Source organism: Aidingimonas halophila, assembly GCF_900106955.1.
Taxonomy (GTDB): domain Bacteria; phylum Pseudomonadota; class Gammaproteobacteria; order Pseudomonadales; family Halomonadaceae; genus Aidingimonas; species Aidingimonas halophila.
Window position 1 is genome coordinate 286,862 of record NZ_FNNI01000004.1, and the last position, 55,987, is coordinate 342,848.

Below are 55,987 nucleotides of genomic sequence, written 5' to 3' on the forward strand. Positions count from 1 at the left end.
GTCATCGCACCGTGGCAGTTTGGTGGCAAGGATCGCCAGCAGTGGAACAGCTACGAAGAGTAATGCGAAGCTAAAGGGAAAGAAGGTTTGCCCCTGTAGGGATAGGCTAATGCCTGTCGCCAAGGCCCCGCCTCCGAATCCCAACGTAGTCGAAGAGGTGATGATAAGGGCTGCACGCTTTACTTGGTGCTCCTCCATGATCTCAGTCATGTAGGCAGTACCAGCTGTTGTAGCCAGCCCAGTGCCAATTCCGAGGCAACATCTCGCTAGTACCAGCGAAACCCAGCCCGGTGCCACAACGAGTGCAAGAGTACCGAGGCCCCCGAGAATAAGAGCGATGATAACAGGGGGTCTGCGCCCTATCCTGTCTGACAGGCCGCCGATAAACATCAGTGTAGGCATTAACCCGGCGACATATGCTGCAAAAGACAATCGTCACAGCCGTTGCTCCCATCGAACTTTCAGCTGTATAGGCGCTATAGAGCGGAGCCTGAAGGTTGACCGCGAAGGTGACTGTGAAGAGGCACAATGAAAGCAGGATGACTGCAATGGATCGTGGCATCGGAAACCCTCCCTAGTTGCGAGCCTAAGGAAGTTTGTCACCGAATTTTTTCTGATACAATTTTTTTATTGTACTAATTACACTCAACCAAAGCATTCAGTGACCAAGATGCCAAAGATCCGTTACCTACAACTCGCTGACACCATTGCAACGAGGATTCACGAGGGGGATTTAGCGCCTGGAGAGAAGCTTCCCACTCATCGGCAATTTGCACAGGATCATGGAGTGGCCTTGGCAACTGCGACCCGCGCATATCGTGAGCTAGAAGATCGAGGCTTGATTGTCGGGGAGCACGGTAGGGGTGTTTTTGTTAAAGACCCTAGTGTTCCCCTAACTCTTGGCGTTGAGCAAACTGCCGCTGACGGCCTGGTGGATCTTGTATTCAACATGCCCGGGGCTGATTGTGATGTGGAGTTCTTGCGCTCCGGCCTTAAGCGTATAGCTGCGGCCGGGGATCTGGAAGCTATGCTGCGTTATCAGCCGCATGGCGGGCGGCCGCATGAGCGCAAGATCCTCGCCGATCACCTGGCAAAGACCTTGGGGGCGTTCTCCTGGGACCAGTTCCTGATCGTCTCCGGTGCCCAGCATGGGCTTTCAACTGTTGTGCTCGCGCTGTTCAAAACAGGCGAAGTCGTAGCTACTGATGCCCTGACATATACAGGTTTTAAGACAGTAGCTGCCTTGCACGGGCTCAACTTGACGGCGGTAGCCTCGAGCGAGGGCATGATGGATCCAGATGATCTCGATCGGCTGTGTCGATGTGGAAAAATCAGAGCCGTTTATCTGATGCCCACAGTCCATAATCCCCTCGGTACCGTGATGAGCGAGGAACGAAGGCGCCAGATCGTGGCGGTAGCCCGCAGGCATGATCTCATCATCATCGAAGATGCAGCCTATGCATTTCTTGAGCCTTGCCCTCCCGCGAGCCTTCTTGAGTTCGCACCGGAGAGAACCTTCCATGTCGGTGGCTTTTCGAAGAGCATTGGTACTGGCTTACGTCTCGGATATGTCATCGCTCCGAAGGACCATGTGGATGAGCTCTCACTTGCTATCAGAGCCACGACTTGGAATGTCCCAGCTATTATTTCGGCATTGATCATTGGCTGGATCGAAGACGGTACGCTTGAGAGGTCTGAGGAGAACCGACGGCGTGATGGGGCCTACCGACAGCAGATCTGTCGTGAGCACCTACAGGGTATTACGGTCATATCACACAGAAACGCAAGCTTTGCCTGGTTGCCACTCGACAGCAGGCAACGAGCCGAGCCGATTATCACCAGACTGATCGCCAAGGGTTTTGCGGTTTCAGGAGGAAGCGCTTTTGCTGTGACCGAGGCCGTACCGCAGGCCCTTCGCGTGGCGTTTGGTGGTGTGAAAGAGGATCAGCTCCGGAAGGCGCTTGACTGTGTTCGCGAGGAAATGCTCCGTGCCCAAGAGGATCTTTAAGTTGGTGGCGATATCAGACTGTGACTTTACCCCGGGGGGAGCGCGCTCGACTGCCACTCGACCTAGCCGATGTTGCTCGTCAGGCGGAATGGTAAGCTCTGGTCAAGGAAGCCGAGTCAGTGCTGCGATAGAGAACGTCTCTCTCATCATCCGAGACGCGGTTCTGTTTTTTGAAAGCCAATTTGTAGATGGACTTTCTCTGTAGTCTTGCTTGCTGGCCGTGAGACTGGCCCATGCTTCATGGCATCTCCTTGAGTGGAAGCGGGGCAAGGCGATCTATGACCATTGCATGTCGATGGTGGAGCCGGTATTTGGCAGCATCGCGTTTGATGCCACGCGTATCGAGGAGGTCGTGGGTCACAGAGAGTGACGAGAGGGTTTGCCTGCTAGTCGATATCGAACTTGGCTGATGGTCAACATTCAAGGAGGATGCGCCCATGGCATATACGGAGCATGATGTTGGCTCGCACGGACACAGTGGCGGGGATGACTCATGGTCGGCCCCTGATGATGGCGGCGCCGATACGGGGCCGATCGTACTGGGGCTGGTGCCGGCTCCCGAACTACCCGCCGAGTTGGCTGACAAGATCGCTGGTCAATTACCTGAATTGCTTGCCAATTACGTCGACAACCGATACGAGTGGAGTGTGCGCGTCGTTGTCGATCCGGTAACCGGAGGCGCGGAAGACTTCGCCTCCATCCTGGATAAGACCCGTGAGTATAAATCCTCCTACCGATGGGATTATGCCGTCTGCATTACCGACTTGCCGATCCGTAAGAGCGAACGGTATGTCGTCGCTGAAGCGAGCAAGGCCTATGGGGTCGGCTTGATTTCATTGCCGACGTTCGGCGCCACATCCAAACGACGTCGTCTGCGGGAAGCCATTCTGCAGCTGGTCAACGAGATGCGCCACGGCAGTTCGGAAGCGGCGCGTACACGTCAGGAGCGGCAGACGGAAAAGTCCGACAAGGTGGACGTCAGTCTGCGTGGCAAGGGCGCATGGAAGCTGTTTGGACGACATGTGTATGAAGTCCTGTTTCCCATTCGGCGTATCTCTTACACGGATAGTCAGGGCCCGATCGATGTGCGTTTCATCGCAGATTCCCGGATCAATGGCAATCTGCGCATCCTGACGGGCATGGTACGGGCCAACCGTCCCTGGAAAATATTCCCGGCATTCAAGAGCATCATTGCGGTGGCATTTGCCACGGGTGCCTACGGGCTCATGTTTCCCACACTATGGCAACTCAGCGACCATTATGGTGGTTGGCGGCTGATTGCATTGATGTCAGTTGCGTTGGTCGCGATGGTGGCATGGATCATCGTTGCCCATGGCTTGTGGGAAAGGGTCGGCAAAGCCTCCTCACCGTATATCGCCGGACTCTATAATGTCGTCACTATCCTGACCCTCATGGCTGGCGTCATCTTTTACTACGCGATTCTGCTGATGCTTTTCAGTCTGGCAGTACTCGTTTTCATTCCCGCCGATATGCTGGAATCGGAGCTGGGCAGCCGCGTGGGAATCGACAACTATTTCGTCCTGGCCTGGCTCGCGACCTCCATTGCCACGATTGTCGGCGCCATCGGTGCCGGTCTCGAGGATGAAGAAACGGTGCGTAATGCAACGTATGGGTATCGGCAGAAACAACGTAATGAAGAGGCCAGGCGAACCGCTCAGGAGGAAATGCGACAGGATGGATAACCGGTCGGACACGGTAGCGGCGATTTTAGTCATTTATGGAATCAAGGAACACCTGAATCCGGTCAAGGCTCAGCTCTCCGAGGTCATTCACGGATGCATGCAGTCCGTGCTCGGCATGCCGGAAGACAAGCGTGCCATCGTTTCATCCCGCTGGATGCGGAGGATTTTTATTACCCGGGCGGCAGAACACCAGCCTACACTGTCATTGAGATCAACATGATCCAGGGTCGCGCTCCCGAGACCCAGAAAGCTTTGATCAAGGAGCTCTTCAGCAAGATTGAGTCCGTGGTTGGCATATCATCCGTGGATACAGGTCGCTTAAGTACGTTCCCGGCCTGGCGGCCGTCCACCGGACGCCCCTGACGGGATGCCGCTAAACACAAGCGTTGGGTGGATCTTGCTCTCGTCGATATCTCCAGAAGCGCCGCGTGTGCCATGGGAGAACACTGTATGAGTCAGAAGAAAGACATTGATTACCAAGCGGTTACCGCGCGCCAAAAGGAGGTCTGGGCCACAGGCGACTTTCACGAGATCGCACGGCAGAACATCGTCATGGCCGAAGCCCTCTGTGCGGCGGTAGATCCCCACGGAGGCAATCGAGTGCTGGACATCGCCTGCGGAAGTGGAACTGCAGCACTGGTCGCCGCACGGAGGTACTGCGAAGTTGCGGGTGTTGATTACGTTCCGACACTGGTTGAACGGGCCAAGCGTCGAGCTGCCGCCGAGGGCTTCGATGTGGACTTCCGTGTGGCCGACGCACAGGCCTTGCCGTTCCAGGACGCAAGCTTCGACGTAATACTATCCGTCTACGGCGTGCAGTTCGCCCCGGATCAGGAGCGAGCGGCGTCGGAGATGCTGCGGGTCTGTCGCCCGGATGGCAGGATCGGCCTAGCCACGCCGATATCGAAAGGCTGGAGCGGAGACTTCTTCGCCACGATTGCAAAGTACATGCCCCCGCCGCCCGGTATCAATCCGCCGTTGCGTTGGGGTACCGAGGCCGGCCTCGACGAGCTGCTCGGAGCCGGCACGAGTTCCATCGACAGCGAGGAGTGTACGGCCCTGCAGTACTACCGATCCGTTGACCACGCGGTCGACGTATTTCTCAACTATTTCGGCCCAGCTATCCGCGCGTCCAGTGCGTCCAGTGAGAAAGCCCGCGACAGTCTCCGTAGAGACCTGCATGAGGTGTTTAGCCGCTACAACCGCGCGTTGGACGGCACGGCAGTTGTCGAAAACCGATACCTCCTGACGGTAGCCACCCGTGCCTAGGCGTGGAAAGAAATGGTTCTAGAACATTGACTCAGATGATCCGCCCAACAAACGCATGCAGCCGACGGCTGAACGTGGCGGCTGATGCGTACCGTTATGTCCTAAAGCAGATGCCCCTCAGGCAACATACGACGGCGAAGGAATGCTGAATAGTTTGCAGGACGTTCGTCTTTACGTACGTACCCAAAGGCGTACAATTGGTAGAAAGTTGAACACGCAAGAGGTGCGTCATGACCGGAATTACAGCAACCGAGGCGCGCAGCAACCTATATCGGTTGATTGACGAGACCGCCGAGTCTCACCAGCCAATTGTCATCATGGGTAAGCGGAACAAGGCCGTCCTGGTTTCCGAGGAAGACTGGTCTGCAATTCAGGAAACACTTTACCTGCTCTCCGTACCAGGTATGCGGGAGTCTATTCGTGAGGGGATGGAAACCTCTGTGGATGAATGCGATGAGGAGCTGGACTGGTGACATGGAAGTTGGTTTACACCAAACAAGCTCAGAAAGATGCAAAGAAGTTGGCCTCCAGCGGCCTCAAACCAAAAGCTCAGGAACTGTTAGCGCTGATAGCGGACGATCCATACCGCAAGCCGCCTCCGTTTGAGAAGCTCATTGGTGACCTTGCGGGTGCCTATTCACGCCGCATCAATATTCAGCATCGTCTGGTTTACCAGGTGCTCGACGACGAGCGGGTGGTGAAAGTTATCAGGCTCTGGAGCCACTACGAATAATACAGAACCAGCCGATGTTGCCGGACAATTTTCCCACCGCTGCGCGGTTCCAAAATTGCCGCAAAGCTCCGCGTTAGCCACAAAAAGGTATTTCTGTATGTCTTCACCGCAAGTTGGGGTCGGTGTTCTAATCATTCAGAACGGATGTGTACTTCTTGGAAATAGTCAGTGTCTGTCGTGAGGGTTTTACCCGATTCCTCTCCCAGAAAACCGACTTGAGGAAATTCACGGCGAATTTCAGTGATGATGGCTTGTTCTGCACGTAAGTCGTAGTGTGTGACGAAGTCAGAGGCGCCTTTGTACTGGAAGTCGATGTCGTCATCACCCTGGAAGCCTTCCCTCAGAATGCGCCCGGCGACACGTGCCGCCTGCTTGACCACTTCGGCCAGAGCTATCTCGCGTTCATTGAGCATGCTGCCTCCTGGTAACGACATGAGGGGGTCAATGCCATGGTAGCAGCGGAAGTGTGGCGGTTTGATAACAGGGAGAAGGACTGGATCGCTTTGAGTGGAAGCGGGGCAAGGCGATCTATAGCCATTGAAGGTCGATGGTGGAACTGGCGTTTGGCAGCATTTGTCCCACGAGGCGATTGCACACCTTCAGCGAAGGGACAGGGCTAGTAGCTATACTGCTTTCTGCACCACCTTGAAAAGCTGGCAATTTGAGAGTGCGTTCAGGAGGTCGAGAGGATGCCGGAGCTCTACTTGATGCGCCATGCCAAGGCGAAGCAGGCTCGTGGCGACATGACCGATCACCAACGGCCGCTGAGTCGGCGCGGCGAGAGGCAGGCGGCGGCCATGGCCCAAGCCCTGCGAGGGTGGAACGCCCTGTCAGGCGAGATCCTCGTCAGCAGTGCGCAGCGCACGCGCGAGACGCTGGAGGGAGTGGAAGCCCAGCTGTCCGAGACCCTGACCGAGCGAGCCGCTTTCCACGATACCCTCTACACCTTCGACAAGCAGCCGCTACTCGAATGGTTACGTGAACGTCCGGCTGAAGTCGAGCGGGTGCTGATCATCGGCCATAACCCGGCGTTGGAGACGCTCGCGCGCTGGCTCTGCCGCGACGCTCCGGAGTCGCTGCCGACTGGTGGCATGCTGCACATATCACTGCCTGACGTCCCCTGGCAGTTGCTGGAGAAGCACAGCGCCGAGCAGGTCAGCCGCCTGGTACCTGCCGAAGCAAGCCATGCGCTCTTCAAGAAACAGACACCCAAGGCACCCGATCTCGACGAGGCCAGTCTCTCCCAACGAATCCTCGGCCTGCTGAACCACTATTACCGGCGGGTCAGAGCTCTGGAGCCCGGGGTGATCGCCGGTCTCGATCCCGAGTTCCTGCACCAGTATCGCGTCAATCTGCGCCGCAGTCGCGCGATCGGCGAGTCGTTGCAGGCCACCACCAAGGTGCCCGGCCTGAAGAAGGCGCTCAAGCGGCTAAAGCGACGCGCTCAGGCCACTAGCGACCTGCGCGACCTGGACGTGTTCCTGGAGAGTCTGAGGCAGACACCGCCGCCGCTGGCGGAACACGTCCGCAACGATCTCGTTGACTGGCTGAATGCCCAGGCGGAGGAACGACATGCGATGCTGTGTCGACAGTTGGCGGAGCCCGACTACGCCGAGGACATGCGGCGTTGGGAAGATGTTCTCGCGTCCAAGAAACTGAGCAAAGCGCTGCGTAAGCTCAAGTCGGCACGCGTGGAGGCGGTGCTGGCCGATCGTATCGCGCGCCACGATTGCGATCTGGGGGCGCTCACCCTCGAATCCGATGACGCTGCCTTCCACGAGCTGCGCAAGACGGTCAAGCGCATCCGCTATCTGGCTGAGTTGGATCCCGTCCGTAACAAGGCATTCCTGGCGGGCCTGAAGCGGCGCCAGACCCTGCTCGGTGACCTGCAGGACATGTGCACCCGCCAGGCCTGGGTCCAGGCCTTCATCGATGCCGCCGGTGAGGCGTCCGAGCGGCGTCAAGCCTGTGCCGACTGGCTGGCCGCGCTGGAGGCGGAGAAGCAGGCGCTACGCGAGGAGATCATCGCGCTGGAGCCGCTGGCCAGAGCAGAGGAGTCTCTTGAGCACTGACCAGCCTATGGATCGCATCTGATTGACACTTCCCCGTGTTCGAGAGAGGCTAAAGAGAGCGCCGCATAGGCGTCCCCGTCCGCGGAAAGGGCTGCGCCCATCGTTTCACATCGATGTTTCCATACGACTCCCAGCCTGGCTGGCGGACACAGGCGCATGGAGGGAATCGTATGACGACGCCCCGGTCTGACGCCACGTCACACGGCCGTTTCAACCTCGAACAGCAGCGCAAGCGCGCCAAGGAACTACTCAAGGCAGCGCGAGCTGACGATCCGGACGCCCTGGTGCGGATCCTCCGCCACATCCCGCCGCGTGAGACGCCCTTGCGACTCACCGATACCCAGTTCGTAATTGCGCGCGAATGCGGCTTCCCCAGTTGGCCCAGGCTCAAGGCGCATATCGAATCGCTGGATGTCTCGCGGCGCCTGGCTGCCGATCGCGGCGACCGTGATATGGCCACCCTGCATATTCGCTGTGGATCGGATATCGAGCATACCCTGCGTACCGCCGGCTTCATCGGGGATTTCCTGGAGTTCTCCGACCCCTTCTGTATCGGTCCGCTGCGTGACCTGCCTCCCAATGAACTGTTGCGCCTGCGCGCCGGTTTTCTTGCGGAAGTTTCCGGCATGGCCGAGCGAGATGCCCTGGCGCGGCTGCGCAAAAGCTACGAGACATTGAACGGTCTGGATCGCTACGAGCGGGTAGTACTGTGGTTCGAACATGACAGTTACGACCAACTGCTGCTGGCCTTCCTGTTGCACCACCTGCATGCAAACACGCCCACGGCCAGAATTGAGCTGGTAGCGGTGGAGGCGATACCCGGCGTGGAGCGCTTCATCGGCATCGGCCAACTCGCCCCTGACCTGTTGGCCTGGCTATGGCGACAGCGCAGGTCAGTGGAGGTGCCTTTGCTTGAGCTGGGAACGCAAGCCTGGGCGGCGCTAACGGCCGAGCGCCCCGAACCCTTGGAAGCGCTGGTCAACACCGGTACGCCGGCCCTGCCGATGATGGGCAAGGCGCTCGAACGCCATCTGCAGGAACTGCCAGAACCAGACACCGGCCTCGGCCTGACCGAACGCCTCACGCTCGAGATCGTACGCGATCACGGCCCCTTACCAGTCGGCAAGGCGTTTTCCTACCTGATGCGCGAGTACGAACCGTTACCCTACCTGGGCGACCTGATGTTCTGGTGGTTGATCCAGCCGTTGGTCACGGCACCGCAACCGGCGCTCGACATCACTGATACCCACTTGGAATGGCCCCACCGCCGACTTGCCTTGATGGACCTGGGCAGGGAAGTGCTCGCAGGGCGACGTAATTGGCTGGCGTATGCTCCCGGCGCGCGATGGGTGGGCGGTATTCGAATTTAAATGCTATGGCTGCCTGGTAGATACACCTTACAAGTTCAGCAGCGCCGCGATGAAGCAGCCGCAAGCGACTGTCGAGGCGACCGTGCGCACATGGTTCCAAAAGGTCCACGCCTTCAGGTAGCGCCTCCAGACGTCGTCTGCATCGCCATCGCCAGTTGCCTTGGCTCTCGCCAGTTCGTTGTTGAGAGGCACGTTGCCGAGCAGGGTGACACCGAACATGCCGGCGACGTAGATCACACCGCCAAACAGCATCGGCACCGCCCCCGGCTCGCTCCAGCGCAGCAGGGAGAGAGCCGCGAGCACCGCGCCGACAATCGTCGTGCCGAAGAACAGCGGCATAAACAGCGAGCCGAGGATCACCTTGTTGATCTCGTTCATGGCGGCCATACCAGCGCCCGGGTCGATACGACCGAGCGCCTTCATGATGAAGGCCGAAAAGGCGAAGTAGAGTCCGGCGATGAGACCACAGCCGATGGCGGAAAACCAAAGCAGCAACGACAGCATGGCACTTGCCTCCCTCAAGTTATGGGTGTCGCCCCGTCAGCTCGCGGCCTCTTGCTTGGCCATGCTCGCTGGATCCATCCAACCATTTTCTTCTAGTCGGACGGGATATGATGATTTCGACAGTCCAGGCAAGGATGGCCTGGCATTGGCCGGGTGTGTGGCAGAAGCAGGCATCGCTTTCTTACGCTCCGAGCGTCGCGTCTCAGACTTTCCGCAATAATGTCCAAGTCTTCCCTTGAGGTTCGGCATAAGCTATCTCTGTAAGGTGTTCAGGGAGGTGTGGCATGACGAAAACATCCAGCCGGTTCGACTACTTCAAGAGTCGACAAATACCCGAACTCACGGTGCTCCAGGCGGCGCTGAGCGATTTCAGCTACGATCGTCATGCCCATGAGGAGTACGCCTTCGGCGTGACCCTTGCCGGACGGCAGGATTTCTTCAGTGGCGGGCAGTTTCATCGCAGCCCGCCCGGTAACGTCATCCAGTTCAATCCCGAGCAAGTGTACGATGGGCACCCGGGCGACGACAGCACGCTGGGGTATGTGATGATCTACGTGCCCACCTCCCAGCTCGAGGCATCGTTCGCCGATGCGGCGGGATGCGAGCGGGCCGCCCGATTCAGGGCCAGCGAAACCCTGCTGGCGGACCCCGAGCTACGCCAGGCCATTCTCGAGCTGGCGCATCTGGTGACCCACCAGGCGGGCACCCGCATCGATCAGGAGCACGCCTTGCATCGCATGGCAACGCGCCTGGTGCAGCGTGCCGGCCAGTTCCAGCCCGACGGTAGAATGAGCCGGCCAGATGCACTGCTGCTGCGCGCCAAGGAGTACATTCTCGCGCATCTGGAGGCGGATCTGTCGCTGGACGAGGTCAGCCAAGCGGCGCATCTCTCGAAGTATCACTTCTTGCGCCTGTTCCGTCAGCAGTTCGGCATCACGCCGCACCAGTACATATTGAGTTGCCGGGCCAATGCCGCGCGTAGCGCCCTAGAGGCCGGCCTGGCGCCAAGCGAAGCGGCCTTCCGCTACGGCTTTACCGACCTCAGCCATTTCAACCGCCGCTTCAAGCGCATCTACGGCAAGACGCCGTACCAGTACCAGCGCAGCGTCACCCAGTAATCCAAGGCACTACCCATGTTAGAGATCGTCGCCTATGCCCTGGGCGTCATGTACACGCCTGGGCCAGTGAACCTGCTCGGCCTGAATGCCGGGCTCAATGGACAGGCCAGAACCTCGCTGGGGTTTTACTTCGGGGTGGGGCTGGCCATGTTGTTACTGTTCGTGGTGTTTGGCTGGGCCGGTGCGGCCTGGGTGCGCGGCGATATGCTTGCCATTATTGGGGCGGTGGGCTGCGGGTATATCTTCTATCTTGCCATCAAGATCGCCAGATCAAGCATCGACCTGGGCACCGCACGGCAAGCGCCGCGTGTACTTCGCTTGCGTGATGGCCTGATCATGCAGCTCTGCAACCCCAAGGGCGTGGTAGCGACACTACCGATCGCGACGATCCAATTTCCTGCCGTAGGCATCCACGGCATCAGCCTGATGCTCTGGTCGCTTGGGCTGGCTGCGTTGGCGGTCGGGGCGCCCGGCAGTTATGCGCTGGTGGGTGCCGTTGTAGGGCAACGAATCGAAAACCCGGCAATTCTCAAAGCGTTCAGTCTGGCGATGGCAGTACTACTGGTGGGTGTTTCCCTATCGATCGGTTACGAGCACGTTTGGCTGCCTCTCTCGAGGGGCGCCGGTTGAAGGGTGACTTCGCCGAGGCGGTCGACGGCGGCGGCCAGCTTTTCGTCGATAAATACAATACCCTATAGAAGCTGTATAGCAGCCTGATGGGTGGCTTGTTGGATGCTATGCACAACCATGGCAACTGCCTAGAACCAGAACTTGTCGAAGAGTACAGCTATGCCGCCTACAATGAATGCCCCCGCTGTACTGACTACGAAGCCCAGATAAACCCAAACCATGATATGCTTTAGCCACGTTGGAGCCTCCTCGATGGCGCGTACGCGATCAGGTCTGCCAGCGAAGGGCCACTTGCGCTGATAGCGTCTGCGGCGCATCAAGATGGTCATGCCGTACCATGCGAATAGCCCCCCCGCTAGAGGAAATACTTTGAACATGGCAGGGGTCTTTTGGGGATCGTTTTTCTTGTACATCAGGGGCGCAAAGTGGTGGTCGGCTCTATCCACGACAAAGGGTGTTAACCCAATCGCAACCAGTACCAAGACAAATGCAATCGCAAACAATGACATTCCCATGACTGCCAGCGGCCCCAATATATCCAGCCGCTCAATCGTCATGAGGCACCTGATCATCGTGTGTTACATTGAAGACGATCTCTCCCAGTGTGGAACCCAGTGCTCCACCGCCTTCCATCCCCGCATAGGCGCCTGTGCCACCGACCACGATGGCGCAGCCCAGGGTGGCCGGTGTGATACCGGTGGCCAAACAGACAGTGCCAGACAGTCCACCGCCCCAACCTCCTGCGCTTCGGCCGATTAACGCAGCGTATTCGATTAGCCTGACTCGACGACACGCCTCGCTAGTTGCTGCCTGGCGGCAGGCGCTTTCGACCTTCAGGCTAGTGGATGTGTAATCGAGGCCGATAGCGAGATAATTGGCATAGCTGAGCGGCTTGACGATCCGGCTCGCGCTACGGATGGCATCCGAGATCGTCGGTACGCGAAAAGCGGGTAATCCTTCCATGGCTTGTCGGACAGAATGAACGGCCTGTTCGGCTTTTACGCCGATAGCGTTCTTCAGGTCCTTGGCCATTTCGGGCATTTCGAAAGGCTGGTCGACCCAACTGGCTGCCTGGTCGCCAAGCCGACGAAGCGTAGCCTTGCCTTGCTCGGCAATACGTCCGCCCCTTTCATCGGCAAGCCGGGCCAGTTCATCCAGGGCTTCCTCGGTAGCATGTTTCAACTGACCGAGGCCGCTTGAGCCGGCCCCTAACGAGGTAGAAGCACTGTCCATCATCTCGCTGGCTTGCTCCAGCTCGGCAAGCGCGCCCCAACTGTTGATCATTACCTGGGCCTGGTCGGGCTCGAGTGTCTGGAGGACGGCTCTGGCCAGATACGCTTGGCTCTGCAAGGCCTCTTCTGCCTCCGTGCACTGCCTATTGTCGGGATCGCTGAGCACGACCAGCGAGCCTGGCAGCACGTAGTCCCCAAGGTGGCGGTTGAGATGCTCGAACATGGCGTCCACGTCCGGGCGAGGCGTGCCGAATAGGCGCTGCTTGATCTCGTCGCGGGTGCCCGGCGAGCGCACGACGTGAAAGCCCGGCTCGATATCGCTTTCCTTAGCGGTCGACTTTTCGCCTTCACGCGCTCGTGACGTTTCCTCGTTGATCCGGTCGATCTCGGCCTGTAGTTCGGCTTTCGGATCATCCACCTGGCGGAATCGCAGCCCATTTCCCAGCGAGACCGTGGAAGGCGCGCCGGTCACTACCGTTGAGTCGGTGATGATATAGCCACCACAGGACGTGGCGCTGCCGTTGATGGCGACCGGGGCATCTTCGACCTGATACCACGCCAGCCCTGTCGTGATGGTGGCACCACACGAGGTGCGGTCGCCGACACGTGCCATCGGCACGTCATCCACGAACACCGTCTTGGCGCCCGTGACAATGGAATGAGGCCCACCCTTGCAGTTACAGACGACCTTGTCGCCGATCTTGCCGACATCCATGTGACATTCCTTTCACTGAATCCATGTGAAGGAAGAACCCTACCAAGCTTTACCAATACCCTGTATAGGAAAAAACCGACAATTCCTCATGAAGTCAGTCTTGGATTTACCATCTTTCTCTATCCTGCCTCCGCCTGACGCCCTGCCTGTTACACGCTGAACTGCGACGAACTATTTATCCGCCATGCTCGGCACGGCGCCCGCGCACGAGCTTACCGAGACTCGCGACGTCGCATCCCGGTGCGATTGATTGCGTAGATAGTCAAGGCGTCAACAGGCCTTCGGCGATCGACTCGTCGAGGCGGTCGACGGCGGCGGCCAGCTTCTCGTCGATAACATGGAGATATTCCGTCCAGTCGTCGACGTGGCGCAGTTCCGTCTTGCCGTCCGAGATGCCGCGCAGGACGACAAGCGGTACGTCGAAGTGCATGCAGGCGCGCAGGCAGGCATAGCTTTCCATGTCCACCATGTCGGCGGCGATGGCGTCATAAGCCGAGCCCGAGACGATATTGGCGCCGGTCGACAGCGAGGCCTCACGAATGCCGGGAATGCGCAAGGGCAGCGGAAGGGTCGCCGGAAGGTCGAGAAAGGGCGTGGTACCCTTTTCGAAGCCCAGCGGCGTGGCGTCCATGTCGCGGTAGGCGACGGAGGTCGCCTGATAGATTTCGGTCTGTTCGAGCACCCGACTACCGGCCGATCCCAGCGATACCACCAGATCAGGCAGACGCTCATGCCGGTCGAGGGCGGCGAGGGCCGCAGTGAGTTCAACGGCCGCCTCGACGGGGCCCACGCCGGTCATGAAAGGATCGAAACGTTTCTTGAGATGCGGGCCGTACTCGACGTCAGCCGCCATCACGAAAAGGATGTTGCGGCCGCCCAGTACCGTTAGCTTGGCCTGATTGAAGGCATCGGTCTGGGCGTCACGGGGACGGGGCTGCTTCATCGACGCTACCTGCCTTGCCATGGATCATCTTGCGCCAGTGTACCATCTAGCTCGTCCTCGATGGCGAGGCGTTCGTGCGCTGCTCCACGTCCTGCCCGAAGCGGTTCGATACGGCCGCCTACTCCTCCAGTGTGATTCGACGCAGGGTGTAGTCGCCACCCTGGTTTGCAAGCACAAAGCCCTCGAAAGGGTCGAGTAGGCCATCGTCCTGCACGCGTAGCAGACGTTGGTCACCTACGTGAACCTGCATCTGTCCGTTCTCGTCACGGGTCCAGACGATGCTATGGAACCGGCCGTCCTCGAGGTCGAGCCTGCCCTGGTGCCGGGCTACCACCTCGGCATTTCCGGACGTCAGCCTGATCAGGCTTAGCCCCGGGCGCGAGCCGGAAGAGTACACCAGCCGATAGCCAGTGCCCTGCGGCTGGTTACCCTGGAAGACCCCCAGTTCCAGGCTGCCAGGACGCTGCCGAGAGGCGAGTTCTAGTTCCATCCGGAAGGCGTTGTCGACGGGTGCATTAACGAAGATGCGCGCCGGTTCCCCGGGGGCGGGCTCCTCGCCGGCGGATTCCTCGTCTCGTTCCAGGTTGCCCGTCTGGTTGAGGATCAGCTCCAGCATGGCCAGACCGACCTCCTCCGGTCGGTCGGAGCCGAGTCTGGGTGATTCGCGATCGGGCGTCCGTTGGGTTTCCACGATGCTGCGTAGTCCGTCCTCATCGACCTCGAAGTCGCCGCTGAGCACCGTCCAGGAAGGATTGCGCCGATAATCGTCGTCGCTGAAGTCGTCCTGCAGTACGACCCGAGACGAGGCGTCGGGTGTTGGCTCGGAGGATGTTGCCTCCTCTTCGCTATCGGTCTGACGCAGGCGTCTCAGTAGGTCAGCCGATGCTTGGCCGTCGCGTTCGATGTCCACATCAGCTTGATATTCGCGTATCGCGTCGCGGGTACGGGCTCCCATTAAGCCATCCACCGGGCCGGCGTCATAGCCAAGCCGATTGAGCTCGCGCTGTATCTCTGCCACGCCTTCCCGATCTGACAGGGTTTCGATGTCGGGCCGCGATGGCGTTGTTGGCTCTGAAGTAGTTTCCTCTTCCGACGATTCTCCCGGTTGCCACTCACGTGCCGCCTGCTGCGCCTCGGCGATTTGTTCCGTCGTCATGCGCTCGGCCAGTGAATCACGCGCTTCGGTGGCATGACTGTGACCGCGGGCTGCGGCCAGGTTGTACCACTTGTGTGCCTGCACGAAATCCTGGGCAGTCCCGTTGCCGGCTTCGTGCATACGGCCCAGCATGTACTGGGCGTCGGCATCGTCGCTTCTGGCCGCGTCGCCGAATTCTTGCAGAGCCTGGCGGTACTCCTGGCGTTCATAGTGGTGCATGGCATCGTCGTAATCGGCGTTGGCCAGTCCGACGAAGCCAAAGAGCATAAGACTGAGGACGAGTCTTTGAGTGATCATTGTCATGCCTCTGGTCTATAGATTTGTCATCAGCATAGGTGAGATGCGTGATTATGCAGACTATAGTTGAGCCTCGTTCGATCCCGAGATGAGCCCGATAGATCAGGATGGCAGAGGGGGAGAGCGGTCAGGTCTTCCAGTCCACCGGGGCGCGAGGGTCGGGCTCGTAGGCGAAGTAGGTACCGGTGCGTATCGTTCGTTCCAGGTGCTCGCCGAGACTCGGATGATGCCGGGCGATTCGCTCGAGGGCGTAACGCAGCGAACGGGTGGTGCTGGTGCGTGCACGCTCCACGCCGTTACCGACGGTCCGGGCGCGGCCGTTCAAGCCGACGCCGCGGCGAAGCTCGTCGACGAGGAACTGGCGATCGGCACGCGCAAGTTCCGCGCGGTGAAAGTCGTTGTTGGCCTCGGCCTCCGCGATGTCCTCTTCCGTCTCGGCGAGCCGCTGCCGGTAAGCCTCACGGGCCTTCGAGTCGAACACCTCCAAGCCGCATTGCGCATCGACGTGAGGTGCATCCGAAGCGGTCCCGACGGGGAGTGCCCCGCGCTCCACCGATACAAGGTCGAGGACGTGGAATTCCCGGCCGGGTTCCGCCAGCAGGCGTTCCAGGTACCGCATGCCCTTGAGATCTTTCAAGTGAACGGTGGTACCGCGGAAGGTTGCCGTTCGCATATCCCCTTCACGGCAGAAGACGCAACGCTCGGGTTCGGTATCCTGCCGCGAGGGCGTCACCGGGACCTGTTCGCGAGCCAGTTCGGCCCAGGGCGCGGCGTTGAGCTCCTCAAGCGCTCGACAGGCGGCGTCGAGCTCCAACTCGGCCGCCTTGTCGTCGCCTGCCGCACGGTGTGCTGCTGCGAGTTCGACGCGCAGATTCGCTGCCTCGAACGGCATTCGCAGCGAGACCCATTCCATGACGGCCTCGCTCAGCAGCCGGATCGCTTCGCTTCCTTGCCCGTCGTGCAGTGCCAGGCGTCCCTTCGCGGCGAGGGCCGAGTTCTGCAAGGTGCGGCTGCGGTACATCCGGGCGATTTCCGCGAGGTCCGCTGCGGCGGCACGCGCGCTGTCTTCGTCTCCGGCCGCCAGTGAGATCACCACCTGGGCGTCGCGCAGAGGCGCCCGTTGCAGGCCCCCTGAAGGCGGGCGCTCCTTCGACGGCACATCAAACGGGTGCTCGAGCGCGCTCTTGATCATCGACAAGGCTTCATCGACTCGCCCCTGGGCCAGCCGTAACAAGGCCAGTCCCGGCTGTGGGAGCCAGGCATTCTGATGTGCCGCGAGAAACGCCTCTTCGGCACCGGCGAAATCGCCTTTGCGTAGCCGCGCATTGCCGAGTTCGGTCAGCGGCCAACCGTATTCCCGCCGCATCCACGGACGCAGCTCTTCACAGGCCCGCAATGCTTCCTGTTCAGCGGCGTCGCAGGGTCCGCGCAGTCGCATGATCTCTGCCTGGTGGACCCGGCAGCGGCCGTGAAGGCCCCCGAATGCCGCCCCCTGGCGCCAGCGTTCCATGGCTTCGGTCCACTCTTCGGCGCGGTCGTGCTGACCGATCCACTGCATCGCACAGATGAGCTCGCACCACATCTGGCCCGTGGTGAGCGGATCGAGATTGCCGGCGCTCAGTTCCACGGCAACATCGTCCAGCTCACTCAGCCCTTCATCGAGCTCACCGTCATGGATGTGGACCCTGGCCAGAGCCACCTGGCCAATGATCGATGGCGGAACCAGTCCGTGCCGTTGTCCGCCATCCATAGCCCGTCTGGCCCATTGCCCGGTCCCCGGCATATCGCCACACATCAGACGTTCATAGGTGCGCACGGCAGCAAGCCATGCCCAGACCGGGCTGTCGGGTGCGTCTGCCACCAGGCGTTCCGCCCGCGACAGCCAGGCGCGCACGGTGGCCATCAGGCCCGTATCCATCATCAGGTACATGCCCACCATGACCGCAGCGAACGCCGCCTCGTGAGTACGGCCGTCTGCCAGGTGCAGGTGGTAGAGATCGCCATAGGCGGCCAGCGTTCCTTCCAGATCGCCGGCCCCATACGCTGCCTGGGCGCGCAGCTCCAACAGGTCGGGTGAGAGGGGCGCGGACGACAGCCCGGCGAGCAGTTTCTGCGCCCGGACGAAGTCGCCGGCGTCGAGGGCAGCGCGAATCGGCAACAGCTCCGCTTCCGTCATCGCTCACTCCCCTTTGTTGCGGTTGTAACAAGGATTGTTACGCCCTTTGAGTAGGTGCCCAGCGTACCTACCCGAAAACAAATCCAAGAGAGGAGCATTTTGACATGAGTGAAACGCTTTATGACAGGCTCGGCGGCCAATCAGGCATCGACAAGCTCTGTAATCGCATTGTCGAGCTTCATCTTGAAAACGAAGTGGTCAGTCCCCGATATCGAGCCCTCGATCAAGAGGCAATAGACCATGCCCGCGAGAAGGTGAAGGAGTTCATCGCGGCCGGTACCGGCGGGCCCGTTGAGTACACCGGCCGGTCGATGATCGAGACGCACACCGGGATGAACGTCAGTGCGGCTGAATTCCTAGCCGTCGTCGACGATATCATGCAGGCCATGAAGGAGATGGAATACCCGGAGCCGGTCTGCAACGAAATCCTGGGTATTTCTTATTCGCTCAAGAATGAGATCGTTCACCTATAGGTCGAAGGCAGACCCTTTACCCGCTCGTAGCGAAGGCGGGATCGGGGGCTGGGTATTGCAGACGCCCGGCCCCCTGTTTGCCCATTGTTCGTTTCGCCACCACTAGGTGGCGCATCAAAGTGATAGGAGAAAATGATGAATAGCGCTATCTATAGCGGAAGTTGCTTTTGCGGCGCCGTTCAACTAACCGTCAGTGGTGAGCCAGTGGCCATGGGCTATTGCCACTGCGAGTCCTGCCGACGCTGGTCAGCCGGACCCGTGAATGCCTTCACTCTGTGGGATCCTGACTCGGTACAAATCACGCAAGGCGCTGATAACATTGGCACTTATAACAAGACCGAAAATAGCTATCGCAAATGGTGCAAAACTTGCGGTGGACACATTCTAACCGAGCATCCGGGCATGGGATTGATCGATGTGTACGCGGCGGTTATTCCCGGCTTCCCTTACCAACCCGGTATTCATGTCCACTATCAGGAAACGAAGCTACGAATAAAGGATGGGCTACCCAAGCAGAAAGACGTTCCGAAGGAAATGGGGGGTTTGGGGGAAAGCTTGGCGGAGTGAATCCCGAAGGAGCGCTGATCCCGATCGGCTTGCTCCTCATCTGGGCCCCCGCCCCTCAACAGAACACCATATGCAGGGAAGCCAGCACCGGTATTGTCTGAGACCCATGGGTAGGATCGATGCCTACGCGCTGGGTATCAACCCGGTCGTCATTTTCACTACCATGAAACGCTGCTACGAATAAGGGATGGATTAACTAAGCAGAAAGACATCCCGCAGAACATGGGGACTGCTAAAGCACTGGTCTTGGATCTCAGGATAGGGAACTATGACGCGCGTAAAGATTTGCTGTATCAGTTCAATTGAAGAGGCACGTATTGCTGTGCGGGAAGGCGCCTCGGCGCTGGGTCTGGTCTCACAAATGCCCAGCGGCCCGGGCGTGGTCACGGAAGACTTGATCGCGGAGATTGCCGCCACGGTCCCCCCATCAGTGGGCACCTTCCTCCTTACCAGCCGAACCGAGCCGGCTGACATCATCGCTCAGCAAAAACGCTGCCGCGTCAATACGATTCAGATATGCGACCGCCTTGCGCCCGGTGCGCACGACTTTCTGCGGGAGTCGCTACCTGGGGTGTCGCTCGTACAGGTCGTGCACGTTAATGACGAGTCGTCCGTCGAAGAGGCGTTGGAAGTCAGCCGCGTCGTCGACGCGATCCTGCTGGATTCGGGTAACCAATCCCTGCCGGTCAAGGAACTCGGCGGTACAGGGCGAACACACGATTGGGCACTGAGTAAAAGGATCGTTCAAAGCGTGGACGTACCGGTTTTTCTGGCCGGCGGCCTACACGCAGGAAACGTCAGTGAAGCGATTCGTGCGGTCGAGCCATTCGGTGTTGACCTCTGCACAGGCGTACGTACCGAGGAATCACTCGATCCCAGGAAACTCAGCGCCTTTATGGAAGCTGTAAGAAGCGTTGCCTAACCGCGTTCCGCTTCGCTCCATGCGGGAGGTCAATTGAAGCGAACAACCTTCACGGATGATGACATCGTTGAGCCAGCGCATGGCGCAGGCCAATAAAAAGTACTAATCTGGCTTAATATAAGACATGAAGACACACAGACCGTACGCAAGGGATTGTTTATCCATGGTCACTTCAGGCACCTGTATCTCTACTCACCTGCACGTTCAGACTGATGCCTGCCCGACAAGGCAAACGTCAGCGATCGCTTCTGCGATAGCGAGAGATCTATCCAAAGCCGACATGCTGGAAAAGCCAGGAGGGAGCTTGAGCCGTGTTATATAGCAAGCACGATCATCGGTGTTATGCAGCCTACATATACTTAATTCGCTTGTATTTCAAAAGGTTAGCTTGTTAAAGCGTGCAGTATAACAATGTTAAACGCGCTGGCGCGTTCAAGTTGATAAACAAGCGGGCTAGCTAATACCTGTTGAACTAAACCGCTTCGCGGTAGCTGTCGTCGCGTCACGTCTTTTGCCTGATCGCACCACACTGATCATTGGCCCACGTGGGTCAATGATCAGGAGTGACGACGATGACTGCCTTGCGACAAACGATGATCGAGGCCATGCGTCAGCGTGGTTTCGCGCAACGTACCCATAATACCTACCTGATGGTGATCACCGACCTGGCGCGTTATTTCCACCGCCCGCCCGACACCTTGAGCACCGACGACCTGCAGCGCTTCTTTCACCATCTGGTTCAGGAGCGCGGTTTGTCCGCCGCCAGCTGCCGCATCTATCTGCACGGCGTGCGCTTCCTGTACCTGCAGGTGTTGCACTGGCCGTCGGTGGATGTATCGCCCGTGGTGCCGAAGACACCACAGCGGATTCCGGAACTGCTGACGCGTGACGAGGTCCGGTGGATCCTGGCCGCGTGCCACAACCCCAAGCATCGCCTGATGCTCGAACTGTGCTACGGCTGTGGACTGCGCGTGACCGAGGTCTGTCACCTGCGGGTCAGCGACATCGACAGTCAGCGCGGCCAGTTGCGTGTGGCGCAGGGCAAGGGCGCGAAGGATCGCATGGTGTTGCTGACGGCAACCTTGATTGCTCGCTTGCGCGATTACTGGCGAGCCTATCGACCGCGAACCTGGCTGTTTCCGAGCGCCCTGTTCCCGGATCGTGCGTTGCACCCGAGTGCGCCACAGAAGGCCTTTAGCCAGGCCAAGCGACTGGCCGGTATCGAGCGGATCGGTGGCATCCACAGTCTTCGCCATGCTTATGCCACCCATGTCCTGGAACAAGGCCTGCCCGTTCATCAGCTCCAGCGGCTGCTGGGCCATCGCAGCATCCAGTCGACGATGCGTTACCTGCACTGGTTGCCGGGCCAGCAGGGAGCGAGTCAGAGCCCTATCGATCTAGTGGCCGACTTGGAGGTGGGCCATGACTGAGACCGCCACCCTCCAACAGGCCCTGATCCGCTTTCTCGACCCGGCCGGCCTCGATCGCCAACGCCAACGCGTGTGCCATCACTTGCTGGCGTGTCGTACCGAGGCGATGGGCGGGATGATCCTGCAATGTACGGACTGCGACCATACCCAGCCGCACTACTTCGGCTGTCGTGATCGCCATTGCCCGCAGTGCCAGGGCCGCGCCATGCACCAGTGGGCCGAGCGTCAGCAGGCGACCCTTCTGCCCGTGCGCTATTACCATGTCGTGTTCACCCTGCCGCACTGCCTCAACGGCTGGGTCCAGCTGCATCCCGAGGTGATCTACCGGCTGCTGTTCCAGAGCGCCTGGCAAACGCTGCGTGCCTTCGGTCGCAATCCCAAGCGTCTCGGTGGAGAAATGGGCATGAGCGCCGTGCTCCACACCTGGGGTCAGACCCTGAGCCAGCATGTGCACCTGCACTGCCTGGTCCCCGGCGGCGCCTTGGGCGACGACGGCCGCTGGCGTGGGGTGCGTGGCCACTATCTGTTCCCGGTCCGAGCCCTGTCGCGGCATTTCCGCGGGCACCTGGTCAGTGCTCTGCGACAAGCCGCCAATGCCGGCGAGCTCGACCGAGTCACCCGGCCCGGTGACGTCGATGACCAGCTCAACGCCCTGATGGCCACCGAGTGGGTGGTCTACAGCAAGGACTGTCTCGAGCACACCGACACGGTGGTGCGCTATCTGGCACGCTACACGCGCCGGATCGCCATCAGCAATGCCCGCATCCTTGCCGTGGACGACCGCCAGGTCACCCTGCGCGTCAAGGATTATCGCGACCGTGATCGACCCAAACGGCTCGTGCTCGCTGGCGAAGAGTTCGTGCGCCGCTTCCTGCTCCACGTCCTGCCCAAGGGGCTGATGCGGGTCCGTCACTACGGCTTTCTGGCCAATCGTTGCCGGCGACGACGTCTGGCCCAGATCCGCCAAGCGCTGGCCGTTATCGACGCGACGGCGGATGCCGATACCGCTGCCGGCGATTCGGCACCGACCTACACTTGCCCGCATTGCCGGCAACCGACACTGCGGGTGATCGGGACACTCAGCCCCGGGCGATCCCTGCACGGCCGACTAGACAACCACAGGACGCAACGTTATCGAACATGACCTAACGCCCTATTCACACAACGGACTCGACGAGTCGGCCCGCTTGCGGGTCGTGGCAACGCTCGTCCCGATGTTGGATTTTGGCCAGCAGGCGCGCTACGTTGGGACACATTGGGGCCGAAGGAGGCTGGGATCATGAGCGATAGCACTGCCCGAACGTGCCACAACAGCCCCGTACGCGCGCGATCGACTGTCTCAGGCCGCACGTCGGCCAATACAATACCCTATAGAAGCTGTGGTATCGCAGTCTGATGGGCGGCTTAGTCCAACAGGCATTTCTTCGCCATGCTTCGCACGGCGAAGAAATGCTGAACAGTTAAAGGCCTTGGCTGTGGTGTTCATCGGTAGGGTGTTTGGCCGGGGCTTGGTTGCATGGCCTTGGCGCACAGCCGGTGCCTATGCTGAAAATGTCGGGGCAACCAAGGCTGTCAAACTATGCTGTCCGGTTTGGTTGCATGGTCTGGCGGTAGCGTCGGTAAAAACTCAGGCGTTCCGGTTGCAGGGCAATTCAGCGCATACATTTGTAAACAACCGCTTATTCGGTGTCCTGGTTCCTGGCGCTATCGGTCAGGTTGGTGCAAGGTATCAGGGAGCAGGCATTCAGCATTGGATGCCCAAACAAACAAACGGGTAACCGGCCCTTAACCAGGCGGTCAACCGGACACCATAACCCTGGCGGGTTCTGGTTCCCTGCGCTTCGCTCCGGTGCCGGTTACCTTCGCGTTATGCCGAAAGGGCGAATTCGAAATGACCGATGAATTAATAGAAGAGTTGGAACTGGCGGAAAAGGGGGAAGCACCCTCTCCATTCGGTAAAGCAGAGTTCAGCCTAATGGGGTCGCCGGCATCGGTACAGGCGAAGAAGGATGTTCGTGACGCCTATCTCCAGTCGATCAGAAACCAGTTCAAAGATATTAAGTATCTACTAACCGGTGAGCTCATACTGAACGTCACGTGGCTTCTTCCCGTAAAAAGCAGGTTTGAAACTGATGCTAAAGCTGATATCGATAATTGTATAAAGCCAATCATTGATGCTTTTACCGGGCCAAGTGGGTTCTTTATCGATGATTGTCAAATTCGAGGGCTATACATTTGCTGGCGGCACATTGAATCTGATGATGAGCGGCTAGTTTTTGAATTTGAGTTTCAGGCAGATCAGTATTCTTTGAAAAGCGAGCTAGCTTTTGTGCAATTGAATGGCGCGTTATGTACCCCCGTGAACTTGAACTGGCCAACTGCGGCGAAAACCCTTTGGGCGGGGATGCTCAAAGCCAACGAAGCCCAAAAGGCTATACTCGAAAAGCTAGGTACGCCGTATCCTGCGGTTGCAGGTTTCTTAGGGGGAAGCCAACCATTTCATCGTACAAGGGTGAACGGTTTCACCGTCATGACTTTGAGCGATTTTGCCTTTTCAGGGAGCTCTAATGAATTGGCATAACAAACGCGTCAAAGGCGACGCTCGTACCTCGCGCGCTTTACGCGGGCGTTATACGGAAATGGCTGCACCCGCTTTGAAGCAAAAGCAAGCATTGGTCTAATGAGTTGAGATTCCCAAGAATTCACGAGTCGCAACAATAGCGAGAAGCGAATAATGGCTAAAATTGAAGGTTTTCGAATAAGAAATTTCAGAGCTCTCAAAGACGTCACTTTAGGGCGTTTATGGAACCAACAGGATGCCGAACCACTCACTCCAATGACTGCAGTTATAGGTAAAAATGGTGTTGGCAAGAGTACGTTGTTTGATGCTTTTGGATTCCTGGCAGACGCTCTAAAGGTAGGTGTCGAAGAGGCATGTTACGCCCATGGTCGGGGAGGTTTTGAACGTGTAAGAGCTCAGGGGCAGAAAGGACCTATTGAATTCGAGGTCTACTACAAAGAAGACGGGAACGCTCGGCCTATTACCTATGAAATTTCCATCGATATAGATAGTTCGGGACGACCTTATGTCCTGAAAGAACGTCTCAGGCAGCGGCGAAAAGGTCAAAAGCGAGGATGGCCCTTCTCTTTTCTTTTGTTGAATAGTGGGAAGGGGATTGTATGGAGGGGTGATCAGGGAGGCCGCCAAATCGAAGAAGGGCAAGAGTTCTTCGATTTGGATAGCCTGCTAGAGTCGATCAAATCTGACGAAACGAATGAAGAGTCTAAAGAAACCGAACTGGTCGAGCTTGAAGATATACGGAAATTAGGGGTAGCTACGCTTGGGTCGTTGAAACAACACCCAAGGATTTCAGCATTTCGTCGATTTATCGAGGGTTGGTATCTCAGCTATTTTACACCAGACGCGGCCAGGAGCTTACCGCTGGCCGGGCCGCAAAAGCACCTCAATATCCATGGCGACAACCTTGGAAATGTTGTGCAATTTATGGAGCGGGAACACCCAAAGCGGTTCAGAATTATTTTGAATCAAATAGTTGGCAAAATCCCTGGTGTTGACAAAATTGACACGGAAAGGACAAACGACAGCCGGTTACTGCTTAGGTTCAATGACAAAGGATTTCAAGATCCTTTTTATGCGCAGCAAATGTCTGATGGTACGTTGAAGGTGTTCGCTTATCTGCTTTTGCTAGAAGATCCTGCACCGCCGCCATTTTTGTGTATTGAAGAGCCAGAGAATGGCTTGTACCACAAACTTCTTCAATCTCTCGCGGAAGAGTTCCGCGAACATGCAACAGGGCGTAAAGGCGGATCTCAGGTTTTCATCACTACTCATCAACCATACTTAGTCGATGCCTTGGATCCTTCTGAGGTATGGATCCTTGAGAAGGGGGCAGACGGTTTTTCGGTGATACGTCGAGCCAGCGACGACGAGATAGTGCGGAGTATGGTTTCTGAGGGGCTACCCCTGGGCGGTCTTTGGTACAGCGATTACCTGGATGCGAGGTGATCGGATGCATTTTGAAATACTTGTTGAAGATCAGTCAGGCAAAAAGGCTCTTGATATACTGGTACCTAAGATTATCGGCGATGATCATACGTATAATGTTCACCCATACAAAGGAATAGGGCGTATTCCGAAGAACCTCGGTACGAATAATAACGCCAATAAACGCATTCTACTTGACCAACTTCCACGGCTTCTTCGTGGGTATGGTAATGCATTCGCCAATTACCCCGCTGAGTACCCTGCGGCAGTAATTTTGGTATGTGACTTAGATGACAAATGCCTCAAATCATTTCGCCAAGAGCTTATTAGTATATTGGAAAGTTGCAATCCACAGCCAGAAACTCGTTTTTGCATCGCAATTGAGGAAGGAGAAGCTTGGTTTCTTGGAGACGTTCAAGCTATTAAAGCTGCGTATCCCAGAGCCAAGGATGCTGTCTTGAACAAATATGTGAATGATTCTATTTGTGGCACTTGGGAACGTTTGGCAGATGCAGTATATCCTGGAGGCGCAGCAGCGCTTGCTTCTAAAGGCTGGCAAGCTGTCGGCATAGAAAAGTCTCAGTGGTCTGAGCAAATTAGCCCACATATGGATACTTCAAATAATGCTTCACCAAGTTTCGTATACTTTCGACAGAAGTTACTGGAACTTGCGGGAGAAGAAGATGATTAATAGATGTTGGTTAGTTCTGTCGGAGACAATAGTGGATTGATCAAAATCCGTATAACCAGTGCAGGCACGGCGACGCCCACTACATTGCGCCTTCGGCTCCATTGCGTGGGCGCGCATGCTGCAAGCGTTATGCAATGTCGGCGCTGAGGAGATCAACGTGAAGTCAATTTTTGTTGCGTTTTTACTATTAGCCTCTTTCAAGTCACTTGCCGCCGACTCCAGCGAGAAGCAAGAATACTGTGACAATCTGGCAACGTTCGCAGCACAAACGGCTGAAGCCAGATTAAGTGGGGAATCATTTTCCTCGGTCATCCGCCGAATTGATAATCTTGAATCTAATCCAGGAGTGAAGACGCTGTTTAAGGGTATCGCTTCTGATGTATACACCAAGGAGTTCTCTCCTGAGGAAGCTTATTCCGACTTGATCTGGTCATGTCTGAATTCGCTCAAGGATAGTGAACGAGGCGATAGCTAAATCGCTCAATTTTTAATCATTTATGAACATGGGTCGCATAACAAGCCAAGGCAGTGGGACATATTTTGCTTCGCTGCGCTCAAAACGTAAAAATATGCCCCTGCTTGGGAGCGTTGTGCGACAAAAGCAGGGTGCCCGTAAATGAACCACTCAGTTCTAGGATTTACCGAAGAAGGGCTGACGCGCTCGTTATCCTATTCAGGATTCGTGCTGCTCGCATTCGAGTTGGTTAAGAGTCTCATCGTAGAACCAATTAAGCTGTTCTATCGCGATACGACTTTTCATTCGGGGCCTTTCAAATCCTATGAACATGATGTTAGATCACGCCACAAGAATGAATTCGAGGCCTGCCTTCTGTATCTGCGGGATTTCATGAATGCTATCGACTCCGACGACATGGCCTCTATACAGGCGCTACGAAAACATCGAAACGAGCTAGCGCATAACCTTCCAAAGCATCTCCATAGCCTCGACATAGCGAGTCACAGAGAGCTTCTTGAGCGTGTCGATAGGGCGTTGTTCAAGCTGAGTAACTACCGGACATACATGGAGATCGGTAATGACCCCGAGTTTCGGGGACTAGGGATCGATTGGGGCACTGTGTATGGGACCGAATACATGATATTCAAAGAAGTCATCGAAAAGGTCCGCGTGATCCAGGAACAAGAGCCGTGACGCACAACAAATCGCTCCACCGGACGTCTTGGCTTCCGCTTCGCTTCAGTCAAGCCGCCGGTGAGCCTGGCCGTTATATCTCATAGGGAGTTACAGTGAAACTCGACAAGGCGATTGACCTGGCCATTGAGAATGTCCGAAAAGAAGGGCTCACCGACATTTTTCGCGATCCTTTTGAGCTCTCATTGCTGAAAAATGAACAGTTTAAGCAGTTTTTGTCAGGTCAGGTTAAATCAAGAATCAATTCAGGCTCCCTGTCCGGTTTAAAGGTTTATCCAGTCAGCCATGTTTTATTCCCCAAAAAAGATGCATATGATTTCAGGCGCGCAGCCCTAATTCAACCAATTGACACTATTACTTACTTGGCGCTTGTCTTAATGTATGCAGATATTATTGAAAAGCATCGAATAGAAAAGCGCAGGAATATTGTTTTCTCGTATAGATTCAAGCCAAAATCTGGCTATCTTTTTGATTCAAAATATAACTTCACATACTTTCAGGCGCATGTCTCTCGCCGAATCAAAAGTCCAAGGACTAAAGTATTAGTGAAGTGTGATATTTCAAATTTTTACGACAGACTAAATCTTCACCGCCTCGAATCAACCCTGCTCAGTCTTCCAATAGAGAAGAAACTTACAAAGCTTACTAATGAGTTGCTTACATTCTGGGCCAATAGAGATTCATACAGTCTGCCTGTTGGCGGAAACGCTAGCCGAATTCTTGCTGAAGCGGCCTTATTATCTGTCGACGACTATTTGCGATCTTTAAATGTTAAGTATTGTAGATTCGTCGATGACTATCGTTTATTTGCGCCAGATGCAAAAACAGCCCATTCATGGTTAACTCTTCTTGTAGATCGACTATATTTGGAAGGGTTGATGGTAAACCCATCAAAGACAGTGATCGAAGACGTTTCAAAAACCACAAAGACTTCTGCTTTTTCCGAGGAAGCCAGGCAAGTAGCAAATGAACTTCGCCAGGGGCGCATCATTGTTGGATATACCGGGACAATTCCTACAAAGTTTCGAGAGCTTTCGAATCGCGAAATTGAAGAGCTAAAAGAGGTTGCCACTGAAGAGCTTGAAGATAAAATAAGGAATAATCAAATACTTCAACCTGATGATGTAAGACGATTTATAAGAATTGTAGTCGCAAGCGAAGATTATAGTAAGCTTAATCTATTCAGTTCTCTTGTAGAAAAATTTCCTCAATTCACCCCCTTGTTGGTGGATCTTTTCATAAAGAAAGAATCTGCTTTCCCGGAAAACCTCAAGAGTTCGATCCGAGAGTATTTTTCAAGAATGTTATCCGAGGGCGAACGGTATCCCGAATATCTTTTGATATCCGTAGTCCGATTGCTCGGCCAAGATGGCTTTGCCGATAAAAGTGCGTTAATGGCGTTTTTTAGAAATTTGAGACGAAACTCCGGAGCATATATTGGAAGAGCGGTCCTTGACGCCCTTTCGAAAGTCGCCAATAGAACAGATGTAATTGAAATTAGGCAATATTATCAGCGAGCAGACCACTGGGAAAAGCGGGCTATCATTAAAATTGTTGACGCAGTTCTTTCTGAAGAGGAAAAGAGGCCCTGGCTCAAGAATGTAAAAGTTCACTCAGGCGACGATTTTTTTGCCGTTGAGACGTTCGATCCTAAAAAGAAAGGAAAATGAAATATAACAATCAGTTGCAGCGGATCGGTTTACGCTGCGCTCCAATTGCCCACTGAACTGGGCGTTATGTTTGGAAATTAGCCGAGGTACCTAATGAGTGATGCCCCGACATTCAAGGCAAAGAGTTTTCAATGCCCGCATTGCGGCATAGCTGCACAACAGGACTGGTTCGATGTGGCTGAGGGTGGGGACATCGCACTACAGCTAATCCAGCATTTGTACTTGAATTATCGATCCAGTGTAAGTGACTATCAGCAAAAGACAATTAATGACTTCCTGAAAGGTGTCAGCCGGGAGTTCACTTCCTCTCTTCAAAGATTTATTCCGCAGAAGATCGCTGTGTCAACTTGTTCGCAATGTGGTGAGCCAACGCTCTGGGTTGAAAGGCAGCTCGTGTTTCCGAAGACCCTGTCGGCGCATCCCCCGAATTCGGATCTCGGGCCGGAGATAATCAATATATATAATGAGGCATCGTCGATTGTCACAGATTCCCCAAAAGGGGCTGCAGCATTACTGCGCCTTGCGCTTCAAAAGCTCCTTAGGCAGCTTGGAAAGCATGGGAAGAATATAAACCAAGACATCCAAGAGTTGGTATCAGATGGGTTAAGTCCGAAGATACAGCAAGCCCTAGACTTAGTGCGGGTTATTGGAAATAACGCGGTCCATCCTGGTGAAATAAACCTTGACGATAATAGGGAAATAGCTGAAAAACTGTTTCAGATTCTGAATTTTATCGCCGAAGAAATGATTACCAAGCCGAGAGAATTGGAAGAGCTTTACAACACAACAATTCCTGAGCATACGAGGGGCCATATCCGCAAGCGTGATGGCGGCGAGTAAACATAATGCAAGCGTGTGTGCCGGGCATGGCACAGATCTAGGGAGATGGAAGTCCTCCTGCCAGGTGTTAGCAGAGCCGAAGGCTAGGAGAAGGGCAAGGGCGTCATCGCGAGGTGGCGTTTGGGGGAAGCCCAATCCGAAGCCGGGGGCGACGAACAGGAACCCGATACGAGGTGTGGTACGCCCGGGGCGAGCTGGCACGTGACAGCGAAGCCCTCCATCTGCGAACGGGGTGTGCTTTATAAATCGGGCGTCTACGCGGTGACAGTTCTGTGTCTTACCCCGGGAGGTCTGTCGGCTGTCCAGGGATGAGGACTGAGCGCTGGGCAACCGGTGGCGATCGGTCGGCAGAAGTCAGCCGAGGGCATAGTAGGGGCCAGTCTGTGGCGCCGAAGGCTCGAACAATGACAGGAGACGGAGGCTCCGTGCAGAGCAGCGGGAGTGCATCTGACAAGCAGCGTGAGCTGCCTCTGGTTTTGCCGGGGGATGAACCCGATGCTGGAGATCGGAGCGAGCCCGAATCCGTTCATCTGACATCGTTGATGGCGCGCGTGCTGAGCCGGGACAACCTCAGCCGTGCCCTGAAACAGGTTCGCCGCAACAAGGGGGCGCCGGGCATCGACGGCATGACGGTCGATGCGCTTCCGGGCTATCTGCGCGAGCCTTGGCCGGAGATCCGCCAACGACTGGTTGCCGGAACCTACCGCCCACAACCGATTCGCCGCGTGATGATCTCCAAGCCGCAAAACGGGGAACGCCCGCTGGGCATTCCGACCGCACGCGACCGTTTCATTCAGCAGGCCATCGCCCAGGTAATCCAGGGGGAGTGGGAGGAAGCCTTCCACCCGCACAGCTACGGCTTTCATCCTGGCCGTTCGGCTCATCAGGCCGTGCGGCATGCCTGGAGCGTCATTCGTTCCGGGAAGGACTGGGTACTGGATCTGGACCTGGAGGCCTTCTTCGATCGCGTGAACCACGACCGGCTGATGCGGCGATTGCAGAGTCGAGTAACGGACAAGCCGTTACTGCGGCTGATCAACCGCTACCTGAAAGCCGGCGTATGCATCGGGGGAGATCACGACGCCGACACGGGAAGGCGTGCCCCAGGGCGGGCCGCTGTCGCCGGTGTTGGCCAACGTGGTGCTGGATGAGCTGGACTGGAAGCTGGACCGGCGTGGCCTGTGCTTTGCCCGCTACGCTGATGACTGTCAGGTTTTTGTCGGCAGTCGGCAGTCGGCAGTCGGCGTGCGGGTGAGCGAGTGATGGCGAGTCTACGGCGCTTTGTCGATGCCTCGCTGCGGCTCACAGTGAATCCGCGAAAGAGTGCCGTGGACCGTCCCTGGAACCGCCGCTTCCTGGGCTTCACCATCAGCCGACGCGGGGTGGGCCTGAAAGTAGCCGATAAGGCCATTGACAGGCTTAAGCACCAAGTGTGCCAGCACAGCCGCCGGACACGCGGCCACAGCATTGTCCAGGTGATTGCAGAGTTGCGAGAGACCCAGCTTGGTTGGAAAGACGTACTTCGGCGTCGCCGAGGTGCTGAGCCCGCTGCGGGACCTGGACAAGTGGATCAGGCGGCGATTGCGGGGTTACCTCTGGAAGCAATGGGGCAGAGCGGGCTACCGTGAACTGAGGAAGCGGGGTGTCTCCAGGGATCTTGCCTGGAACACCGCGAAGTCGGCACATGGCCCTTGGCGGCTGAGCCGCAGTCCGGCCCTTGCCTACGCGCTGCCAGCTCGTGTCTTCCGGAACTTGGGGCTGCCGGAGCTGGTGGCACGTGAATGGGATGAATCAAGTCATTGAACCGCCGTGGTACGTGATCCGTAGGCCCGGTGGTGTGGAAGGAGCGGGGCCGTGAAGCCTCGCCCTATCCCGATTATGCAGGACGGGGGCCATAAAATATGAGTGATGCGATTTGGAAGTGTGTATATCGTTGCGCGCAAGAGTTGACCCAACAAGGTGTTACACCCTTTACACGAGGTGACTTGATCCGTTGCGTACAGCGTTATAAATCGGACTGCGGTCCCGGCTCAATAAATCCGATCATTCAAGGACTAACGGAAAACTTACGTGGAGGGGCGTCCGGCGCGGTTGGCAAGAACCTGTTACACAGCGTCGGCCGAGGACAGTTCGTCCTGCGAGGTGCCGCGACCTCTGGGTCACTTGAGAAAAAGCCATCCTGGACTTCCGTCCGTAGTCAGCCCGGTGCAGTTCGGGAACAAGACAAGCGGCCGACCGTAATTTCTCATGAAACTCTGGAAATCGGCGGATATGCGTTTAAGCACATCTGCGATATCGAGCCGGTGAAAAACGATGATGGAACTGTTCGTGAATTTACTCCGCAGGATCGGTATGAAAATACCGGGCGACTTGCATTGAATAGGTATGGGGTTGGTCCCTTCTGCAAGTTTAAGATTTCGCGGAACATCGCGAGATCTGGTGTCTACGCGTTGGTTGTAGACGAGTATGTCTACTATATCGGAGAGTGTGAGAACCTTACCAACCGTTTCAACATGGGCTACGGGAACATTTCACCCCGGAACTGCTTTGCTGGTGGACAAGAGACGAACTGCAGAATAAATAACTTGATCTTTACAAGCGTGAGTGAGGGTTTGAAGGCTACTCTTTGGTTCCATGAAACCAGCGACTATAAGCAGGTGGAGTCGGATCTAAGGGCGCGAGGGAAATTCGGATGGAACCGTACATAGGAAGCATGCATAACAATTCGCTCCGGGCGACGCTGGAAACGCTACGCGATTCCAGCGGACCTGAGCTTGGACGTTGAACTAAACCGCTTCGCGGTAGCTGTCGTCGAGTCACGTCTTTTGCCTGATCGCACCACACTGATCATTGACCCGCGTGGGTCAATGATCAGGAGTGACGACGATGACTGTTTTGCGGCAAACGATGATAGAGGCCATGTGTCAGCGCGGCCAGTTGCGTGTGGTGCAGGGCAAGGGCGCGAAGGATCGCATGGTGCTGCTGACGGCGACCCTGATCGATCGCTTGCGATATTACTGGCGAGCCTATTGACTGCGAACCTGGCTGTTCCCGAGCGCCCTGTTCCCAGTGTGAACCCTGTCTCGCCACTATCGTGGGTACATGGTCAGCGCCCTGCGCCGGGCGGCCACTGCCGGTGAGCTCCACCGGGTCACCCTGCCCGGCGACGTGGACAACCAGCTCAACACCCTGATGGCCACCGAGTGGGTGGTCTACAGCAAGGACTGTCTCGAGCACACCGACACGGTGGTGCGCTATCTGGCACGTTACACGCGCCGGATCGCCATCAGCAATGCCCGCATCCTTGCCGTGGACGACCACCAGGTCACCCTGCGCGTCAAGGATTATCGCGACCGTGATCGACCCAAACCTCGTGCTCGCTGGCGAAGAGTTCGTGCGCCGCTTCCTGCTCCACGTCCTGCCCAAGGGGCTGGTGCGGGTCCGTCACTACGGCTTTCTGGCCAATCGTTGCCGGCGACGACGTCTGGCCCAGATCCGCCAAGCGCTGGCCGTTATCGACGCGACGGCGGATGCCGATACCGCTGCCGACGACTCGGCACCGATCTACACCTGCCCGCACTGCCGGCAACCGACACTGCGGGTGATCGGGACACTCAGCCCCGGGTGATCCCTGCACGGCCGACTAGACAACCACAGGACCCAACGTTATCGAACATGACCTGACGCTCTATTCACACAACGGACTCGACGAGTCGGCCCGCTTGCGGGTCGTGGCAAAGCTCGTCCCGATGTTGGATTTTGGCCAGCAGGCGCGCTACGTTGGGAACATTGGGGCCGAAGGAGACTGGGATCATGAGCGATAGCACTGCCCGAACGTGCCACAACAGCCCCGTACGCGTGCGATCGACTGCCTCAGGCCGCACGTCGGCCAATACAATACCCTATAGAAGCTGTGGTATCGCAGCCTGATGGGCGGCTTAGTCCAACAGGCATTTATCCGCCATGCTCTGCACGGCGAAAAAATGATGAACAGTTATCCGTAGGTGGTGCAGATGGTGCTTGAATCAACACTAGATTTTCTTTGGCATCTAACAGGCCAAGAAACCAGTTCAGTTCCAACTGAGAGAGACTATCTTCGGTCCATTCATCACCCGATCGGATTTTGGTTGTGGTCCTATAGTATGCAAGCTGAGATGAGACATACTCACGCTTCAATTTCGATATCGTCTATTTGGGTGGACCATACACCCCAGTGTTGGTATGGAAACGTCGGTGGAAATTGGGGCAAACCAAGCTGTGAGCTTGCCGATATTTTAATAGTAGTTTGGGATAGCAAACTAAGAAATAGTGGGAAAGCTCTGCTTGTACAGGCCAAAAGAGGAAAGAGCCATAACCGCATACCGCTCTCAAACCCATCCACGAAAAAGGAGATTAATCTGCTCGGAAATGCACCAAAGTTCTTACTGAGTAATCAGCTCTCCGCAAGTTCGGGTCAATATCCGCAGCCGATGAATTCAAAGCTGTGCTGTGAATTTAAACTCGCACCCTACAGCGGAGTTCCGTTAGAGCATTGTACTTTTTTGCAAATACGTGATGCCAGGTCAAAAAGATGGCCACGAAAAACGGGAACCTATTGGCAGACAATGTGGCCACCTAATTTGCATCAGAAGGCATACAGCGATGTCATTAAAGACATGCTACCTAACAGTGGTGGTTCAACTGGGAAGCGCTTTGTGTTTGGAAATATGAACAACGACTGGGATCGACTAGTTACAGTTTTAGTCAAAGAAACCGTTAGTAGAGTTGGTGGGACGGCTCAGGGGAAGTCGCACCATTCTGTGAGGACTATAAGAGGGGAGTATTTCCTATTCGATCATGCAGGCGGTGTAGATTTTCCAAGAATCGACTATGCAGAGAGCGACGAACCAAGTGGTGGAATTTCAACTTTGTTTATCACTGTCAACGAAGGCGGATAACCAGGCCAAGCACAGCGACAGCTTTTACGCTGCGGCTGCGTCTTCACTACAAAGCTGCGCGTGTTGGCAACGTTAGACGCACAAGACAGAGGGGCGCGAGCATTGACTAAAGAAAGGATCGAGTTTTGGCAGTCTTTCTGAACGCATTTCCACTTAGTATCCCTGATACGGAGCTTACGGCTCTCCAGATTCCCTATGACAAGGAGACGCTGGATAGTCTTCGCGGGCAGTATCGATCAACGCATTCTTTTCGTCGCCAGGGCGACAATATCCTGATCTTTTCAGAGGTTGGAGACTTCCCCATATCCGGGACGCCGCGCACGATCACGTTCAAGGATAATTTCGGTATCTTCTGCTCGCTGGTAAAGGATGGTCTGACAAGGCATCTCGTCGGACTAGGCCGCAATCCCATCGGCTTTTCGCCCATTGAACTGGTGAGTGAAAAGCCGGAAGACAATCTTCTGGTTCCGATTCTTGGCGATGCTTACCCGTTTAAGATTTGCGCCAAATACACAATCGATACACGCATTATTAAAGGGCAGCCGTGCCTTGTCATTGATTGCACAACGCGACGGGTGCTCAAAGAAAACGGTCTGTACTTCCTGAACGCCGGATTTGATCTTATGGGCCGTTATGTTGTCACTGAGCAGGACGACGGATACCGTAAGCTCCTCGGGGAGGTGAGCGGATGTAACGGTGAAGTACTTACTGTCACGCGGCCTGACAAGCAGGTAGTGCAGGTCAATGCGAAAGAGGTGTACCTCGAGGCCAGCCGATTAAATTTCGACGATTACATCCTGCATACGCATGGCGAGAGAAAAGACGTCATCGTCGAACGCATTCGGCAAGCTGTCTCAACATTCAATGGTGGCAAGAATAAGAAGGCCCGCATCGACGCACTTAAAAAGTACTTTCGGTCTAGAGACATTTCGCTGATTGACGCGACGCCCATTGAGATCATGGAGCCACCGGATATTCAGAGCCAGTGCGGGCAGATGCAGAAACCGGTTTTTGTTTTCAACGACAATGGCGAGGCCAGTTGGGCTGAGAAAGGCCTAACTCAATACGGTCCATATACAAAGCGAACCTTCGACAGGAACGACCCCTCAATCTGCGTGATCTGCGCCCAGCACGACAAGGGGCGTGTCGAGCAGTTTGTACGAAAGCTCTTGAAAGGTATTTCACGAAGTAAGTATTTCAGCAATGGCCTTGAAGGAAAGTTCACACTCGGAACCAGCCGCATCGATGTATTCACGACTGCCAACGACAGTGTGGATGCATACAAGAACGCCATCGAGGCCGCGATCCGACAAAAAGCCGATGACGGCGGGCGGTGGGATTTGGCGCTCGTTCAGGTTCGGCAATCTTTCAAAAAGCTCAACGTCAAGGAAAATCCTTATTATTTAGGTAAGAGCTTATTTTTCTTGCATCAGATCCCTGTACAGGATTTCACGATAGAACTTTTAGAACAGCCCGATTACTCACTCGGATATTCGCTTAACAATATGGCATTAGCCTGCTACGCAAAGATGGGCGGCATCCCGTGGCTTCTAAAATCCTCTCCGACCCTTTCTCACGAACTTGTGATAGGGATCGGTAGCGCGAATATCGGACAGAAACGCGGCGTTGACAACCAAAGAATTATGGGAATTACCACCGTTTTCTCTGGTGATGGCAGTTATATTGTCTCTAATACTTCGAAGGCGGTTGTGCCGGAAGCCTACTGCGAGGCTTTGACTTCCGCTCTCGATGAAACCATTGATAAAATTCGGAAACGCATGAACTGGCAGAAAGGCGATACGATTCGTCTAGTTTTCCACGCGCAGGTCAAAAAGTTCAGTAAGGATGAAATTGCTGCCGTCCAGGCTGTCGTAGATAAGTACCGGGAATACCAGGTTGAGTATACATTCCTGAAAATCTCGGAGAATCACGGCCTGCATATGTTCGACTCCACTACGGCTGGCGAGCAGAAGGGAAAGCTCGCGCCCCAGAGAGGAAAGACGTTCAAACTCTCCAAACATGAAATGCTCGTATACTTGATCGGCCAGCGAGAGTTACGTAACGACACCGACGGCCACCCACGCGGATTGATTCTTGATGTGCATAAGGATTCGACATTCACGGACATAAAATATTTAAGCGCACAGGTTCATAGCTTCGCGTCACATTCTTGGCGCAGTTACTTTCCCAACCCTCTTCCTGTGACAATCAGCTACTCTGACCTGATCGCTCGGAATCTTGGTTGGCTGAACCAGATTCCTGGCTGGAGTGACTCTGTGATGATCGGGAAGATAGGTCAGTCTCAATGGTTCCTGTAGAGAAGGAAAATGCCTACCAACTGCGTGATCACCTTTATAATAAGGTGATCGAGGGGGCTTACATCGACCCTTTCAAATCTTGTTTCTTACATTTCTTGGGGTTGTTGAAGGGAAGCGTTCCGTCCTTCGATTTTGCGGTGCTTCCCTTGTATCAGCGGTGCGCGATTGCGGGCCTCGGTGTTCTGGATGAGGTCGTTTCAAGTCAGGACGTTTCGCGCCTTCTCGGGCAAGCTGCCAAAATCGACTCCACGCCACGCCCATGGGTATCCGACGTATTTGGCGTCATGGCCGTGAAATGGCTTGTTGCGAAAATGGATGATGACCACATCGCTAGAGAGTTTGAGAGCTGGATATCAGGATTCCTTTCGCAGCAGGTGAGTAGTGACAATCTCAATACCTTCGAGAAGGACATCGCGGCGTATGTTAGTAGCGGCGAATCCGCCATTTATACGAGCGCATGTGTGCCACTCTTCCTTCATTACCAGAAGATTCAGCGGATTGGCGATCATCAAGAGCGGCTTTCGCTCATTGACCGTTTTATGGGGGAGTTCCGAGCGCAAGCGCAGCGAGATGCGTCGACAGCCTTTTTGAGCCTGATGGTGTACGTTTTTGATCAGGTCAACCAGGATGTGGCCATGGTGCCTCCCAAAGGCTGGAGCCTCGGCGACCTTCTGGGGTTCCTTGACCATATTCCCGTTGGCCTAAAACGGTGGACATGGGAGGACGCTGGTCGGACGAAAGGCGCGGAGCCAGTCAAGTGGCCTGTTATGAACGAATACCACGTCCAGAACCTTCTCTATGTCTTGCTCGCTCCGATTTTTAACGACATTGCCGACGAAGTGAATCTCCAGCCTGTAGGGCAGAAGAATCCTCGCATTGATCTCTACCTGCCGTCGCTGCATACGATCATCGAGGTCAAGTACCGCAAGAACGTGAAGAAGTCCTTCCCGGCGCTCGTTGGAGAGATCGCTGAAGATGCGTCCCTCTATCGTGCAGACGAGAAATACATGGACGCACTGATTGTCACCTTCCTGTGGGATTGCACGCGCGCCACACAGGAACATGCCAAGTTTAAGGAAGGTGTTTTGAAGATCGACGGGATCAACGGCTGTGTAGTAGTCAGTGCGCCATCAACAATGGATGGCTGACCGCAGGATTAGATTAGGCAATGCAAATAGAGCCGGTTCCGAATCTCATAATAAATATTATTTTTCAGAAGGAGAAGCATGGTGAGAAGTGAGTCTAACAAAGCGTTGCACTCGGACAATTTTTACGCTGCGCTCCAAAATTGCCGGTGTGCGCGGCGTTAGCGGTGAGGAGGAAACGTGTTCTGCTTTTCGTATGGTTCCAATATGTCGCTTATACGTCTACGAGATCGCGTACCATCAGCCCGATTCGTGGCGGTGGCGACCTTGCCGGCTCATGGACTCCGGTTCCACAAAGTCAGTAAAGATGGTTCCGGGAAGTGTGATGCTGAAGAAACCGGGAATCGTGAGGATCGAGTCATCGGCGTAGTGTATGACATTGCCGATGACGAAAGGCAGGCCCTTGATCGGAAGGAAGGGCTTGGCTCAGGCTACGATGCGAAGGAAATCGAGGTAACTACAGATCAAGGAAGTCTGACCGCATTGATGTATTTCGCCACGTATGTGGATCCTGCTCTGAAACCGTACGTCTGGTACAAGGAGCATGTCTTGATCGGGGCGCGTGAGAATGAGTTGCCGTCCGAATACATTGCGCGGATTGAAGCCGTAGAGGCTGTCGATGACCCGGACACTATGAGGCACGAGCGTGAGCTGACAATTTACCGCTAACAAGGCCGTTGAGCCGGACGCCCCAATACGCTGCGCTCCTTGGGGCGCGGCTCACGGCTGACGTTATGCACTTTGTGAAATCTTGAAGAGACTTGCAAAAAATGAATGAAACTACATGGGACGTTTTCATTTCTCATGCTTCCGAAGATAAGGAAGAGGTTGTCCTACCTCTAGCAGAATTGTTGTTAGCATCAGGCTTGACGGTGTGGTTGGACAAGGGTGAAATATTTTTAGGAGACAGCCTGAGAGAAAAGATTGATGAGGGCTTGGAGCGTTCTCAGTTCGGAATCGTTGTGTTTAGCCACAGTTTTTTTTCTAAAAATTGGCCAAAATCTGAGCTTGACGGATTGTTTTCACGAGAAATGGGCGGAGAGAAAGTTATCTTACCTATTTGGCATGAAATTGGATTCGAAGAAATTAAAAGGTATTCGCCACTCATTGCCGGGAAGCTGGCTGTCAGCACAAGTAATGGTCTAAATGCAGTTAAAAGCCAAGTTTTATCGGCCATACACAAGGTCGGACGGAAAGAATCAATTGCGAAACCAATTTATTCTGGAAATCTTACAAAAAAAGCAATAATGACCTTCCCTGAAGGTAGTTACCTGATTTCTAATTGTTATAGCTCTTATGATAAAAGGCCGCTAATAGAAGAAAAGGTTGGCTCGCTAGAGGACAGAGAAGCTCTATGGGAGCAGGCAAAGTCGTGTGGTTCTAATGGACGCTTATGTCGGGTTTTTAAAAGATACGAAGACTATAGGGCGCATATGAGAATGCTCGATTCGCTAATTCAATTAAAGAGGTTAAATTAATTTCTTTCTGACAAGTGCCATGAGAAATGGAGCGGAACGTATTCGGAATCTCTTTTGCATAACAAATGTGTCAACGGGACCGCTTTGTTCCGCTGCCGCTCCACAAACCAGCCCGTTACGCCGGCGTTAGCCATGATGGAAATACAGATCGCTACTTCCGAAGATTGCCGAGCCATCGCTGAGTTGCACGTTCAAGTGTGGCAATACGCTTACCGTGACATTCTGCCGGAACAGTACCTTGCTTCCTTATCGGTGACGGAGCGCGAGGCTATGTGGCGGCGCGTGGTCGAGGGGCAGACGGCTCAATTGCTGGTAGCTCGTATTGCCGGTGGGGTTGTCGGTTTCGTTGCCTTTGGGACATCGCGTGACGAAGATGCGTCAACCGACCGAGCAGAGATTTGGGCCATTTATGTCAACGTTACATTTTGGTCTATGGGAGTAGGCCGTCACCTGTGGCTTCAAGCGCAACAGCGCATTTTGGCGGAAGAGTACAAGTCGGTCAGTCTATGGGTTCTCGCTGAGAACGAAAGAGCGTTGCGGTTTTATGAGCGTGCAGGGTTTGTGGTAGAGCCACAGTCCCGCAAGTCATTTGAGCTTGGTGGAACCACCGTCGAGGAGCTTCGCTATTCTCGTGGTGTTGGCTAACAAATGGCTGTTGTCGGACGCACCTACGCTGCGCTCCGGTACGCCGCAAAGCTAGAGCGTTAATTGGTAGAGACATGGAACCAGTCATCCAGGAAGAAATAAGCGGTTGTGGCATTGCGGCAAGTGCTGCTCTAGCAGGTATGAGCTATGCGGAGGCCAAGCGCAAGGCAAATGCACTGGGCATTTACGCCGCAGACACGGCACTCTGGTCGGAGACAGCGCACGTTCGGAAACTTCTACGGGAATTCGGTATCTCGGTGTCGCCGAAAGAAACACCATTCGAGTCTTGGGAGCGCCTTCCGGACAGGGCCCTAATGGCTATTAAATGGCGTATGGAACAGGGTAAGCCGTTCTGGCATTGGGTCGTGTTTGTGAGAGAGGGCGGCGAGGCAAAGGTGCTTGACTCCAAAAAGGCACTGAAATCAAACGTCCGCCGGGATTTCTGGCGCATCAAGCCGAAGTGGTACATTGAGGTATCCAATTAACAGGGCGTAGCAGTACGCGGCCGGTAGTCGCCGAACGCCCTCTCCGAGGCTCATTCGTCGCCACTCCAAGGTCGCCGCTGTGCTTCGACGTTATGCATTGAAGGTTGAGCACCAACCATGAACTGTATCTTTTGCGAAATAGCTGCCGGTAGAGCGCACTGTCACAAGATCTGGGAAGACGCCAGGCACATGGCCTTTCTGTCGATTTTTCCCAATACGCCTGGATTCTCGGTTGTCATTCCGAAACGGCATATCTCGAGTTATTTGTTCGTTCAGGATGATGATATTGTTTCGGATTTGGTGCTCGCAGCCAAGCAGGTGGCGCTTCTTCTCGATGAGGCCTTAGATGGCGTAGCTCGTACGGGAATGATCTTCGAGGGCTATGGGGTAGACCATCTTCACGTGAAGCTCTTTCCGATGCATGGCACCGGCAGCGGTTCAGAGTTCAAGCCAATTTCCTCAAGCGTGGACAAATACTTCAAGCGCTATGAGGGCTATATTTCATCGCATGATTACAGGCGTGCTGATGATGAGGATCTGGCGAAGCTCGCAGCATGCATCAGAGCGAAGTCCAATATATAACGAGGTCAAGCAGCAGCGTGCACTTCTTGCGCTGGCCCTCGCTATGCTCGGTCGCTCGTGTGGGAGCATAAGGTGCTGTCCTTCGAGCGTGAGGCATGGATTGATTGTGTCCTGGCAAGCGGGGAAGGAGCCGACCTGGATGGATACTGCAGCCGCCACTTTTCCGCAGACGTGTAACTGCACCGTATGACCCAACGCTGCAGATGACAAACCTACCTACGGCTTCGCCCGCTTGGACGGGTGGCGTTTCAAGCGCCTCATTCGTAGGTTGGCGCAGGCTTGCAACTGAGCTTCAGCATTAAGAGGCAAAGACTGTGGAAATCGTTCCTTTGGCTGATAAGAAGGAGTTCATTGCAGAGTTGGCGGAGCTTCACCATGCAGAGTGGACGCATTTGAACCCGTCGCTCACTTTGGAAGGGCGCGCCGAAGCAATTGCTGAGTCTGCAGGTCGAGAGGGTATCCCTTCAATCTTTATTGCAGTATCAGGAAGTCAGCTTGTTGGTTCGGCTGCGCTAGTACAGAGCGATATGGACACAAAGCCGGATTTATCCCCTTGGTTAGCAGCCGTTTATGTCAAAGAGGGCTTCCGGCATCAAGGGATAGCAACGGAATTGATTGCTCGGTGCGAAGATGAAGCAATTCGTTCACATGCTAATACCTGGTATCTCTACACCGAGTTCGCCTCACGTCTTTATGAGAAGCTCGGCTGGCGTCATATGGAGCGATGCGAATACAAGGGAGTGACGGTCGATGTCATGTGCAAGCAGATCGCCTCTTAACAAGCGCAGGCACAGCGACGGCCTTTTCGTTGTGGCTGCGCCTTTGCCATGGAAAAGGTACCGAAGCTTGGGTCAAGATCGCGAATTCTTTGACTGAATGAAAACGGCAACGGCAATCAGGACAAATCCGGCCACAAGCCCGAAATCCAGCCTCTCCGACAACAGCAATACGGAGCTTAACAAGCCAACCGCCGGTATCCCGAGAAAACTGACCGTGCTAGAAATTGCGGGCATGGTTCGGGCAATGTGCAACATACCCCAAAAGACGAAGGTCGTGGAAATAATACCGACATAGGTAGTCACCATCAGGCTTCGAATATCTAGGCCTTGAAGCAAAGAGACGTCACTGAAACCGATCGTCAGTGATGACAGCCCAAGAGTCGCAACCAGGAGTTGCCATGGCAGAAGCTGTAATGTCGACCACCCGGAAGGGTAGCGTCGCAGAAGGGCTATCTGAAATGCCCAGACAACGGCTGCAAGCAACAGTAAACCGTTACCAAGCAAGGCTTGTGTATTCGACAAAGTATGAGTGGACGGCAGAAACAGGAACGCCAAACCGGCAAGGCCGAAAACTAGACTTGCAATGACGGAGCGATCAAGTTTTTCATTCAGCCATACAACCGCCAGAGGTATCATCCAGATTGGACTAGTATAAGCCAGCAGTGCTGCGCGTCCGGCCGGGACCATGGTGACACCGATCGTGATCAACCAGAGGAATGCCCCCATTTGCAGGCAGGCCACCGAAATAATGGGAAACCAGTCCTCGCGCCCGGGGAAACGAAACTGACGAGTCATTTTTACCAGTACGAAAGCACTGATGGTGGCAAAGGCGAGACGCCATATCAAAAAGGCCTGAGGAGAAATGTTTTCAAGGGCCATTTTCATGAGTGGCCACGATAGTCCACCTCCGAGGATAACTCCGGCGAAGATGAAACCGGTCCCTCGGCCAATCAAGCGAGAAATTGAGCTGACCAACAGTTCGCTATGATTCATCATTTATTCCTTGGCGGTTCTTTAACTGTTCTACAAGGCTCGAAATAATTGCTGAAGAGCGGTGGGCGAGTAGTGGGAAAGTACCTGCGTCACCTACTTCAATTATTCAAAACTCTGTGTTCATTGCTATTATTGGATTCTGCAGGTCTCATTCTGCTCTGTAGTAAGCGCATATGGAAATCAACTGTTTTGATACACGGAGATCAGTAATAATGATGCGACTCGAGTTCCGACATCTTGAGACGGCCTATTGGACCTATAGGCTCGGTTCGTACGGTGCAGCCGCGGACAGGCTCAATACGACACAACCCAATATTTCCATGCGCATCGCAGAAATGGAGCAACGTATTGGCACGGTTGTATTCCAGCGGGGAAAGCGACCGGTTACGCTCACTGCTGCTGGTCGAGAATTGATCGGATACGCAGAGCGTATACTCGCCTTGCGCGATGAACTGTCATTATTTTTCGAGGATGGGGAAGAGGAAACCGGTCGAATTCGGGTAGGATGCACCGAAACTATAGCGCTTTGGTGGCTTGCTGATTTTACGGTAGATGTGCAACGCGTCATGCCGAATATCGAGCTCGATATCGACGTCGATATTACAGAGAAAACCTGGAAGAAATTGTGCAACGGCACAATAGATCTTGCTTTGGTTCCTGATGATCAACTTCAACAACGGGTTATCAGACACAGTCTTGGCCAGGCGTCTATTGCTTGGATGGCATCTTCCGAACTGGTGCAACGAATGTCGACATTAGATACCATGGATTTAATTCGGCGATCCATCCTGAGCCTGTCTCCCGGATCGCGTTTGTATGCCGATCAATTTCGCTGGCTTGATATGCAGAGCATTCGCCCTGATCGCCTGACTTACTGCAATACGATGAGTGTCACGTCGCGGTTGGTAAGCGAAGGCGCTGGTGTGGCATTGCTACCTCCGGACCTGTTTGCCGGCGACAGTCTGCTACAGGAGTTGGAAGTCCAGCCGGCATTTGATTCTCTGCCGTTTGTCGCTACCTATCTTTCTCCCGCCTTCTCTCCATCGGTCGAGCGGATAGCCAAGCTGGCAGTGGCTAATAGCGGATTTCATCCGGGCGATGTGCAGGCATAATACCTAGCCCGCATTGATAGCCCAGAGACTGATGTGACCGTTCTCCTTTGTAGTACCGGATCCAGTTGTTGATCACTGCTCTGGCTCGTCCCAGCGACTCGAGCCGATTCAGCCAGATACACACCTCCTTCAGGGCCGCGTAAAAGATATGCATAACGGATGCTTGAGCCGCTGAAGTCACCCCTTTGGAAGTGGCGACATGGTCACGCCATTCCGATTCAAAGTCCACAGAAGGGGCAAGGGGCGTGAACCTTTCGTATATCACATCCCTAATGTTCTTGGATTGTCATAAAAGTTTTTATTTAATTTTAAAACTGTAAGTTTAGTGCTAACTCAAATCAATCCCTGATGTGCAGCAGTGGCTATAGCTTGAGCCCGGTTGGTTACATCTAGTTTTCTATAGATGTTGCGGAGATGGAATTTTACCGTTCCTTCGGAGAGGCTGAGGATCATTCCAATTTCCCATACCGTTTTTCCTTCACTTGCCCACTTCAATACTTCTGATTCACGCAGTGACAGTGGTCGTATACTCTTATTCTTGTCCATGCCGTTCGTTGCCGTATGTAGTGCTGGCATGGCGTTGTAAAGGACCCAGCGTGCCGTCGGTTTCAGCACATTACTTTCGACACATAGGGAACAGACCGTCATTATTTCTGAGTTATCTTGATAAAATCTACACGCGAATCCGGTGTGCAGGCCATAGTGCGCGGCCGTTTCAAAAAAGGTAGCCGGGCAACAATCCTCAAAGTGTTTATACGCGTCCTCCCAGGAGTAAATATTTGAGGCTAAATATGCATACCGGATGACTGGATCGATCGTGCCGAAATCTTGTGCCAGATATGTTCGAACCCATTCTGGATGATAGTTGTGGTTAGCAATGTGCCTGATTGAAGAAGCGGGTGAGAGCCTGACCTGACAAAGAATGATGCCATCACAACAGATGACATCACGCAGCCAGCCAAGTGTGTCTGGAATGCCTCGATCAGGATATGCTAGGCAGCTTCTCATGTGCTCAATGAGGCCAACAAGGGGGGCTTGATCGATGTCATTGGGCATGGCTTTATCAACTCCCTCTGGCGTTCGAGAGCTATCTTAGTATAGCGCGCCCGTTTTTAATGTAAATGATAATCAGTAGTCTCCATGACTGTGTCGTACTAACATCGACCCGAGCTGCTAGTTACCTATAAATCAATCGTCTATGTGGCTGGCTCCCAGCCACCCTGTCCATCCGGTTAGTAGCCTGTCCTTTCGTTGAAGGCGAAGCTAATGCTGGATACGAGATATATGGGGGCAGTATGGCGATTGGTACCGAAACAGCGCAATTGCCTTGCTCGAGTCATGGTGATGTTACTGCAGTCACGCTGGATCGCCACGGTTACCGTCTTGAGTTCCCGTTGCGCGGCAGACGATTAGCCCAAGCGTTCGAACTTAGAGCCAAGGTCTTCTGTGGTGAGCTTGGATGGGTTGGTCATCCGGGGCAGTTGCAAGAGGTCGATGTTTTTGATGCCAGCGTCTGGCACCTTGGTGTTCTGGCGCAGAGTCAATTAGCCGCGTATCTACGAGTTCATCCATATGGAGCGCCTTGGATGATCAGTAGTGTCTTTGCTGACGTCGTACCACCAGACTGCGTCCTACGATGTCCTGGTGCCTGCGAAGTATCACGCCTGGTCGTAGCGCCTGCATTCCGGCGTACCGTCTTCTCGGATGGGCAGACTGCCGCCGGTTTGGTTTGCCAGCTATTGTATGCTCTCTGTGTACTCAACCAGATCGACACAGTGCACATGATCGTTACCCTCCGTGCACTTCGCGCCCTGAAGCTACAAGGCCTCCCTTGCCGGTCATGGCTACATCATTCATGTCAGTGTGATCGGGATGCGCCGGTTTTCGCTACTCTGAACTGGGAAGAATTTCGGTCGAGTACTGAGTCGCTCATTGCCAAACGACGCCCTGCGTTTCTGGCTACGGCGGAACAGGCTAGGTTCGCCATAGTGGAAAGCGGGCCGTGCTGAAGCGCTACGATGCTACAACAGCCTTTGGTAAGCGTCTATGAGTAGCGCAGTGGTAAGGAGCTTAAGAAGATCGTGGTCAAATCCACCACAGCCTAGTGCCGTCTGGTTATACACTTCTCTAAACCTTTTACGATCGATAAGTTCCCACTGAGCGAGCTGTCCCTCGAGGACCAGCGCTTCCAGATACGCTCTATTGTTCCATAATGCTTTCTGAAAAGCCCCTGTAACCGAGCCTTTCCTGCGTCGAAAAACGGCAGTTGTATTATAGTGTTTCGCGACTTTTTGCCGGAAAGGCAGGCGCGTGTGATTTTGATCATAAAGTGCGTCTGTAGGAAGCGATAGGGCGTAACGAAGCATTTCATCTTGAGTAAATGGCCTCAAATACTGCGCTCGCTCATCGCAGATGACACGATAGCTGTTCTCGCTGATAGCATCTTGCATCAATGCGCGCCTTAAAGATTCATTTCTCACCGCTGTAAGCGAGGGACGATCTTGATGGAAGTCCGTAATTACTTCCTTTCGGAGAAACTTATTAACCGGATTTGGAGATGTCTTCACCATTGCTCGCAACACCCGGATATAACTAACCGAGTACAATTGAGCGTAGTGGCTGAGTTTCCGGGCGAATACCGAAGGTTGTCTACGCAAGGTACCCCGTAGCGTTGCCACCGGCACAGGGTCGAGAAAGATATGGTCGCCACCATGGCCATCCAGGATCGTCACAGGCCGTGTCTTGGTTCGTATCGATAGTTCCTCCGCGAGCCGATAGATTACGGCCTGGAAGGCGAGTGCAGTCGAAGGAGCTGCAGGTAGAGGGCGCTGGATCGGACGAAAGAGCAAATCCTCCGAAAGCGTTAAAGAGAAGTGCTCGACCCCGAGTTCGTCGGCAATAGCCGAGGCAATCTTCGCGTCATCGTGCGCACTTCCGCCCGGGAAGTACCAAGTACAGGCCACAGGCTGCTCTACCCCGTATACCGCAGCAGCGGCAAAGAGCAAAGACGTCGAGTCACATCCGCCCGAGAACGAAACGCCGAAACGCTCTGTAAGTGACTCTCGTTGAAGCAATTCTTCAAGTATCGCTGCCGGATCTCCAGCGGCATTGCTGACGTCGTGCATTGAGTCTAATTTCGAGGCGATGTGGAGCGCTCCTCCACGCTGAAGGTGAGCCACTCCGCCGGCGGGGATGACATGCACATCTCGCCAAACTGAGAAACCCAGTGCACGGTCGTTATTCAGGTGTGCGACAATCTTCTCAGGTGCTGGTGTGTTAGTTCCTTTCTCAAGCACCTCCTCAAGTGTGCTTCCGACCAATACACTCGAAGACGCCGTTCGTAAATAGACCTCGCGGCAACTACCCAAGGGATTCCGTACCCTTATTTCGTCGCCTTCGGCTTCGACATACGGGGCGCGAGCCGTGCGACTTGGCGCCATCTCGCTGGATATGCTTTGCCCTTGCGCTGGTGTAATTGAGTTGTCATCGAGGCGTATCAACAGCGGGACACGCTCGATGAGGTGGTGCGCAACACATTCCGTGCAAGGGTTATTGCCGCCATCACGTAGCCCAACCGGTGAGTGCACCAAAGACATAAGCTTAGCTCCCTTGCGCTGCCAGAGTCGGCGTGTTGCACGGTCCGATATCAATGAGCTCATCGGCAAGCGCAAGCACCTGCTCACGGTGGCTTACTACGATCAGGGTCTCAACGCGTGCTCTTAGCGTCTGCATGAGCTGAATCTCGCGGACACTATCCAGCGCTGCTGTGGGTTCATCGAGTATCATGGTGCGTGTGCCGCGCAGTAGCGCTCTGCCAATGGCGATGCGCTGCTGCTCACCACCGGAAAGATTCCTTCCCTGTACGCCGACATTCCGATCCAGCACACCTTCGCCAGAGGTTTCACCGCCGATCCGTTCTAGATCCAGGAGTTCTACGAGTGCCAGCAGCTCCTGGTCAGGGACGGGCTGAGGGTGCGCGTAAAGTAAATTCTCGCGAACGCTACCGCTAAAGATCAGCGGCGCTTGGGGGACTACGCTCACTTCGCCAAGGATGTCCTCCGGAGAAAGTTGGCGAACACTGACACCGTGGAAAAGAATCTCGCCGGCCGCCTGAGGCTCGAGCCCCAGAAGGGTCCTCAACAGTGTGGACTTTCCGCTTCCGGATGGGCCGCGCACACCGTACATCTTGCCAGCCTGAATTTCCGCACTGAGCGGCATGGCGGAAGTGGCGTCATCGGCGCGTAGAGTAACGTAGCGTAGCGTGAATACAGGCTGTTGATGATCAAGAGTGATATCGGATGCGGCCTGGGGCTCGGTCGGCAGGTCGAGATACCTAAGGCCGTCACCGAGGGCGACGTAGTTCTTCTTGAGGTCGATCAGCGCCGCCGCGATCATGACGAACGGGGAGGTGAGTTGAACCACATAGTTAGTGATCATGATGAAATCGCCGACTTGATAGCGCTGGCGTAGCGTTTCGCTGACGGTATAGAGCGTGAACCCACCCAGCACGAGGCCCACAGCGAGAATTTGTCCACCCATCAAGCCGCTGAGCTTTGCATGGGTCCCGTATACCGTGTGGACGTAGGTGCGCAGATGCTGCTCGAGCGTGCGTTCTTCATGGCCAGCAGCGAGGTTGATCTTGATGTCGTACAGGGCTCGTAGGCGCTCCGCAAGGAATTCACTCAGTTGCGTATGCGTCTGATAGAAGTTCTTGTGGATGCGGGTTGTCATATCGGCAATTCGGTAGGTCAGTACGAAGAGCACAACGATGGCCAGGATGAAGGCGACGGCGAAGGTAAGGTTTATCACCTGCCAGAGAATACCGAAGACGAAGCAGAGCTGGATGATCACAGGCGTGATGGTCCAGAAAATGGCGTGGTTGATCAGGCCAAAACTGCTCATTGCGCGGTTCACATCCGCCATGACCACACCTGTATCGAGCTGATGCTGTGCTTGGTAAGGCAAGCGCAAGAGACGTCGCACAACACTCGAATAAACGGCCGCATCGCACCTGGCCATCACGTAGGAACTCGCGAGATTCTTTCCCCACTCCATCATGTTGCTCAACGTCCAGCCGACCGCATAGGCAGTAGCGAAGACGTAGATCATGCCCACTACCGCCTCACCCGACTCCTCTACTAAGAGGTTGGTCGTCTGCCGTAGCAAATAGGGAACCGCTGCACCCACTGCCGCTATGCTGATCATGAGCAGCAGTACCAGTATGAGGTGGACGAAAAATCGCGGATAGCGTGAGCGGACCAGCTCGAGCCCGCGCCGATAGGTCGTCACATAGGATAATGGATACGTAGCTTTCATAGCTGGCTCTTTGATCTAGATTTCAACGATCGGACACATTCTCTCGGGTAAGTTCGGGTCATCGCCTAGCACTTGTCCCCCGACTTCAACCCAAGCGTGTGATAAGAAATCGTACCGCTGAACTCCTATGCGGAACGTGGGACAGATACCGTGTGAAAGAAGTAGCCGTGACAGCGACATGGAATACTCCAGACACTCCACACGATAAGGTACCCAGAGTGCTACCTCTGCTATGGCTGCAGCAGCGCTCGCGCAAATTCGCTTGTGCTCACTGGATTCCGGCGGCAAATGTATCGAATCCGCGCGTGTCGCTTTTAATGCACGCAGGCTATTCATCGCGGTGTGAAATCCCCTCGTCGATAGCAAAGCCTTCGTCCAAAGCAAAGTCTGCAGTGCGCGAAGGCGTATCCCTCTAGCTGGGGCGGTCTGGTGGAATTGGCGAGCAAACCGCCACTCATAGTCGCCAATCCCATGCTCGCGTACGGACACTCTCCGGATCGCCTGCCGCTGGCTGGTGAGTTCGAGTATTCCCACGTCGAGCAGCGCCCGGACGACCTCTGCCTGTTCACCACCCTCTATTAGTGCCGATTCAAGTTCCAGGCTGGTCGGTGCCTCAAGGACTACGTAACGGTCTGCTCGCTCATCAAGGATGATGAATTCACCGTTAAGTAGGACGTAGTGAGCATATTGGCTAAACGTGGGATAAACCTCCATGGCATGGCTCCGTGGTTTGCTACGCAGAAGATGGCCGCACGCACAGGGCGGAACAGAGAGGTGATGATATGGCATGCCGCACTGGGTACGGCATGCCGACGGGGCATTCGCCCCTTAGGACCATGGAGCCCGGTAAACAGCATAGGTACCCTCAATAATGGCACCGCCGCCTGTCCCGCGGATTGCACTGCTCGCTGTGAAGGTAGACGTCTTTTGACGTAGCACGCTGGGAAGGTGCTTCTTCACGATATGTTGCTTCAACATGTCTATCTCCTTGTATGGCGTTGTTTCAATTCCGACGTCGGCACCTATGAGGTTATCGGGCATGGTCAGATTGCGCGCCTATCCATCCGGATAGTCATAGGCTGGCTTATCCCCGCCTTCGGGCAACACTTGCTCTATCCCTGTGATCCATGACACGTCTGCCACTTGCTAGCCTGCCAGCTAACAGCCAGTTATCGATATCAGCCATGGAGAAGAGGGATAGGCTTGATTTAGTGCCAGATAGTGAAGCGTGATTAGGTAGCGACTTGTGAATTATTAAACTTCTTCTGATCGGATATCGGTGAATGTGGAGCTTGTTTGTCCATCTTGTCGATCTGTACTTTGTCGCTGGGTATGACGTTATTGCCGGTTAACATTCCTTTGCTCTCCATCTTTCTTGGGTAGTCAGAAGCAGGCCAATCACAATCAGCGCTGCTCCGATAAAATCCGTAGTGCGTAATGACTCACCCAGTACCAGGTAAGCGAGCAGGACGCCAAAAAACGGATTGAGAAGGTGATAAGTCGATGCCGTTGCGGCTCCGCTGATTCGAATAAGCACCAGCCAGAGACTCATTCCACCGATGGTGACGACCATTACCAAATGCGCAACGGCAATCATCGTACTGGTGGAAGGCATGGCAAGCGGTTGTCCGAACGCTAAGGCTATGGGCAGGAGTACTGTGGTCCCGGCAATGGACTGCCAGAAATTGGCTTGCAAGACGGGAAGGCCTGTTCCTCGGCCGCGAAAGAACACGGTGCCACTCGCGAAGGCAAGCATGCCTGCTGTGGCCATCAGGACTCCCCAGATATCGATTGTTATGCCGCTAGCACCCCCTGAGATGACGACCACGCCAACCAAGCCTAGCGCCGCGCCGAGTAGCTTTATCGGCGAGAGTGGTTCTATACCCCACCATGCAGAAATTAATCCGGTAGCAAGCGGTGCGCAGCTCACAATAACGATAACGACCTGGGGTCGAACCGTTTGCAACGCAGCAAAGCTCAACCCAAGATAGAGTGCGTTGTTAAGAACGCCGAGCAGCAGGCCGTGCCTGATGGCGATGCGGTTATTTATGAATCCTCCGCTAATAAGGCAAACAGGAAGCATCAGTAGTGCGCTTAATAAGAACCGAATGGCTAGGAGAGTGAAAGGGTCGAAATCATCGAGCGCAACGGCTCCAGCAATGAATGCCGAACTCCAGATCATACTGAAAATAATGACTAAGCCGGCTAGCACAAGATTGTTCATTCAGCCTCCTACAAGCGGTAGCTTGCTTCCTGCCTATATCCTTTGGAGCACATGGTGGATGGGGGAGTGAAGGAATGGGAAATTAATTGTTTGATATTCATAATCAGTTAGGCTGATTTTGAACGTTGATGAGCTATATGATGGGCTCTACTCTCTGGACTCATTCGTCGCTGGAATCCCAAGTTGCGGATCTGCTGAACGAGCTGCTGACCTGGGGCGCCTCAGGTCAGTCAATACAGGACAAGTCTTTTCCTGTTGCGGCATGCCGCCCAGCAACTGGAGGACAGTGATGACAGCCATGAAAGGATGTAAAACGAAGGAGCTGGGTTCTTTACCAATCAGGTCATCGATAATTCGGTAATGATAGTGCGGAGTTTTATATGTTTGATTGTCAACCGTCATCCTTGGGCGATAGGCGTGTCACCCTTGAGCATCTGCGCGCTTTCGTACTTTTAGCCGAAGGCAAGGGATTTCAGCAGGCAGGTCTTCAGCTTTACCGCAGCCAGTCTGCTGTCACGCAAAGCTTAAAACGGCTGGAAGACATATTGGGGTGTAAGTTACTGGAACGTCGCCAAGGCCACATTATGGGCTTGACGGCAGACGGTGAACGATTTCTACCAGCCGCCAATGAGATTCTGACTCGAACGTCTGAGGCAGTGAGTGCCATGAAGCAACCGGAAATTGCCGGACGCTTGCTTATTGGCGTTCCGGATGACTTCAAGGTTGTGGATCTCCATGATGCCATTTCTCGGTGTGCTGAGCTGAACCGAAATCTGCGTCTAGAAGTCGTCTCTGCGCTTTCTTCGCAACTACTCTACCAGATTGACAATAGTGGACTTGACCTCGTCATCCTAAAGTGCCTGGAAGATTTTGTACCAAGCGATAAGCGCTGGAGGAGTCATCTGTTGCGGAGAGAACCGCTCCATTGGGTGGCTGCACAACGGCATGTTTTTGAAAGTATGTCTGAAGTACCACTCGTCATCTTTCCTGATGGGTGTTGCTATAGGAGTGCAGCGCTTTTGGCATTGGATCGCAATGGTAAGCATGGGTACGGTGCCTATGTAAGCGCATCGTATGAGAATATTCGTGCTGCCGTGTCGGCTGGCCTTGGTATCGGTGTTCTGCCCGCAAGTGCGCTTGCAAACGCACATATCATTCTAGGCAAGCAAGAGGGTTTTCCGGAATTACCCATGGTGGAACTCGTTATGATTCAAGCAACAGATAAGTACGCTACCAAGCAGTTGGCAGACTTTCTCTCTCATTCCGCAACTATGAATCCGCGAAACGTTAATGAATATAGTGATCATAATGTGTCAGCGGAATCCCCAAGTGCGGGCATTCTTGGCTGAGGTGAGGGTGTCAGTTACAGAGTTATGCTTGTCTTGGCAATATGAGTGAAGGTAGTCCGGGTTTGTCATTGCGCTTTCATCGATACAGAGTCAGGTTAATTCTTGAGTGGCCGGGCTGGTCGAGCGGTACCGCAGTCGGCACGCATTAGCCGAGCGTTCGAAAGTCGGGAGACGGTTCTGCAGGAGGTATGGGTGCCAGAGAAGTTCGTTTCGTTAGGTGGCAGGTCACTTTGGAGTCAGTCGATAGGTCCCGACCAGGGAGATACGATTCTTCTGGTGGCAGGCGCCAATGCATCAGCCTTGATGTGGCCGGATGAATTCGTCGATTTGCTCGTTTCCCAGGGATATCGCGTGATCCGATATGATCATCGCGATACGGGGCGCTCTACCGTCATGGCGTTTGATCAGAATCCCTATACCGTGGAGGACCTGGCGGCAGACGCTGTGTCGATTCTCGATGCCTGGGAAGTGGATAAGGCGCATTTCGTAGGCTTATCGATAGGCGTGACGTTAGGCCAAGTTCTTGCGCTGGATCATCCAGACCGATTAATGAGCCTGACGCTGATGTGTGGAGCGGCGCTTGATGTGGACTTCGTGGGCAATATTGCACGCGCCTTTTCAGGAGAGAGTTCGCCGGATGGTTTGCCCTTGCCCAATAAAGAGGTACTTGAAGCGCTTTCTGCGCGAGCCATACCCTCCGGGAGCATGGAAGAAGAGCTGGATCGTCGTGTTAACGAGTGGAGGCTCCTGTCAGGAGATCGACTTGAATTTGACGAGTCAGACTTCCGGCTGCGTGAGCAACGCTGTATCGATCACGCCGGGACATGGGCGCAGCCTGGGAATCACGCGATGGCAACGCCTGTATCACTCCGGCGGGGGCAAGAATTAAGCAAGGTGGGCGTTCCCGCCTTGGTGATTCAAGGTTCCGAGGACCCACTCAACCCACCACCCCATGGCAAGCACATCACAGACCTGCTGCCAAATGGCCGGCTGGTAGAAATTGACGGGCTCGGCCATTGCCTACCAAAGGCGTTGCTGCCGCGCATAGCCGATGAAATTACCAATCATGCTGCGGGTGTTATTAGTTAAAGCGCTCTAACCCGGATATTGCACCGGGCTACCTGGCCAGTTTCAGGAAGAGGTCTTGTTCCGGGTACTGACATGCTTGAACTCCGAGCCCTGGAATTTGTGTACCGTCATCGCGAACACGGTTTGCACCGCGTGCAGGCGAGAGGGCAGCACCCAGCGGATAGGCTTTTCCGGGTCGCTGGTGGGAAAGGCGACGCGTAACAGTGTTTTACCCGGCGTGCGCGGGTCGTGTACCGCTAGCGTGATGCCGATATTGCCGTTCATCAGTTTCAGGCCGTAGTCGTTTTGGGTGACGAGTACCGGGCGGCCTTCATACCAGCCTTTTCTTCCAGCGTGACATCACTCCCGTACAGCAGCTTTTCGCTGCGCAACGTTTTGGCGATGCTCAGGTTCTGGCTTTTTTCTACTCCCCAGGGACCTTTGCGCAGTGTGCATAGCAGTTGGAAATGGCTGTAGGCGCTGAGCATGTCTCTGGTTCCTTAGTATATGGATGGCCTTATGAATCCCTGGGTTCATTGCGTGCGGCTTATCAGTCATCTTCTCAAATACAAAAGAATCTAATATATTCAATGCAAGCACGGGGTTTTAAAGATACACCAACACGATCTGTGGGCATTAGTATGGCAATGAAAGATGATGTGGATCGCCAGATTATCGAAATTCTCAAAATAAACGCCAGAGAGAGGTTTTCTGACATTGCGCGCCGTGTCAATCGCTCAAGGACCGCAGTAGAAAAACGGATTGAGCGCTTAGAAGCGGATGGAATTATTCAAGGCTATAATGTTGTATTGTCCAGTGATACCGAGAGGTCAGAAAAGCTCGGTGGGTTTGTTATTATTACCCACGTAGATGGTGCGCAATGTGAAAATTTGTTAAATGATTTGTCGGTCTTCGGTATTATTAAACGGAGATGCTCAGTATATGGAGAAATGGATCTAGTTCTAGAGATAGAGTACAATACGCTCGAAGAAATGATGGAGCTAAAGTACTATCTTATGGAGCATGCCAATGTCAAGAGTGTATCTATTTTACCCGTAATCAAGGAGTGGGTGTGACCCCACTCCTAACTTCATTAATACACCCTGGCTTTTTTTGGTCTAGCTTTTAGGTAAAATGTCGATATAGAAAGAGCCAAGATAATAAGTGGGTAAATGATGTTGAAGCCTTGCAGGGTTACAATGGCTATGCAAACGAATATACCAAGAAAAGCAATCATTTTTTCTAGGAACTTCTCCGCCAGCTTGACCAAGACTAAGGCAGAAAGCCCATAGAGAATTATGAAGTTTTGCCCTGCTAACGACAAGAGATTGTCGACTCCCATGAATCCCAGCCAGTCTAAAATAACAACAAAGCTGAAGATGAAAATAATGCTAACAAGCGAATGATAGGGTTGCCCCTTTGTTAGCCTCAGTATAAAGGGTGGCGCAATTCCTTCTTGAGCTAGAGAATAAACCATTCTCGAGACTCCCCATCCAGCCGCGCTAAGATTCGCAAATATCAAGGTTATAGCGACAACTCCGACGACATTTTTTCCGTATGCGCCCAAATGGTTATTTATAATAGTTATAAATGGTGATTCATAGGCGTTACCGAGGTCGGCGCGTTGAACAACGTAAGCCATTACCAGATAGAGCACTACAGCAATAACGAACGAAAGCCACATTGCTAATGGAAGGTCTTTCTTAGGATTCTTAAACTCACCAGTAATATTTGCACCCACCTCCCAGCCGGTGAATGCAAAAAAAATCATAGGAACAGCGACCCAAATCATTTTCATTTCACTGAATGAGCTGGGTATCGCAAAAGAGTGTGTGGTGGGTTCGTTTGAAACGAGGAATAACGATAGAAGAGCCAGTCCAG

The 55,987-nt window shown here is 54.6% G+C and carries 60 protein-coding genes and 2 pseudogenes (2 of these 62 cut by a window edge); 45 read left to right on the top strand and 17 right to left on the bottom strand.

The features are described from left to right. Positions 1-432, bottom strand: the start of a protein-coding gene (locus BLW01_RS09530) for an MFS transporter (protein WP_268244644.1). 615 nt of this gene lie to the left of the window's left edge; the window shows 432 of its 1,047 coding nt (coding positions 1-432); it begins with the start codon at positions 430-432; its stop codon lies off the left edge, out of view. Between the two features lie 238 nt (positions 433-670). Between BLW01_RS09530 and BLW01_RS09535 the strand changes: the two genes are divergently transcribed. The 7 genes from BLW01_RS09535 to BLW01_RS09560 all read left to right on the top strand — a co-directional run bounded on the left by BLW01_RS09535 (position 671) and on the right by BLW01_RS09560 (position 5,713). Further along, positions 671-2,008: an aminotransferase-like domain-containing protein gene (locus tag BLW01_RS09535; protein ID WP_092569277.1), complete on the top strand. Its 1,338-nt coding sequence runs from the start codon at positions 671-673 to the stop codon at positions 2,006-2,008. Between the two features lie 437 nt (positions 2,009-2,445). Further along, positions 2,446-3,711 carry an MFS transporter gene (locus BLW01_RS09540; RefSeq protein WP_092569278.1) on the top strand — a complete coding sequence of 422 codons (1,266 nt, stop codon included), beginning with the start codon at positions 2,446-2,448 and terminating at the stop codon, positions 3,709-3,711. Further along, entirely contained in the window at positions 3,704-3,931 is a 228-nt protein-coding gene (locus BLW01_RS18695; RefSeq protein WP_229806368.1) for a hypothetical protein, read from the top strand. Before BLW01_RS09540 ends, BLW01_RS18695 begins: the two co-directional genes overlap by 8 nt. Further along, a complete protein-coding gene (locus BLW01_RS18700; protein WP_229806361.1) occupies positions 3,862-4,074 on the top strand; it encodes a tautomerase family protein in 213 nt (70 codons plus the stop codon). Before BLW01_RS18695 ends, BLW01_RS18700 begins: the two co-directional genes overlap by 70 nt. Before the next feature lie 87 nt (positions 4,075-4,161). Then, positions 4,162-4,980, top strand: a complete 819-nt coding sequence (locus tag BLW01_RS09550) for a class I SAM-dependent methyltransferase (RefSeq protein WP_092569279.1) — start codon at positions 4,162-4,164, stop codon at positions 4,978-4,980. Between the two features lie 230 nt (positions 4,981-5,210). Then, complete coding sequence (locus BLW01_RS09555; protein ID WP_087720986.1) at positions 5,211-5,453, top strand: type II toxin-antitoxin system Phd/YefM family antitoxin; 243 nt, start codon at positions 5,211-5,213, stop codon at positions 5,451-5,453. Beyond that, a complete protein-coding gene (locus tag BLW01_RS09560; RefSeq protein ID WP_092569280.1) occupies positions 5,450-5,713 on the top strand; it encodes a Txe/YoeB family addiction module toxin in 264 nt (87 codons plus the stop codon). The genes BLW01_RS09555 and BLW01_RS09560 overlap by 4 nt, the downstream gene beginning before the upstream one ends. 131 nt (positions 5,714-5,844) lie before the next feature. Here BLW01_RS09560 and BLW01_RS09565 read toward each other — a convergent pair whose 3' ends face one another. Next, complete coding sequence (locus BLW01_RS09565) at positions 5,845-6,126, bottom strand: inositol monophosphatase family protein (RefSeq protein ID WP_175529807.1); 282 nt, start codon at positions 6,124-6,126, stop codon at positions 5,845-5,847. A 276-nt stretch (positions 6,127-6,402) separates the two neighbouring features. On the opposite strand from BLW01_RS09565, the gene BLW01_RS09570 reads away from it, so the two are divergent. After that, on the top strand, positions 6,403-7,785 hold the full coding sequence (locus BLW01_RS09570) for a CHAD domain-containing protein (RefSeq protein ID WP_092569282.1): 1,383 nt from the start codon (positions 6,403-6,405) through the stop codon (positions 7,783-7,785). Positions 7,786-7,955: 170 nt separating this feature from the next. Then, a complete protein-coding gene (locus tag BLW01_RS09575) occupies positions 7,956-9,155 on the top strand; it encodes a DUF1835 domain-containing protein (protein ID WP_092569283.1) in 1,200 nt (399 codons plus the stop codon). Between the two features lie 27 nt (positions 9,156-9,182). Here the strand turns inward: BLW01_RS09575 and BLW01_RS09580 are convergent, their stop codons facing one another. Further along, on the bottom strand, positions 9,183-9,659 hold the full coding sequence (locus BLW01_RS09580) for an anthrone oxygenase family protein (protein WP_092569284.1): 477 nt from the start codon (positions 9,657-9,659) through the stop codon (positions 9,183-9,185). A gap of 284 nt (positions 9,660-9,943) precedes the next feature. On the opposite strand from BLW01_RS09580, the gene BLW01_RS09585 reads away from it, so the two are divergent. Together BLW01_RS09585 and BLW01_RS09590 are read left to right on the top strand one after the other, a co-directional pair. Beyond that, positions 9,944-10,777 carry an AraC family transcriptional regulator gene (locus tag BLW01_RS09585; RefSeq protein WP_092569285.1) on the top strand — a complete coding sequence of 278 codons (834 nt, stop codon included), beginning with the start codon at positions 9,944-9,946 and terminating at the stop codon, positions 10,775-10,777. A gap of 15 nt (positions 10,778-10,792) precedes the next feature. Further along, positions 10,793-11,407, top strand: a complete 615-nt coding sequence (locus BLW01_RS09590) for a LysE family translocator (protein WP_092569286.1) — start codon at positions 10,793-10,795, stop codon at positions 11,405-11,407. 128 nt (positions 11,408-11,535) lie between these two features. On the opposite strand, the gene BLW01_RS09595 is transcribed toward BLW01_RS09590, so the two are convergent. From BLW01_RS09595 to BLW01_RS09615, 5 genes are all read right to left on the bottom strand, one after another. Further along, on the bottom strand, positions 11,536-11,964 hold the full coding sequence (locus BLW01_RS09595) for a hypothetical protein (RefSeq protein ID WP_092569287.1): 429 nt from the start codon (positions 11,962-11,964) through the stop codon (positions 11,536-11,538). Then, on the bottom strand, positions 11,954-13,354 hold the full coding sequence (locus tag BLW01_RS09600; RefSeq protein WP_092569288.1) for a PAAR domain-containing protein: 1,401 nt from the start codon (positions 13,352-13,354) through the stop codon (positions 11,954-11,956). Before BLW01_RS09600 ends, BLW01_RS09595 begins: the two co-directional genes overlap by 11 nt. A 262-nt stretch (positions 13,355-13,616) precedes the next feature. Continuing rightward, positions 13,617-14,297, bottom strand: a complete 681-nt coding sequence (locus tag BLW01_RS09605; RefSeq protein WP_092569289.1) for a 5'-methylthioadenosine/S-adenosylhomocysteine nucleosidase — start codon at positions 14,295-14,297, stop codon at positions 13,617-13,619. Between the two features lie 118 nt (positions 14,298-14,415). Next, complete coding sequence (locus BLW01_RS09610; protein ID WP_175529808.1) at positions 14,416-15,750, bottom strand: peptidoglycan-binding protein; 1,335 nt, start codon at positions 15,748-15,750, stop codon at positions 14,416-14,418. Positions 15,751-15,877: 127 nt separating this feature from the next. Continuing rightward, positions 15,878-17,815, bottom strand: a complete 1,938-nt coding sequence (locus BLW01_RS09615; RefSeq protein ID WP_217635508.1) for an ATP-binding protein — start codon at positions 17,813-17,815, stop codon at positions 15,878-15,880. 215 nt (positions 17,816-18,030) lie between these two features. Between BLW01_RS09615 and BLW01_RS09620 the strand changes: the two genes are divergently transcribed. From BLW01_RS09620 to BLW01_RS09730, 28 genes and pseudogenes are all read left to right on the top strand, one after another. Next, positions 18,031-18,399, top strand: a complete 369-nt coding sequence (locus BLW01_RS09620; protein WP_092569292.1) for a group I truncated hemoglobin — start codon at positions 18,031-18,033, stop codon at positions 18,397-18,399. 135 nt (positions 18,400-18,534) lie between these two features. After that, complete coding sequence (locus tag BLW01_RS09625) at positions 18,535-18,966, top strand: GFA family protein (protein WP_229806320.1); 432 nt, start codon at positions 18,535-18,537, stop codon at positions 18,964-18,966. Between the two features lie 268 nt (positions 18,967-19,234). Beyond that, entirely contained in the window at positions 19,235-19,888 is a 654-nt protein-coding gene (locus BLW01_RS09630; RefSeq protein ID WP_092569294.1) for a phosphoribosylanthranilate isomerase, read from the top strand. A 572-nt stretch (positions 19,889-20,460) separates the two neighbouring features. Beyond that, positions 20,461-21,318: a tyrosine-type recombinase/integrase gene (locus BLW01_RS09635; RefSeq protein ID WP_092569295.1), complete on the top strand. Its 858-nt coding sequence runs from the start codon at positions 20,461-20,463 to the stop codon at positions 21,316-21,318. Continuing rightward, on the top strand, positions 21,311-22,462 hold the full coding sequence (locus BLW01_RS09640; RefSeq protein ID WP_092569296.1) for an IS91 family transposase: 1,152 nt from the start codon (positions 21,311-21,313) through the stop codon (positions 22,460-22,462). The genes BLW01_RS09635 and BLW01_RS09640 overlap by 8 nt, the downstream gene beginning before the upstream one ends. Positions 22,463-23,209: 747 nt before the next feature. Continuing rightward, on the top strand, positions 23,210-23,899 hold the full coding sequence (locus tag BLW01_RS09645; RefSeq protein ID WP_092569297.1) for a RusA family crossover junction endodeoxyribonuclease: 690 nt from the start codon (positions 23,210-23,212) through the stop codon (positions 23,897-23,899). Positions 23,900-24,052: 153 nt separating this feature from the next. Beyond that, positions 24,053-25,345, top strand: coding sequence for an AAA family ATPase (locus BLW01_RS09650; protein ID WP_092569298.1), 1,293 nt, complete (start codon positions 24,053-24,055; stop codon positions 25,343-25,345). A gap of 4 nt (positions 25,346-25,349) precedes the next feature. After that, the gene (locus tag BLW01_RS09655; protein WP_175529809.1) at positions 25,350-26,015 is read left to right on the top strand and encodes a hypothetical protein; all 666 of its coding nucleotides are present in this window, start codon (positions 25,350-25,352) and stop codon (positions 26,013-26,015) included. Positions 26,016-26,130: 115 nt separating this feature from the next. Continuing rightward, positions 26,131-26,490 (top strand): hypothetical protein, encoded by a 360-nt coding sequence (locus BLW01_RS09660; RefSeq protein ID WP_092569300.1) that lies wholly within the window; start codon positions 26,131-26,133, stop codon positions 26,488-26,490. 141 nt (positions 26,491-26,631) lie between these two features. After that, entirely contained in the window at positions 26,632-27,165 is a 534-nt protein-coding gene (locus tag BLW01_RS09665) for a hypothetical protein (RefSeq protein WP_092569301.1), read from the top strand. A 95-nt stretch (positions 27,166-27,260) separates the two neighbouring features. Next, the gene (locus tag BLW01_RS09670) at positions 27,261-28,835 is read left to right on the top strand and encodes an RNA-directed DNA polymerase (protein WP_229806350.1); all 1,575 of its coding nucleotides are present in this window, start codon (positions 27,261-27,263) and stop codon (positions 28,833-28,835) included. A gap of 93 nt (positions 28,836-28,928) precedes the next feature. After that, positions 28,929-29,675: a DUF4145 domain-containing protein gene (locus BLW01_RS09675; protein WP_092569302.1), complete on the top strand. Its 747-nt coding sequence runs from the start codon at positions 28,929-28,931 to the stop codon at positions 29,673-29,675. Between the two features lie 404 nt (positions 29,676-30,079). Further along, positions 30,080-30,826 (top strand): reverse transcriptase domain-containing protein, encoded by a 747-nt coding sequence (locus BLW01_RS18560; protein ID WP_217635509.1) that lies wholly within the window; start codon positions 30,080-30,082, stop codon positions 30,824-30,826. After that, positions 30,813-30,938 carry a hypothetical protein gene (locus tag BLW01_RS18970; RefSeq protein WP_483294840.1) on the top strand — a complete coding sequence of 42 codons (126 nt, stop codon included), beginning with the start codon at positions 30,813-30,815 and terminating at the stop codon, positions 30,936-30,938. The genes BLW01_RS18560 and BLW01_RS18970 overlap by 14 nt, the downstream gene beginning before the upstream one ends. After that, positions 30,938-31,303 carry a hypothetical protein gene (locus BLW01_RS18705; RefSeq protein ID WP_229806352.1) on the top strand — a complete coding sequence of 122 codons (366 nt, stop codon included), beginning with the start codon at positions 30,938-30,940 and terminating at the stop codon, positions 31,301-31,303. The genes BLW01_RS18970 and BLW01_RS18705 overlap by 1 nt, the downstream gene beginning before the upstream one ends. After that, entirely contained in the window at positions 31,212-31,478 is a 267-nt protein-coding gene (locus BLW01_RS18975; protein WP_373294015.1) for a hypothetical protein, read from the top strand. Before BLW01_RS18705 ends, BLW01_RS18975 begins: the two co-directional genes overlap by 92 nt. A gap of 98 nt (positions 31,479-31,576) precedes the next feature. Next, the gene (locus BLW01_RS09685; RefSeq protein WP_092569303.1) at positions 31,577-32,383 is read left to right on the top strand and encodes a GIY-YIG nuclease family protein; all 807 of its coding nucleotides are present in this window, start codon (positions 31,577-31,579) and stop codon (positions 32,381-32,383) included. A 178-nt stretch (positions 32,384-32,561) separates the two neighbouring features. Continuing rightward, positions 32,562-32,708 (top strand): hypothetical protein, encoded by a 147-nt coding sequence (locus BLW01_RS18480; RefSeq protein ID WP_175529810.1) that lies wholly within the window; start codon positions 32,562-32,564, stop codon positions 32,706-32,708. 45 nt (positions 32,709-32,753) lie between these two features. Beyond that, positions 32,754-33,303, top strand: a pseudogene (locus BLW01_RS18980) (IS91 family transposase); the annotation flags it as partial. 385 nt (positions 33,304-33,688) lie between these two features. Next, on the top strand, positions 33,689-34,612 hold the full coding sequence (locus BLW01_RS18370; RefSeq protein WP_139243925.1) for a hypothetical protein: 924 nt from the start codon (positions 33,689-33,691) through the stop codon (positions 34,610-34,612). Between the two features lie 125 nt (positions 34,613-34,737). Then, on the top strand, positions 34,738-36,930 hold the full coding sequence (locus BLW01_RS09695) for an argonaute/piwi family protein (RefSeq protein ID WP_092569305.1): 2,193 nt from the start codon (positions 34,738-34,740) through the stop codon (positions 36,928-36,930). After that, positions 36,918-38,078 carry a PD-(D/E)XK nuclease domain-containing protein gene (locus BLW01_RS09700; RefSeq protein ID WP_092569306.1) on the top strand — a complete coding sequence of 387 codons (1,161 nt, stop codon included), beginning with the start codon at positions 36,918-36,920 and terminating at the stop codon, positions 38,076-38,078. Before BLW01_RS09695 ends, BLW01_RS09700 begins: the two co-directional genes overlap by 13 nt. 177 nt (positions 38,079-38,255) lie before the next feature. Further along, entirely contained in the window at positions 38,256-38,744 is a 489-nt protein-coding gene (locus BLW01_RS09705; RefSeq protein ID WP_092569307.1) for a gamma-glutamylcyclotransferase family protein, read from the top strand. Positions 38,745-38,845: 101 nt separating this feature from the next. Continuing rightward, positions 38,846-39,553 (top strand): toll/interleukin-1 receptor domain-containing protein, encoded by a 708-nt coding sequence (locus BLW01_RS09710; RefSeq protein WP_092569308.1) that lies wholly within the window; start codon positions 38,846-38,848, stop codon positions 39,551-39,553. Positions 39,554-39,685: 132 nt separating this feature from the next. Beyond that, on the top strand, positions 39,686-40,198 hold the full coding sequence (locus tag BLW01_RS09715; protein ID WP_217635513.1) for a GNAT family N-acetyltransferase: 513 nt from the start codon (positions 39,686-39,688) through the stop codon (positions 40,196-40,198). A gap of 74 nt (positions 40,199-40,272) precedes the next feature. Beyond that, a complete protein-coding gene (locus tag BLW01_RS09720; protein ID WP_092569309.1) occupies positions 40,273-40,683 on the top strand; it encodes a hypothetical protein in 411 nt (136 codons plus the stop codon). A gap of 117 nt (positions 40,684-40,800) precedes the next feature. Next, a complete protein-coding gene (locus BLW01_RS09725) occupies positions 40,801-41,265 on the top strand; it encodes an HIT family protein (protein ID WP_092569310.1) in 465 nt (154 codons plus the stop codon). A 314-nt stretch (positions 41,266-41,579) separates the two neighbouring features. After that, complete coding sequence (locus BLW01_RS09730; RefSeq protein WP_092569311.1) at positions 41,580-42,044, top strand: GNAT family N-acetyltransferase; 465 nt, start codon at positions 41,580-41,582, stop codon at positions 42,042-42,044. 72 nt (positions 42,045-42,116) lie between these two features. Here the strand turns inward: BLW01_RS09730 and BLW01_RS09735 are convergent, their stop codons facing one another. Next, on the bottom strand, positions 42,117-43,037 hold the full coding sequence (locus tag BLW01_RS09735) for a DMT family transporter (RefSeq protein WP_175529811.1): 921 nt from the start codon (positions 43,035-43,037) through the stop codon (positions 42,117-42,119). Positions 43,038-43,249: 212 nt separating this feature from the next. Here BLW01_RS09735 and BLW01_RS09740 point away from each other — a divergent pair, with 212 nt between their 5' ends. After that, the gene (locus BLW01_RS09740) at positions 43,250-44,149 is read left to right on the top strand and encodes a LysR family transcriptional regulator (RefSeq protein WP_175529812.1); all 900 of its coding nucleotides are present in this window, start codon (positions 43,250-43,252) and stop codon (positions 44,147-44,149) included. Here BLW01_RS09740 and BLW01_RS18985 read toward each other — a convergent pair. Together BLW01_RS18985 and BLW01_RS09745 are read right to left on the bottom strand one after the other, a co-directional pair. After that, positions 44,112-44,303 carry an integrase core domain-containing protein gene (locus BLW01_RS18985; protein ID WP_139243926.1) on the bottom strand — a complete coding sequence of 64 codons (192 nt, stop codon included), beginning with the start codon at positions 44,301-44,303 and terminating at the stop codon, positions 44,112-44,114. The two genes, BLW01_RS09740 and BLW01_RS18985, sit on opposite strands and share 38 nt — an antisense overlap. Positions 44,304-44,482: 179 nt before the next feature. Next, positions 44,483-45,205 carry a helix-turn-helix transcriptional regulator gene (locus tag BLW01_RS09745; protein ID WP_092569314.1) on the bottom strand — a complete coding sequence of 241 codons (723 nt, stop codon included), beginning with the start codon at positions 45,203-45,205 and terminating at the stop codon, positions 44,483-44,485. 239 nt (positions 45,206-45,444) lie between these two features. Here BLW01_RS09745 and BLW01_RS18990 point away from each other — a divergent pair, with 239 nt between their 5' ends. Next, complete coding sequence (locus BLW01_RS18990; protein ID WP_092569315.1) at positions 45,445-46,158, top strand: acyl-homoserine-lactone synthase; 714 nt, start codon at positions 45,445-45,447, stop codon at positions 46,156-46,158. Between the two features lie 12 nt (positions 46,159-46,170). On the opposite strand, the gene BLW01_RS09755 is transcribed toward BLW01_RS18990, so the two are convergent. The 3 genes from BLW01_RS09755 to BLW01_RS18995 are packed head-to-tail and all read right to left on the bottom strand — an operon-like array spanning position 46,171 to position 49,954. Beyond that, entirely contained in the window at positions 46,171-47,745 is a 1,575-nt protein-coding gene (locus BLW01_RS09755; protein ID WP_175529813.1) for an asparagine synthase-related protein, read from the bottom strand. A gap of 4 nt (positions 47,746-47,749) precedes the next feature. Next, positions 47,750-49,465 (bottom strand): ATP-binding cassette domain-containing protein, encoded by a 1,716-nt coding sequence (locus tag BLW01_RS09760; protein WP_092569317.1) that lies wholly within the window; start codon positions 49,463-49,465, stop codon positions 47,750-47,752. A 15-nt stretch (positions 49,466-49,480) separates the two neighbouring features. Further along, entirely contained in the window at positions 49,481-49,954 is a 474-nt protein-coding gene (locus BLW01_RS18995) for a lasso peptide biosynthesis B2 protein (protein ID WP_373294016.1), read from the bottom strand. Here BLW01_RS18995 and BLW01_RS18710 point away from each other — a divergent pair. Then, entirely contained in the window at positions 49,895-50,047 is a 153-nt protein-coding gene (locus BLW01_RS18710) for a hypothetical protein (protein WP_229806354.1), read from the top strand. The genes BLW01_RS18995 and BLW01_RS18710 overlap by 60 nt on opposite strands. Before the next feature lie 766 nt (positions 50,048-50,813). Here BLW01_RS18710 and BLW01_RS09775 read toward each other — a convergent pair. Then, complete coding sequence (locus BLW01_RS09775; RefSeq protein WP_092569320.1) at positions 50,814-51,689, bottom strand: DMT family transporter; 876 nt, start codon at positions 51,687-51,689, stop codon at positions 50,814-50,816. 380 nt (positions 51,690-52,069) lie between these two features. Here BLW01_RS09775 and BLW01_RS09780 point away from each other — a divergent pair, with 380 nt between their 5' ends. Next, positions 52,070-53,038 carry a LysR family transcriptional regulator gene (locus BLW01_RS09780; protein WP_092569321.1) on the top strand — a complete coding sequence of 323 codons (969 nt, stop codon included), beginning with the start codon at positions 52,070-52,072 and terminating at the stop codon, positions 53,036-53,038. Positions 53,039-53,230: 192 nt separating this feature from the next. Beyond that, positions 53,231-54,127 (top strand): alpha/beta fold hydrolase, encoded by an 897-nt coding sequence (locus BLW01_RS09785; protein WP_217635515.1) that lies wholly within the window; start codon positions 53,231-53,233, stop codon positions 54,125-54,127. A 66-nt stretch (positions 54,128-54,193) separates the two neighbouring features. On the opposite strand, the pseudogene BLW01_RS09790 reads toward BLW01_RS09785, so the two are convergent. Beyond that, a pseudogene (locus BLW01_RS09790) lies at positions 54,194-54,597 on the bottom strand (exodeoxyribonuclease V subunit alpha); the annotation flags it as partial. 156 nt (positions 54,598-54,753) lie between these two features. Here BLW01_RS09790 and BLW01_RS09795 point away from each other — a divergent pair. After that, a complete protein-coding gene (locus BLW01_RS09795) occupies positions 54,754-55,182 on the top strand; it encodes an Lrp/AsnC family transcriptional regulator (RefSeq protein ID WP_092569389.1) in 429 nt (142 codons plus the stop codon). 17 nt (positions 55,183-55,199) lie between these two features. Here BLW01_RS09795 and BLW01_RS09800 read toward each other — a convergent pair whose 3' ends face one another. Further along, positions 55,200-55,987, bottom strand: the 3' portion of a protein-coding gene (locus tag BLW01_RS09800; protein ID WP_092569322.1) for an APC family permease. It continues 469 nt past the right edge of the window; the window shows 788 of its 1,257 coding nt (coding positions 470-1,257); the start codon falls outside the window, past its right edge; it ends in the stop codon at positions 55,200-55,202.

What these genes read in the sequence shown, in the direction of transcription:
- BLW01_RS09535 (WP_092569277.1), top strand. Translation starts at nt 671, where the DNA reads ATGCCAAAGATCCGTTACCTACAACTCGCTGACACCATTGCAACGAGG.
- BLW01_RS09540 (WP_092569278.1), top strand. Translation starts at nt 2,446, where the DNA reads ATGGCATATACGGAGCATGATGTTGGCTCGCACGGACACAGTGGCGGG.
- BLW01_RS18695 (WP_229806368.1), top strand. Translation starts at nt 3,704, where the DNA reads ATGGATAACCGGTCGGACACGGTAGCGGCGATTTTAGTCATTTATGGA.
- BLW01_RS09550 (WP_092569279.1), top strand. Translation starts at nt 4,162, where the DNA reads ATGAGTCAGAAGAAAGACATTGATTACCAAGCGGTTACCGCGCGCCAA.
- BLW01_RS09555 (WP_087720986.1), top strand. Translation starts at nt 5,211, where the DNA reads ATGACCGGAATTACAGCAACCGAGGCGCGCAGCAACCTATATCGGTTG.
- BLW01_RS09565 (WP_175529807.1), bottom strand. Translation starts at nt 6,126, where the DNA reads ATGCTCAATGAACGCGAGATAGCTCTGGCCGAAGTGGTCAAGCAGGCG.
- BLW01_RS09570 (WP_092569282.1), top strand. Translation starts at nt 6,403, where the DNA reads ATGCCGGAGCTCTACTTGATGCGCCATGCCAAGGCGAAGCAGGCTCGT.
- BLW01_RS09575 (WP_092569283.1), top strand. Translation starts at nt 7,956, where the DNA reads ATGACGACGCCCCGGTCTGACGCCACGTCACACGGCCGTTTCAACCTC.
- BLW01_RS09580 (WP_092569284.1), bottom strand. Translation starts at nt 9,659, where the DNA reads ATGCTGTCGTTGCTGCTTTGGTTTTCCGCCATCGGCTGTGGTCTCATC.
- BLW01_RS09585 (WP_092569285.1), top strand. Translation starts at nt 9,944, where the DNA reads ATGACGAAAACATCCAGCCGGTTCGACTACTTCAAGAGTCGACAAATA.
- BLW01_RS09590 (WP_092569286.1), top strand. Translation starts at nt 10,793, where the DNA reads ATGTTAGAGATCGTCGCCTATGCCCTGGGCGTCATGTACACGCCTGGG.
- BLW01_RS09595 (WP_092569287.1), bottom strand. Translation starts at nt 11,964, where the DNA reads ATGACGATTGAGCGGCTGGATATATTGGGGCCGCTGGCAGTCATGGGA.
- BLW01_RS09600 (WP_092569288.1), bottom strand. Translation starts at nt 13,354, where the DNA reads ATGGATGTCGGCAAGATCGGCGACAAGGTCGTCTGTAACTGCAAGGGT.
- BLW01_RS09605 (WP_092569289.1), bottom strand. Translation starts at nt 14,297, where the DNA reads ATGAAGCAGCCCCGTCCCCGTGACGCCCAGACCGATGCCTTCAATCAG.
- BLW01_RS09610 (WP_175529808.1), bottom strand. Translation starts at nt 15,750, where the DNA reads ATGATCACTCAAAGACTCGTCCTCAGTCTTATGCTCTTTGGCTTCGTC.
- BLW01_RS09620 (WP_092569292.1), top strand. Translation starts at nt 18,031, where the DNA reads ATGAGTGAAACGCTTTATGACAGGCTCGGCGGCCAATCAGGCATCGAC.
- BLW01_RS09625 (WP_229806320.1), top strand. Translation starts at nt 18,535, where the DNA reads ATGAATAGCGCTATCTATAGCGGAAGTTGCTTTTGCGGCGCCGTTCAA.
- BLW01_RS09630 (WP_092569294.1), top strand. Translation starts at nt 19,235, where the DNA reads ATGACGCGCGTAAAGATTTGCTGTATCAGTTCAATTGAAGAGGCACGT.
- BLW01_RS09635 (WP_092569295.1), top strand. Translation starts at nt 20,461, where the DNA reads ATGACTGCCTTGCGACAAACGATGATCGAGGCCATGCGTCAGCGTGGT.
- BLW01_RS09640 (WP_092569296.1), top strand. Translation starts at nt 21,311, where the DNA reads ATGACTGAGACCGCCACCCTCCAACAGGCCCTGATCCGCTTTCTCGAC.
- BLW01_RS09645 (WP_092569297.1), top strand. Translation starts at nt 23,210, where the DNA reads ATGACCGATGAATTAATAGAAGAGTTGGAACTGGCGGAAAAGGGGGAA.
- BLW01_RS09650 (WP_092569298.1), top strand. Translation starts at nt 24,053, where the DNA reads ATGGCTAAAATTGAAGGTTTTCGAATAAGAAATTTCAGAGCTCTCAAA.
- BLW01_RS09655 (WP_175529809.1), top strand. Translation starts at nt 25,350, where the DNA reads ATGCATTTTGAAATACTTGTTGAAGATCAGTCAGGCAAAAAGGCTCTT.
- BLW01_RS09660 (WP_092569300.1), top strand. Translation starts at nt 26,131, where the DNA reads ATGCTGCAAGCGTTATGCAATGTCGGCGCTGAGGAGATCAACGTGAAG.
- BLW01_RS09665 (WP_092569301.1), top strand. Translation starts at nt 26,632, where the DNA reads ATGAACCACTCAGTTCTAGGATTTACCGAAGAAGGGCTGACGCGCTCG.
- BLW01_RS09675 (WP_092569302.1), top strand. Translation starts at nt 28,929, where the DNA reads ATGAGTGATGCCCCGACATTCAAGGCAAAGAGTTTTCAATGCCCGCAT.
- BLW01_RS18560 (WP_217635509.1), top strand. Translation starts at nt 30,080, where the DNA reads ATGACAGGAGACGGAGGCTCCGTGCAGAGCAGCGGGAGTGCATCTGAC.
- BLW01_RS18705 (WP_229806352.1), top strand. Translation starts at nt 30,938, where the DNA reads ATGGCGAGTCTACGGCGCTTTGTCGATGCCTCGCTGCGGCTCACAGTG.
- BLW01_RS09685 (WP_092569303.1), top strand. Translation starts at nt 31,577, where the DNA reads ATGAGTGATGCGATTTGGAAGTGTGTATATCGTTGCGCGCAAGAGTTG.
- BLW01_RS18480 (WP_175529810.1), top strand. Translation starts at nt 32,562, where the DNA reads ATGACTGTTTTGCGGCAAACGATGATAGAGGCCATGTGTCAGCGCGGC.
- BLW01_RS18370 (WP_139243925.1), top strand. Translation starts at nt 33,689, where the DNA reads ATGGTGCTTGAATCAACACTAGATTTTCTTTGGCATCTAACAGGCCAA.
- BLW01_RS09700 (WP_092569306.1), top strand. Translation starts at nt 36,918, where the DNA reads ATGGTTCCTGTAGAGAAGGAAAATGCCTACCAACTGCGTGATCACCTT.
- BLW01_RS09710 (WP_092569308.1), top strand. Translation starts at nt 38,846, where the DNA reads ATGAATGAAACTACATGGGACGTTTTCATTTCTCATGCTTCCGAAGAT.
- BLW01_RS09715 (WP_217635513.1), top strand. Translation starts at nt 39,686, where the DNA reads ATGATGGAAATACAGATCGCTACTTCCGAAGATTGCCGAGCCATCGCT.
- BLW01_RS09720 (WP_092569309.1), top strand. Translation starts at nt 40,273, where the DNA reads ATGGAACCAGTCATCCAGGAAGAAATAAGCGGTTGTGGCATTGCGGCA.
- BLW01_RS09725 (WP_092569310.1), top strand. Translation starts at nt 40,801, where the DNA reads ATGAACTGTATCTTTTGCGAAATAGCTGCCGGTAGAGCGCACTGTCAC.
- BLW01_RS09735 (WP_175529811.1), bottom strand. Translation starts at nt 43,037, where the DNA reads ATGAATCATAGCGAACTGTTGGTCAGCTCAATTTCTCGCTTGATTGGC.
- BLW01_RS09740 (WP_175529812.1), top strand. Translation starts at nt 43,250, where the DNA reads ATGATGCGACTCGAGTTCCGACATCTTGAGACGGCCTATTGGACCTAT.
- BLW01_RS18985 (WP_139243926.1), bottom strand. Translation starts at nt 44,303, where the DNA reads ATGCATATCTTTTACGCGGCCCTGAAGGAGGTGTGTATCTGGCTGAAT.
- BLW01_RS09745 (WP_092569314.1), bottom strand. Translation starts at nt 45,205, where the DNA reads ATGCCCAATGACATCGATCAAGCCCCCCTTGTTGGCCTCATTGAGCAC.
- BLW01_RS18990 (WP_092569315.1), top strand. Translation starts at nt 45,445, where the DNA reads ATGGCGATTGGTACCGAAACAGCGCAATTGCCTTGCTCGAGTCATGGT.
- BLW01_RS09755 (WP_175529813.1), bottom strand. Translation starts at nt 47,745, where the DNA reads ATGTCTTTGGTGCACTCACCGGTTGGGCTACGTGATGGCGGCAATAAC.
- BLW01_RS09760 (WP_092569317.1), bottom strand. Translation starts at nt 49,465, where the DNA reads ATGAAAGCTACGTATCCATTATCCTATGTGACGACCTATCGGCGCGGG.
- BLW01_RS09775 (WP_092569320.1), bottom strand. Translation starts at nt 51,689, where the DNA reads ATGAACAATCTTGTGCTAGCCGGCTTAGTCATTATTTTCAGTATGATC.
- BLW01_RS09780 (WP_092569321.1), top strand. Translation starts at nt 52,070, where the DNA reads ATGTTTGATTGTCAACCGTCATCCTTGGGCGATAGGCGTGTCACCCTT.
- BLW01_RS09795 (WP_092569389.1), top strand. Translation starts at nt 54,754, where the DNA reads ATGAAAGATGATGTGGATCGCCAGATTATCGAAATTCTCAAAATAAAC.